This window comes from Marinobacter mangrovi (assembly GCF_016798325.1).
Classification (GTDB): domain Bacteria; phylum Pseudomonadota; class Gammaproteobacteria; order Pseudomonadales; family Oleiphilaceae; genus Marinobacter_A; species Marinobacter_A mangrovi.
This window is the reverse complement of record NZ_JAERVO010000003.1, coordinates 284850-341186: the sequence shown is the minus strand read 5'-3', so window position 1 is coordinate 341186 and position 56337 is coordinate 284850. Positions and strand designations below refer to the sequence as shown.

The 56337-nt window shown below is 62.4% G+C and carries 54 protein-coding genes and 2 riboswitches (2 of these 56 running past the window's edge); of the genes, 18 read left to right on the top strand and 36 right to left on the bottom strand.

Features of this window, described 5'->3' with window-relative positions; translation table 11 throughout:
• Both JL474_RS11225 and JL474_RS11220 read left to right on the top strand, forming a co-directional pair.
• A protein-coding gene (locus JL474_RS11225) for a DUF2784 domain-containing protein (RefSeq protein WP_203142134.1) crosses the window boundary here: on the top strand, positions 1–40 show its final stretch. 332 nt of this gene lie to the left of the window's left edge; only the last 40 of its 372 coding nucleotides appear in the window; its start codon lies off the left edge, out of view; it ends in the stop codon at positions 38–40.
• A 71-nt stretch (positions 41–111) separates the two neighbouring features.
• The gene (locus tag JL474_RS11220) at positions 112–1566 is read left to right on the top strand and encodes a succinylglutamate desuccinylase/aspartoacylase family protein (RefSeq protein WP_203142133.1); all 1455 of its coding nucleotides are present in this window, start codon (positions 112–114) and stop codon (positions 1564–1566) included.
• Between the two features lie 18 nt (positions 1567–1584).
• Here JL474_RS11220 and JL474_RS11215 read toward each other — a convergent pair whose 3' ends face one another.
• The gene (locus JL474_RS11215; protein ID WP_123633825.1) at positions 1585–1917 is read right to left on the bottom strand and encodes a DMT family transporter; all 333 of its coding nucleotides are present in this window, start codon (positions 1915–1917) and stop codon (positions 1585–1587) included.
• A 206-nt stretch (positions 1918–2123) separates the two neighbouring features.
• On the opposite strand from JL474_RS11215, the gene JL474_RS11210 reads away from it, so the two are divergent.
• A complete protein-coding gene (locus JL474_RS11210; RefSeq protein WP_123633826.1) occupies positions 2124–2642 on the top strand; it encodes a hypothetical protein in 519 nt (172 codons plus the stop codon).
• A 17-nt stretch (positions 2643–2659) separates the two neighbouring features.
• On the opposite strand, the gene JL474_RS11205 is transcribed toward JL474_RS11210, so the two are convergent.
• Positions 2660–3061, bottom strand: coding sequence for a group III truncated hemoglobin (locus JL474_RS11205; RefSeq protein WP_123633827.1), 402 nt, complete (start codon positions 3059–3061; stop codon positions 2660–2662).
• 114 nt (positions 3062–3175) lie between these two features.
• Positions 3176–3811 (bottom strand): MarC family protein, encoded by a 636-nt coding sequence (locus JL474_RS11200; RefSeq protein WP_123633828.1) that lies wholly within the window; start codon positions 3809–3811, stop codon positions 3176–3178.
• 164 nt (positions 3812–3975) lie between these two features.
• Here JL474_RS11200 and JL474_RS11195 point away from each other — a divergent pair, with 164 nt between their 5' ends.
• Positions 3976–4845, top strand: coding sequence for an alpha/beta fold hydrolase (locus tag JL474_RS11195; RefSeq protein WP_203142132.1), 870 nt, complete (start codon positions 3976–3978; stop codon positions 4843–4845).
• Here JL474_RS11195 and JL474_RS11190 read toward each other — a convergent pair whose 3' ends face one another.
• From JL474_RS11190 to JL474_RS11175, 4 genes are all read right to left on the bottom strand, one after another.
• Entirely contained in the window at positions 4846–5742 is an 897-nt protein-coding gene (locus tag JL474_RS11190; RefSeq protein WP_203142131.1) for a DMT family transporter, read from the bottom strand.
• A gap of 111 nt (positions 5743–5853) precedes the next feature.
• Complete coding sequence (locus JL474_RS11185) at positions 5854–6153, bottom strand: hypothetical protein (protein WP_203142130.1); 300 nt, start codon at positions 6151–6153, stop codon at positions 5854–5856.
• Between the two features lie 116 nt (positions 6154–6269).
• Positions 6270–6671 carry a hypothetical protein gene (locus JL474_RS21530; RefSeq protein ID WP_236012195.1) on the bottom strand — a complete coding sequence of 134 codons (402 nt, stop codon included), beginning with the start codon at positions 6669–6671 and terminating at the stop codon, positions 6270–6272.
• A gap of 85 nt (positions 6672–6756) precedes the next feature.
• On the bottom strand, positions 6757–7377 hold the full coding sequence (locus tag JL474_RS11175; protein ID WP_203142129.1) for a TetR/AcrR family transcriptional regulator: 621 nt from the start codon (positions 7375–7377) through the stop codon (positions 6757–6759).
• Positions 7378–7584: 207 nt separating this feature from the next.
• Here JL474_RS11175 and JL474_RS11170 point away from each other — a divergent pair, with 207 nt between their 5' ends.
• The 5 genes from JL474_RS11170 to JL474_RS11150 all read left to right on the top strand — a co-directional run bounded on the left by JL474_RS11170 (position 7585) and on the right by JL474_RS11150 (position 14410).
• Positions 7585–9684: a 3-hydroxyacyl-CoA dehydrogenase NAD-binding domain-containing protein gene (locus tag JL474_RS11170; protein ID WP_203142128.1), complete on the top strand. Its 2100-nt coding sequence runs from the start codon at positions 7585–7587 to the stop codon at positions 9682–9684.
• Positions 9685–9752: 68 nt separating this feature from the next.
• Positions 9753–10934, top strand: coding sequence for an acetyl-CoA C-acyltransferase (locus JL474_RS11165; RefSeq protein WP_203142127.1), 1182 nt, complete (start codon positions 9753–9755; stop codon positions 10932–10934).
• Positions 10935–11239: 305 nt separating this feature from the next.
• Positions 11240–12427, top strand: a complete 1188-nt coding sequence (locus JL474_RS11160) for an acyl-CoA dehydrogenase family protein (RefSeq protein WP_203142126.1) — start codon at positions 11240–11242, stop codon at positions 12425–12427.
• A 13-nt stretch (positions 12428–12440) separates the two neighbouring features.
• Positions 12441–13580 (top strand): acyl-CoA dehydrogenase family protein, encoded by a 1140-nt coding sequence (locus tag JL474_RS11155; protein WP_203142125.1) that lies wholly within the window; start codon positions 12441–12443, stop codon positions 13578–13580.
• 56 nt (positions 13581–13636) lie between these two features.
• The gene (locus JL474_RS11150; RefSeq protein WP_203142124.1) at positions 13637–14410 is read left to right on the top strand and encodes an SDR family oxidoreductase; all 774 of its coding nucleotides are present in this window, start codon (positions 13637–13639) and stop codon (positions 14408–14410) included.
• A 140-nt stretch (positions 14411–14550) separates the two neighbouring features.
• Here JL474_RS11150 and JL474_RS11145 read toward each other — a convergent pair whose 3' ends face one another.
• Positions 14551–16134 carry a flavin-containing monooxygenase gene (locus tag JL474_RS11145; protein ID WP_203142123.1) on the bottom strand — a complete coding sequence of 528 codons (1584 nt, stop codon included), beginning with the start codon at positions 16132–16134 and terminating at the stop codon, positions 14551–14553.
• A 171-nt stretch (positions 16135–16305) separates the two neighbouring features.
• On the opposite strand from JL474_RS11145, the gene JL474_RS11140 reads away from it, so the two are divergent.
• Positions 16306–16935 carry a TetR family transcriptional regulator gene (locus JL474_RS11140; protein ID WP_203142122.1) on the top strand — a complete coding sequence of 210 codons (630 nt, stop codon included), beginning with the start codon at positions 16306–16308 and terminating at the stop codon, positions 16933–16935.
• Positions 16936–16956: 21 nt separating this feature from the next.
• Here JL474_RS11140 and bamE read toward each other — a convergent pair whose 3' ends face one another.
• Both bamE and JL474_RS11130 read right to left on the bottom strand, forming a co-directional pair.
• The gene (gene bamE / locus JL474_RS11135; RefSeq protein WP_203142121.1) at positions 16957–17268 is read right to left on the bottom strand and encodes an outer membrane protein assembly factor BamE domain-containing protein; all 312 of its coding nucleotides are present in this window, start codon (positions 17266–17268) and stop codon (positions 16957–16959) included.
• A gap of 113 nt (positions 17269–17381) precedes the next feature.
• Positions 17382–18494, bottom strand: coding sequence for an NADH:flavin oxidoreductase (locus JL474_RS11130; RefSeq protein ID WP_203142120.1), 1113 nt, complete (start codon positions 18492–18494; stop codon positions 17382–17384).
• A gap of 114 nt (positions 18495–18608) precedes the next feature.
• Between JL474_RS11130 and JL474_RS11125 the strand changes: the two genes are divergently transcribed.
• Together JL474_RS11125 and JL474_RS11120 are read left to right on the top strand one after the other, a co-directional pair.
• Positions 18609–19070 (top strand): winged helix-turn-helix transcriptional regulator, encoded by a 462-nt coding sequence (locus tag JL474_RS11125; RefSeq protein ID WP_123633843.1) that lies wholly within the window; start codon positions 18609–18611, stop codon positions 19068–19070.
• Positions 19071–19213: 143 nt separating this feature from the next.
• Entirely contained in the window at positions 19214–19909 is a 696-nt protein-coding gene (locus JL474_RS11120) for an OmpW/AlkL family protein (RefSeq protein WP_123633844.1), read from the top strand.
• A 48-nt stretch (positions 19910–19957) separates the two neighbouring features.
• Here JL474_RS11120 and JL474_RS11115 read toward each other — a convergent pair whose 3' ends face one another.
• Positions 19958–21241 (bottom strand): DEAD/DEAH box helicase, encoded by a 1284-nt coding sequence (locus tag JL474_RS11115; RefSeq protein WP_203142119.1) that lies wholly within the window; start codon positions 21239–21241, stop codon positions 19958–19960.
• Between the two features lie 271 nt (positions 21242–21512).
• Here JL474_RS11115 and JL474_RS11110 point away from each other — a divergent pair, with 271 nt between their 5' ends.
• On the top strand, positions 21513–22376 hold the full coding sequence (locus JL474_RS11110) for a type 2 periplasmic-binding domain-containing protein (RefSeq protein ID WP_203142118.1): 864 nt from the start codon (positions 21513–21515) through the stop codon (positions 22374–22376).
• On the opposite strand, the gene JL474_RS11105 is transcribed toward JL474_RS11110, so the two are convergent.
• Positions 22377–22991, bottom strand: a complete 615-nt coding sequence (locus tag JL474_RS11105; protein ID WP_203142384.1) for a LysE family translocator — start codon at positions 22989–22991, stop codon at positions 22377–22379.
• Between the two features lie 125 nt (positions 22992–23116).
• On the opposite strand from JL474_RS11105, the gene JL474_RS11100 reads away from it, so the two are divergent.
• Entirely contained in the window at positions 23117–23725 is a 609-nt protein-coding gene (locus JL474_RS11100; protein WP_203142117.1) for a GNAT family N-acetyltransferase, read from the top strand.
• Between the two features lie 119 nt (positions 23726–23844).
• Positions 23845–24549: a DUF3047 domain-containing protein gene (locus tag JL474_RS11095; protein ID WP_203142383.1), complete on the top strand. Its 705-nt coding sequence runs from the start codon at positions 23845–23847 to the stop codon at positions 24547–24549.
• Here the strand turns inward: JL474_RS11095 and JL474_RS11090 are convergent.
• The gene (locus tag JL474_RS11090; RefSeq protein WP_203142116.1) at positions 24533–25363 is read right to left on the bottom strand and encodes a substrate-binding periplasmic protein; all 831 of its coding nucleotides are present in this window, start codon (positions 25361–25363) and stop codon (positions 24533–24535) included. The genes JL474_RS11095 and JL474_RS11090 overlap by 17 nt on opposite strands.
• 264 nt (positions 25364–25627) lie before the next feature.
• Here JL474_RS11090 and JL474_RS11085 point away from each other — a divergent pair, with 264 nt between their 5' ends.
• Both JL474_RS11085 and JL474_RS11080 read left to right on the top strand, forming a co-directional pair.
• On the top strand, positions 25628–26539 hold the full coding sequence (locus JL474_RS11085) for an esterase/lipase family protein (protein WP_203142115.1): 912 nt from the start codon (positions 25628–25630) through the stop codon (positions 26537–26539).
• Entirely contained in the window at positions 26536–26835 is a 300-nt protein-coding gene (locus JL474_RS11080) for a hypothetical protein (protein WP_203142114.1), read from the top strand. The genes JL474_RS11085 and JL474_RS11080 overlap by 4 nt, the downstream gene beginning before the upstream one ends.
• On the opposite strand, the gene JL474_RS11075 is transcribed toward JL474_RS11080, so the two are convergent.
• The 20 genes from JL474_RS11075 to JL474_RS10980 form a co-directional block, all read right to left on the bottom strand.
• Entirely contained in the window at positions 26822–27673 is an 852-nt protein-coding gene (locus JL474_RS11075; protein ID WP_203142113.1) for a universal stress protein, read from the bottom strand. The genes JL474_RS11080 and JL474_RS11075 overlap by 14 nt on opposite strands.
• A gap of 73 nt (positions 27674–27746) precedes the next feature.
• The gene (locus JL474_RS11070) at positions 27747–29234 is read right to left on the bottom strand and encodes a SulP family inorganic anion transporter (protein WP_123633852.1); all 1488 of its coding nucleotides are present in this window, start codon (positions 29232–29234) and stop codon (positions 27747–27749) included.
• Positions 29235–29337: 103 nt separating this feature from the next.
• Positions 29338–30843, bottom strand: coding sequence for a sodium/proton antiporter NhaB (gene nhaB, locus JL474_RS11065; protein WP_123633853.1), 1506 nt, complete (start codon positions 30841–30843; stop codon positions 29338–29340).
• A 483-nt stretch (positions 30844–31326) separates the two neighbouring features.
• Positions 31327–32571, bottom strand: a complete 1245-nt coding sequence (locus JL474_RS11060; RefSeq protein WP_203142112.1) for a D-amino acid dehydrogenase — start codon at positions 32569–32571, stop codon at positions 31327–31329.
• Positions 32572–32627: 56 nt separating this feature from the next.
• Positions 32628–32740, bottom strand: a riboswitch (glycine riboswitch).
• A riboswitch (glycine riboswitch) is annotated at positions 32741–32834 on the bottom strand.
• Positions 32835–32927: 93 nt separating this feature from the next.
• Entirely contained in the window at positions 32928–34760 is a 1833-nt protein-coding gene (glmS, locus tag JL474_RS11055; protein ID WP_203142111.1) for a glutamine--fructose-6-phosphate transaminase (isomerizing), read from the bottom strand.
• Between the two features lie 24 nt (positions 34761–34784).
• Positions 34785–36152, bottom strand: a complete 1368-nt coding sequence (glmU, locus tag JL474_RS11050) for a bifunctional UDP-N-acetylglucosamine diphosphorylase/glucosamine-1-phosphate N-acetyltransferase GlmU (protein WP_203142110.1) — start codon at positions 36150–36152, stop codon at positions 34785–34787.
• A 157-nt stretch (positions 36153–36309) separates the two neighbouring features.
• A complete protein-coding gene (locus tag JL474_RS11045; protein ID WP_123633857.1) occupies positions 36310–36729 on the bottom strand; it encodes a F0F1 ATP synthase subunit epsilon in 420 nt (139 codons plus the stop codon).
• A 38-nt stretch (positions 36730–36767) separates the two neighbouring features.
• Entirely contained in the window at positions 36768–38159 is a 1392-nt protein-coding gene (gene atpD, locus JL474_RS11040) for a F0F1 ATP synthase subunit beta (RefSeq protein WP_123633858.1), read from the bottom strand.
• 54 nt (positions 38160–38213) lie between these two features.
• On the bottom strand, positions 38214–39080 hold the full coding sequence (gene atpG, locus JL474_RS11035) for a F0F1 ATP synthase subunit gamma (protein ID WP_123633859.1): 867 nt from the start codon (positions 39078–39080) through the stop codon (positions 38214–38216).
• A gap of 75 nt (positions 39081–39155) precedes the next feature.
• Positions 39156–40700, bottom strand: a complete 1545-nt coding sequence (gene atpA / locus JL474_RS11030; RefSeq protein WP_123633860.1) for a F0F1 ATP synthase subunit alpha — start codon at positions 40698–40700, stop codon at positions 39156–39158.
• A 28-nt stretch (positions 40701–40728) separates the two neighbouring features.
• The gene (locus JL474_RS11025; protein WP_203142109.1) at positions 40729–41265 is read right to left on the bottom strand and encodes a F0F1 ATP synthase subunit delta; all 537 of its coding nucleotides are present in this window, start codon (positions 41263–41265) and stop codon (positions 40729–40731) included.
• Between the two features lie 12 nt (positions 41266–41277).
• Entirely contained in the window at positions 41278–41748 is a 471-nt protein-coding gene (locus JL474_RS11020) for a F0F1 ATP synthase subunit B (protein WP_123633862.1), read from the bottom strand.
• Positions 41749–41795: 47 nt separating this feature from the next.
• Positions 41796–42035: a F0F1 ATP synthase subunit C gene (gene atpE / locus JL474_RS11015; RefSeq protein ID WP_008940031.1), complete on the bottom strand. Its 240-nt coding sequence runs from the start codon at positions 42033–42035 to the stop codon at positions 41796–41798.
• Between the two features lie 46 nt (positions 42036–42081).
• Positions 42082–43008 (bottom strand): F0F1 ATP synthase subunit A, encoded by a 927-nt coding sequence (gene atpB, locus JL474_RS11010; RefSeq protein ID WP_123633863.1) that lies wholly within the window; start codon positions 43006–43008, stop codon positions 42082–42084.
• Positions 43009–43018: 10 nt separating this feature from the next.
• Entirely contained in the window at positions 43019–43444 is a 426-nt protein-coding gene (locus JL474_RS11005) for an ATP synthase subunit I (RefSeq protein WP_123633864.1), read from the bottom strand.
• A 325-nt stretch (positions 43445–43769) separates the two neighbouring features.
• Positions 43770–44648 carry a ParB/RepB/Spo0J family partition protein gene (locus tag JL474_RS11000; protein WP_203142108.1) on the bottom strand — a complete coding sequence of 293 codons (879 nt, stop codon included), beginning with the start codon at positions 44646–44648 and terminating at the stop codon, positions 43770–43772.
• A 50-nt stretch (positions 44649–44698) separates the two neighbouring features.
• On the bottom strand, positions 44699–45493 hold the full coding sequence (locus JL474_RS10995; protein ID WP_123633866.1) for a ParA family protein: 795 nt from the start codon (positions 45491–45493) through the stop codon (positions 44699–44701).
• 2 nt (positions 45494–45495) lie between these two features.
• Complete coding sequence (gene rsmG / locus JL474_RS10990) at positions 45496–46152, bottom strand: 16S rRNA (guanine(527)-N(7))-methyltransferase RsmG (protein WP_203142107.1); 657 nt, start codon at positions 46150–46152, stop codon at positions 45496–45498.
• Positions 46149–48032: a tRNA uridine-5-carboxymethylaminomethyl(34) synthesis enzyme MnmG gene (mnmG, locus tag JL474_RS10985; RefSeq protein ID WP_123633868.1), complete on the bottom strand. Its 1884-nt coding sequence runs from the start codon at positions 48030–48032 to the stop codon at positions 46149–46151. Before mnmG ends, rsmG begins: the two co-directional genes overlap by 4 nt.
• Positions 48033–48372: 340 nt before the next feature.
• Entirely contained in the window at positions 48373–50253 is a 1881-nt protein-coding gene (locus JL474_RS10980) for an MFS transporter (RefSeq protein ID WP_203142106.1), read from the bottom strand.
• 441 nt (positions 50254–50694) lie between these two features.
• Here JL474_RS10980 and JL474_RS10975 point away from each other — a divergent pair, with 441 nt between their 5' ends.
• Positions 50695–51951: an EAL domain-containing protein gene (locus tag JL474_RS10975; RefSeq protein WP_203142105.1), complete on the top strand. Its 1257-nt coding sequence runs from the start codon at positions 50695–50697 to the stop codon at positions 51949–51951.
• 5 nt (positions 51952–51956) lie between these two features.
• On the opposite strand, the gene JL474_RS10970 is transcribed toward JL474_RS10975, so the two are convergent.
• The 3 genes in view from JL474_RS10970 to JL474_RS10960 are tightly spaced (at most 54 nt apart) and all read right to left on the bottom strand, a layout consistent with a single transcriptional unit that may run on beyond the window.
• On the bottom strand, positions 51957–55106 hold the full coding sequence (locus JL474_RS10970) for an efflux RND transporter permease subunit (RefSeq protein ID WP_203142104.1): 3150 nt from the start codon (positions 55104–55106) through the stop codon (positions 51957–51959).
• A gap of 10 nt (positions 55107–55116) precedes the next feature.
• On the bottom strand, positions 55117–56214 hold the full coding sequence (locus JL474_RS10965) for an efflux RND transporter periplasmic adaptor subunit (protein WP_203142103.1): 1098 nt from the start codon (positions 56212–56214) through the stop codon (positions 55117–55119).
• Positions 56215–56268: 54 nt separating this feature from the next.
• Positions 56269–56337 carry the 3' portion of a DUF3833 domain-containing protein gene (locus tag JL474_RS10960; RefSeq protein WP_236012193.1) on the bottom strand. It continues 444 nt past the right edge of the window, so the window shows 69 of its 513 coding nt (coding positions 445–513); the start codon falls outside the window, past its right edge — the gene reads right to left on this strand; its stop codon occupies positions 56269–56271.

Here is a 56337-nt window from a genome sequence, read left to right as displayed (position 1 = left end):
CGGGTGGCTGATCCGGCGCCGGAAGGCAACAGGATCTTAATGTTGTTGATCCGCGGTCGTAGGCAGAATAGGCGCTTCGCCGTGAGTTAAGTCGTTCAAGGAATACCCGACATGTTGCCGTCTTCTTCGCTGTCCGTGCGTCCCCGCCGAATCCTGCCGACCCTGGGCGCCGTGCTCTTCAGCGCCACCCTCTGGGCCCAGGAACCGGCGCCGGAACAGCCTCATCCCGTGGAACTGTCGGAAGACGAGAGTGTGGAGGACATCGAGGCCAGCCAGGCCGCGCCAGCCGCTGAGAACACGGCCACGGAAACCGCCGGAGCGGAAAGCACGTCGGAAGCGGCCGCCACCCCACCGGACGAGGCCGAGGCCACTCCGACCCGGATTGCCCCCAACGTTGACCTGAAACAGGTGGCGCCTACTCCGGAACCGGCCCCCAAATCGCCTCCACCCGAGCAATCGCCGGAAGCAACTGGTAACTCGGCAACAACGGAACCGACAGAACCCGGCGCGGACGCCGCCACACCCGGCCCTGATTCCACAACGGCCGACGAACAGACCGCTACCGACGAGGCGCCGCAGGAAGCACCACCGGCCGAACCGCTGGTGATCCTCGGTACCGAAGTCCGCCCGGGCACCACCACCCGCCTGGGCTGGACGCCGGACACCACCATGGCGGGCCTCAACCAGCCCACGCCGGTACTCGTGATCAACGGCGCGCGGCCGGGGCCCAACCTGTGCCTGACGGGCGCCGTCCACGGGGACGAGCTGAACGGCATCGAGATCATTCGCCGGGTCATGTACGACATCCAGGCGGACGAGCTGAGCGGTCGGCTGATCGGCGTGCCGATCGTCAACCTGCAGGGCTTCCAGCGCGGCTCCCGCTATCTGCCGGACCGGCGCGACCTGAATCGAAACTTTCCCGGTGATCCCAACGGCAGCCTGGCATCCCGCGTGGCCTATTCTCTGTTCAACGACGTGATCCGCCACTGCGACATGCTGGTGGACATCCACACCGGCTCGCTCAAGCGCTCCAACCTGGCCCAGCTGCGGGCGGACATGCACATCAGCTCAGTGGCGACATTCACCGAGGGTTTCGACAAGATGGCCGTGGTCCACAGCCAGGGGACACCGGGCATGCTGCGCACGGCGGCGACCAGCCACGGCATCGTCGCCGTCACCATGGAAGCCGGGGAATCGCTGCGCATCCAGGAAAACCAGATCAAGGCGGGGGTCAACAGCATCAACAGCCTGCTGGAAAAGCAGGGCATGATTTCCCGGCTGTTCGTATGGGGCAAACCGGAGCCGGTGTACTACAACTCCACCTGGCTGCGCGCCAAGCACGGCGGCATCCTGGTGAGCGATGTGGATCTGGGGGACGAAGTGGTGGCCGGTGAGGTGCTGGGCATCGTCACCGACCCGATCACCAACGCCCAGCACCCGATCCGCGCGGAACAGGACGGGCGCGTAATCGGCATGGCGGTGGATCAGGTGGTCATGGCCGGCTTTGCCACCTACCACATGGGCACCGAAGCCCGCGGCCCGGAACAGGGTCCGGATGAGGACTGACCGGCGCGGGCATCCTGTTCAGTGCGGCGTGACCCTGGAGAAGATGTTGAGAATCAGCACCCCGGTCACGATGAACAGGATGCCAATCACGGCCGCCAGATCCAGCGTCTGGTTGAACACCAGCCAGCCGATCAGGGTAATCAGTGCCACGCCGACACCGGCCCAAACGGCATAGGCAATGCCGACGGGAATCGTACGCAGGGTCAGGGCCAGGAAGTAAAACGCCAGCCCATAGCCGACCACCACCAGCAGCGACGGCCAGAATTTCGAGAAGCCTTCCGACGCCTTCAGGGCCGACGTGGCAATCACCTCAAAGCAGATCGCGGCACCGAGAATCAGCCATTGCTGCATGTTCGTTACTCCTCTTCCATTCCTTCGCCGGACGATGACGAACCGGCAAGCGTAACCGATGGCAGCGGCGGCAACCACCGGGGGAACTACGGAGGCGGCACGCACGTCACTCATTGCGCTTGATCCCGCCGCCTTTCCCGGGCAGTCTGGCACCACAACAACCTCACTACAGGGCGGTCTCCGGATTCGCCCGGATGGACGACCCTATGCGATTGACGGCTACCCTGCTGCTTTTCCTGCTTTCTCTCACCGCCCTGAACGCCAGCGCCCTTGAGCGCAGCTGCGCCCCGGAAGACAACGCCTGGCTGCCGAGCCGCTATTACGACGCGGGTGAAATCGTGTTCTACGACGGCAAATGGTGGGCGGCCCAGGAATGGCAGGAAGGCAAGCGCCCGGACGGGGGCGGCTTCGCGTGGAAACCGCTGGACAAGGAACCGGATTGCAAGGCCCCCGCCAAAGCGAAAGGCCATGGCAAGAACACCGGCAGCGCCGTCGGCACAGCCGACGATCAGGACGCCGTTTTGGGCGAACCGGGCGATCGGTCAGAAGCGGACTGCCAGCCGGCGCCGGACTGGACGTTCTCCGACACTTACACGGTCGGCCAGTGGGTGACCTACAAAGGCCAGATTTTCAAAGCGATCCGGCCGACCACCGGCGACATGCCGGGCGTGGCCGATCCGCCCCACTGGGCACCGGTCAAAACCCGCTGCCCGGTGGATCAATAAAACGAGCGGGCACTAAGCTAAGAGTCTGCGGCAGCCGCCGCCATCTCGGCATCCCGGGCATTCAGCCAGCGCGCCAGGTTACGCAGGATCCGGCGCGCCAGTTTGCGGGCCTTTTCCGTATAGGGGCCTTCGAAGTGGGTGTCGAGGGTGTGGTTGAAATGGTCGAACCAGAGTTCGAAGTGTTCACGACTCAGCGGGAACTTGTCGTGGACGCGTTCATGGCGATAGACCATGTTGCGGTGGTAGGTGTCCTTGCCCAGTAGCATCTTGCACCAGTAGCCTTCAATCATCGGCAGATGCTCGGCCAGATGCACGCCAGCCACCTCCATGAACACCGGTTCCATCACCGGATCATCCAGCAGGCTGGCGTAGAACAGCTGTACCATGCGGTGGATCGCAGCAGGATTGTCGAGATCCATAGGCCCTCCGCCCCATTCAGGTTCGGGAATGCCTCAGGCATTCCTCCGGCGAACTTCTGATGATAACGCAGGTTTACCCGAACCCGTCACCCCGTTTTTGCAACGGATCACCGGTCAGCCCACCAGCCCCGCCGACTGGATAAAACCGGCGATCCCGGACATCACGATTTCCGCCGCCATCGCCGACAGGATCAGGCCACTGATCTTGGACATGATGTTCAAGCCGGTCTTGCCCAACGCCTTTTCCAGGTAACCCGACAGGTGCAGCAGCACGCCCAGGGCCAACAGTCCGGTGACCAGCCCCAGCACACCACCGGCCATTTCCGGCACCGTGTTGAGCTCGGCGCCGTAGACCAGGATGGCACCGATGGTGGCCGGCCCGATGATGATGGGAATCGCCAGCGGCACCACCGCCACATCGTCCCGGTTTTCCTCCGGCAGACTGGTGGCGTGGTTGCGGGTGCCGCTGGTCACCAGGCTGATCGCGGTCAGGAACAGCAGCGATCCGGCGCCGATCCGGAAGGAATTGAGCGTGATCCCGATCGCTTCGAACAACAACGGGCCGGCGAAGAACAGCACCAGTCCAAGGACCAGCGCCGAAAACACCGATCGGTTGATCACCCGCTTCTTCTGGCCGGCGTCATCACCCCGGGTCAGGGCCAGGAACATGGTGACGACGAAGAACGGCGCCAGCAGGAACAGGAAGCGGATGGCGCTACTCAGATAGGTCGCGAAAAACGTGTGTAACATGGCAATTCCGGTCAACAAACAGGAGGAAACTCAAAGGGCTGCAGACCATAGCCTAGACCGGTACCGGCGACTATGCGTAGTTGCAACCGGCCGGCAAGGAGTTTCCATACACGGGTGTATTGTGGGAAGCTGACGAACCTGAAAGCCGATCCATCGGAGAGCCTATGCCCCTGAGCCACCCGGAAACCCTCGAAACACCGCGAGGACAATTTGCCTATCGGGAAAGCGGGCCAGCCGATGGCCCCGTGGTGGTGATGATCCATGGCTGGCCGGAAAGCAGCTATTGCTGGGCCGGTGTCGCCGAGCATCTGGACCCGGGCCTGCGGGTGATCGCACCGGACCTGCGCGGGCTGGGCGACAGCGAGCGCACCCCGGGCCAGGAGCCTTACCGCAAAGCCGCCCTGGCGCGGGACGTCATGGCGCTGCTGGACACGCTGGAGATCGACGACTTCTATCTGGTCGGCCACGACTGGGGCGGCATCGTCGCCCAGGAAATCGCGCTGGCGATCCCCGACCGTGTGAACAAACTGGTGATCATGAACATCGCGATCATCAACAACCTGAAAGGCAACCAGGAAGTGATCGAGACGGTGCGCTCCGGCAGTGGCAGCGTGTACTGGTACCAGCACTTCCTGCAGACCCCGGATCTACCGGAGGCCATGATACCCGGCAACGAGGAAACCTGGCTCAAGCACTTCCTGCGCACCTGGAGCCGCGACGGCTTTCCCGAGGACGCCCTGCAGGAATACGTGCGCATGTTCCGCATCCCCGGTACGTCGGGCGCCAGCGCCAACTACTACCGCACCTTCCACGACGACGCCAAGCGCTGGGCCACCACCGCGGGCCACGTCTGGCCGATGCCGGGGCTGTACATCTACGGCAACCGGGACAAGGTCATCATCCCCGAGTACCTGAACCACATCGAGGACTGCTTCGAGAGCATCCGGGTGGAACAGGTGGACGCCGCCCACTTCCTGCAGGAGGAGCAGCCAGCGGAAGTGGCCGGCTACCTGAACGAGTTCCTGGCTGAGTAATCAGGGGCGGGAGGTGCTGGCATCGGCTTTCGGGGCCGCCGGCTTGCGGAACAGCACGTAGTTGCCCAGCAAAGCCAGGACGGCGCCGATAACGGCGGGCGCCGTCCACTGGAAGCCCTCCAGCCAGGTGGACACGCTCAGCGCGACAACCGGAAACAACACGGTGGCATAGCCCGCGCGGTCGGCGCCGAGCGTCCGGATCACCGTCAGGTAGCTGTAGAACGCGATGATCGAGCCGGGAATGGCGAGGAACAGCGTCGCGCCCCAGAAGCTGGGTGCGGCCGGCAACTGCCATTCAACGCCCTTGATCAGGCACCACACCCCCAAAATCACCGCCCCGTAGAACATCGCCCAGGCATTGCCCGCCAATAGCGGCACCTCGGCCGCACGGACCTTGAGGCTGATCAGGTTGCCGAAAGAGAACCAGTAAGTGCCCGCCAGGGCGAACAGGATGGCCGAAGCGCGGGCATTGCCCAACTCCAGATCGGTCCAGAACAGCAGCGCCACCCCGGTCACACCCAACGCCACTGCGGGATAGATCCGCCGGTTCGGCGTCAGGCGCAGCAACAGCCAACCGTTGAAGGCGTTGAACAGGGCCGCCAGGGAAAACACCACCGCCAGCAGGCCGGAGGTCATGGACTCGGCAGCCCGGTAGATCAGCAGGAAATTAACGCTGTAGAGGGTCAGCCCCTGCAACACCAGCCAGCGATGCTGCAGCAGACTCAATTTGGGAAGTTGGCGCGCCAGCTTGAGCACGCCCAGGGTCACCGCCGCCGCCAGCACAAATCGATAGAAGACGGAGATATCCACAGGCGCCGACTCCACCTGCAGGCGAATCGCCGTCCAGGTCAGCCCCCAGATCAGGACCGTCAGGCAGTAATGTGCGGCGATGGGCATGGGCTACGTCCTTGTCGCGAAAACCTCGAAACAGGACCGAAAGGGTAGCGTAACCCCAAAAGAAATGCTGCAGCGCGGCGTCACCTGTCGCTTTGGCGACACCGCTTGTCGTCAGGAGTTGTTGAGGATATCGACAATCTCGCGGGTGTCGCGAATCACGCGGTATACCTTATCTTCAATGCGGACTCTGTCGTAGCGATCATCCACATGGTGAACATCCCCATAGCGATAGTAGTCGTCGGGCAGATGATCGCCGCGGTGCAGCTTCTTCTGCCACCCCGGAGGCAGCGACTCACCGCGATCGGCTTTCTTTTGCAGGCCCGGCGGCAAATCGTCATGGTGCGCGTTGCCGGCGTGGGCAACTCCCAGGATTCCGGTCATCAGAACAGCAGTCATCAATACACGTTTCATGGCGGTTACTCCTTGGCCATCTGGATTGACGGCAACCTATCACGTTCCCGGTTCAGGGGCCGTTACCAAACGGTAAAACCGTGGTTCCGAGAGACGACTCGCGATGGCGATCGTCCTCAGGAATTGTTCAGAATGTCGACAATCTCACGGGTATCTCGAATCACCCGATAGACCTTGTCCTCAATGTGGACCCGATCGTAGTGGCGGTCGACGTGGCGAACTTCCCAGTATCGATCGTAGGCGACAGGCAGATAGCCTCCACGGTGCAGCTTCCGGTGCCAGCCTGGTGGCAACCCTCTGCCCCTGTGGACTTTTTTACGAAGGCCCGGGGGCAAATCCCGGTACACACGGTACTCCCGATACTCGACGACGTCGTGATCGTACCGGTCATGGTGATCATGTCGGTAGTCGTGATCGTCACGGTAGTCGTGGTCGCGATGGCGGTGGTGATCGCCATGGGCATGGGCGACACCGACCGAACCTGTCAGCAGAACGACGGTCATCAGCAAGCGTTTCATGGCGGTTACTCCTTGGCCACCTTGTTTGCTGACACGCTATCACGTTCCCGATTTACGGCGCCGTTACCAAAGCTTAAAGAAGCCGTCATGCATCCCGCTGGCCCATCACGATGCGCGCCATCAGGTCCTCAATACGGCCGATATCGTCTTCTTCTCCGCTGCGGCCGGTCAGGACCACCTGGGAGCCGATGGTCGCAACATACAGCAGCATCGACAGGTCTTTCGTCCGCTCCGGGTCACTGCTGATGCGGCTGAACAGCTCACAATTCTGGTTGATCCGCGCTTCGTCCACCTGGGCCACCAATTCGGCGGCGTACGCGTTACGGCGGGCAAAATCGCGCACCGCCAACTCCACCTGCAACCGGCGCACGTTGCGGGCTGCATCGGTGAGCAGCAGTTCGAGGATCTTGCGCAATTCGGTTTCCACGTCCCCGCCCTGGGGCTTCCAATACTGCAGTTCGTGCAGGCGGCGGTCGCGCCAGCGATTCAGGAAGCTGACCACCAGATCCTCATGGTCCTTGAAATGCCAGTAGAAACTGCCCCGTGTCACGCCGAGCTTCTTGGCCAGCGTCAGCACCCGTAGATGGCTGAATCCGCTGGAGGCCACTTCACCGGCGGCGGCGTCCAGCCAGTGATCGCGCGTCAACTGGGTCTTGTCGCCGGACGACGCCGGTCTGCGCGTACTCCGGGTTTTGGCTTCACTCATACAGCACTCTGTTCCTGTCCTGACATCATGACGTGGGATTCTACATGAACCGGCCAAGCGTTGACCGCACCCACAACATACATTAGTGTACGGAAAAACAATACACCAGTGTATGGAGCCATCACCCGACGACTCCGGCACCTGTCTTCCATCTTTCGCGCGGGTCGGCGCCATGGTTCGCCCCGCCTGCCAACAAGGAGCAACGCGATGAGTAGCGCGCACTACGACGTGAACGGCGAGATCGCCGTTATCCGCCTGGATAACCCGCCGGTGAACGGCCTGGGGCTGACCCTGCGCCAGGGGATTGTGGATGGCATCAAAACGGCCGAAAGCGATGACGCTATCAAGGCCGTGCTCCTGATCGGTTCTGACCGTGCCTTCTCCGGCGGCGCCGACATCAGCGAGTTCGGCACGCCGAAAATGCTGGCCGAGCCCATCCTGACCACCGTCATTAACTACCTCGAGACAGCGAAGAAGCCGGTGATTGCAGCCATCAGCGGCGCCTGCATGGGCGGTGGCCTGGAGCTGGCGCTGGGCTGTCACTACCGCGTCGCCAAGCCGGACGCGCAGATTTCCCTGCCGGAAGTGAAGCTGGGCATTCTGCCCGGTGCCGGCGGTACCCAGCGCCTGCCGCGGGTGATCGGCGTCGAGCACGCCCTGAACATGATCGTCTCCGGCGCCGCCGTGCCGGCCAAACAGTTCCAGGGCAGCCCGCTGTTCGATGACATCGTCGACGGCGACCTGCTCGAAGGCGCGCTGTCTTACGCGAAAAAGGTCGTTGCCGAGAAGCTGCCGCTCAAGCGCGTGCGCGACCTGAAAGCGACCCACGCCAACCCGGAAGGCTTCTTCATGTTCGCCCGCAACACCGTGGGCGCGGTCGCCAAGAACTACCCGGCGCCGCTGAAGTGCGTGGACGCCGTGGAAGCCGCCGTCACCAAGCCGTTTGACCAGGGCATGGCGGTCGAGCGCGAAGCCTTCGCCAATCTTCTGCAGACGCCGGAATCCAAGGCCCTGCGCCATGCTTTCTTTGCCGAGCGCTTGACCAGCAAGATCGCCGACGTGCCCAGCGACACTCCAACCCGCGACATTAAGCAAGTGGGCGTGATCGGCGGCGGCACCATGGGTACGGGCATTACCATCAACTTCCTCAACGCAGGCATCCCGGTCACCCTGGTGGAAATGAAGCAGGAAGGCCTGGACCGCGGCGTGGCGGCCATCCAGAAGGTTTACGAAGGCCGTGTGAAGAAAGGCAAGATGAGCGAAGACAAGGCGAAAGCCTGCATGGATCTGCTCACGCCCAGCCTGTCCTATGACGACCTGAAGGACGTCGATCTGGTGATCGAAGCGGTGTTCGAGGAAATGGGCGTCAAACAGTCCGTCTTCGAGACGCTGGACGCGACCTGCAAGCCGGGCGCGATCCTCGCCTCCAACACCTCCACCCTGGATCTGAACAAGATCGCGAGCTTCACCAAACGCCCGGAAGACGTCATCGGTCTGCACTTCTTCAGCCCGGCCAACATCATGAAGCTGCTGGAAGTGGTTCGTGGCGACAAGACCGCCAAGGACGTGCTGGCCACCGCCATGAAACTGGCCAAGACCATCAAGAAGACCGCTGTGGTCTCCGGCGTCTGCGACGGCTTCATCGGCAACCGCATGATCAACCAGTACCAGCGCGAAGCCATCCTGATGCTGGAAGAAGGCGCCACCGTCCAGCAGATCGACAAGGCCATCGAGAAGTTCGGCTTTGCCATGGGCCCGCTGCGAATGGCAGACCTGGCTGGCGGCGACATCGGCTGGGCCATCCGCAAGCGCCTGTATGCCGAGCACCCGGACATGACGAAGATGGTCGTCGCCGATCGCCTGTGTGAGATGGGCCGCTACGGCCAGAAGACCGGCGCCGGCTTCTACTGCTATGAACCGGGCAACCGCAACGCCCTGCACGACCCGGAAGTGGACAAGGTGGTGGACGAGGTCCGCGCCGAGCTGGGCATCACCCCGCGCAAGATCAGCAACCAGGAAATCGTCGAGCGCTGCGTCTACGCCCTGGTCAACGAGGGCGCCCGCCTGCTGGACGAGGGCATCGCCCAGCGCGCCTCCGACATCGACATGGTGTACCTGACCGGCTACGGCTTCCCGGTGTTCCGCGGCGGCCCCATGCACTACGCCGAGGAAGTGGGCCTGCCCAATGTGGTCCGCGCCATGGAACCCTTCGCCGACACCCACACCCAGCCGGGCTTCTGGGAACCGGCGCCGCTGCTGGCGCGCTGCGCCGCCGAAGGCAAGCGTTTCGATGAGCGCTCCAAATAACTCGCGTATCCGGTCAACGCATTCAAGCGGGGTTGCCCCCGGGCAGGCCCGCCAACAGGAGAATTGTTATGTCCAATGATGTCGTCATCGTATCCACCGCCCGTACGCCGCTGGCCAAGTCCTGGCGCGGCGGGCTGAACATGACCCACGGCGCCACCCTGGCCGGCCACGCCATCCAGCACGCGGTCGAGCGCTCCAAGGTCGATCCCAACGAAATCGAAGACGTGCTGATGGGCTGCGCGCTACCGGAGGGCTCCACCGGTAACGACGTGGCCCGCATGGGCGCGATCCGCGCCGGTCTGCCGGTCACCGTCGGCGGCGCTACTATCAACCGCTTCTGCTCGTCCGGCCTGCAGGCCATTGCCATGGCCGCCCAGCACATCGCTGTGGATAAGGTGCCCGTGATGGTCGCCGGCGGTGTGGAGTCCATCTCCACCGTCCAGGCCAACGTCAACCAGAACTACCTGATGGAACCCTGGCTGGCCAGGCACAAGCCGGAACTCTACTGGTCCATGCTGCAGACGGCGGAAACCGTCGCGGAGCGCTATGGCATCAAGAAGGAAGCCATGGACGAGTACGGTGTGCGCTCCCAGCAACTGGCCGCCCAGGCCCGTGAAGACGGCAAATTCGACGACGAGATCGTGCCCATCACCACCACCATGGGCGTCGCGGACAAGGCCACCGGCCAGTTGAGCACGAAGGAAGTCACCGTCAGCCAGGACGAAGGCATCCGCCCGGACACCAACCTGGAAGGCGTCAGCAAGATCCGCTCGGCGATGCCCGGCGGTGTGGTCACGGCCGGTAACGCCAGCCAGTTCTCTGACGGCGCGTCCGCCTGCGTGCTGATGGACGGCACTCTGGCGGAGCAGCGCAACATCGAGCCACTGGGGATCTTCCGCGGCTTTGCCGTGGCCGGCTGTGAGCCGGACGAGATGGGCATCGGCCCGGTGTTTGCGGTCCCCAAACTGCTTAAACGCCACGGTCTGACCGTTGACGACATCGGCCTGTGGGAGCTGAACGAAGCCTTCGCCGTCCAGGTGCTGTATTGCCAGGAGAAGCTGGGCATCCCCATGGATCGCCTGAACGTCAACGGCGGCGCGATCGCCGTGGGCCACCCCTACGGCACCACCGGTTCCCGCCTGGTCGGCCACGCGCTGATCGAAGGCAAACGGCGCGGCGTAAAGTACGTGGTGGTGACCATGTGCGTCGGCACCGGTATGGGTGCAGCCGGGCTGTTTGAGGTCGCCTGATATCGCCGAGGTTTGGTCTTTTAAGCCCCTCGCCCCTGGCGGGAGAGGGGTTTGGGGAGAGGGGGAGACGAGTTGGACGTCTGCACCTGGATTCACCGGGCGCCAAGACAACCGATCCCCCTCTCCCCGGCCCTCTCCCGCAAGGGGAGAGGGAGCGTAACCGGTCACTCCAGGCCAGGTATCACGGCCTGGAAACCCTGGCATCAATCCGGCCACCACCGAAAGCCAAACCATCAGCTACATTTAAAACGAGCACCCACAACAAGACAGCGTTTCCAGACGTCGACCTGACAACGAGGTTAGCCATGGACCTGAACTATACCCCCGAGCAGGCGACCTTCCGCGAGGAAGTGCGCCGGTTCCTGAAAGACAATCTCCCCAAAGACATTCGTGACCGCGTCAAAAAACGCCTGCGCCCGGACAAGGCGATGACCCAGCGCTGGCAGAAGATTCTGTTCGACAAGGGCTGGGGCGCTTCGTCCTGGCCCAAGGAACACGGCGGGCCGGGCTGGTCGCCCGTCGAACAGCTGATTTTCGAGGAGGAATGCGCCCTCGCCGGTGCACCACGCCAGCTGGACTTCGGCTTGCGCATGGTCGCCCCGGTGATCATGGCCTTCGGCAATGAAGAGCAGAAGCAGAAGTACCTGCCGCGCATCCTCAGCGGCGAGGACTGGTGGTGCCAGGGCTATTCCGAGCCCGGCGCCGGTTCCGACCTCGCCTCGCTGAAGACCAAGGCAGTTCGCGAAGGCGATCATTACATCGTCAACGGTCAGAAGACCTGGACCACCCTGGGCCAGCACGCCAACTGGATCTTTTGCCTCGTGCGCACCAGCAACGAGGGCAAGCCACAGGAAGGCATTTCCTTCCTGCTGATCGATATGAACACCCCCGGTATCGACGTGCGGCCGATCATCATGCTCGACGGCGAGCACGAGATTAACGAGGTCTACTTCGACAACGTGAAGGTGCCTGTGGAAAACCTCGTTGGCGAGGAGAACAAGGGCTGGACCTACGCCAAGTTCCTGCTGGGCCATGAGCGCACCGGCCTGGCCAACGTCGGCCAGTGGAAAGCCATGATGAAACGGCTCCGGGAAATTGCCGAGGAGCAGCCGGACGGCGACCGGGTGCTCATTGAAAACACCCGTTTCCGCGACCGCCTGGCTCAGTTGGAGATCGAGCTTAAGGCCCTGGAGCTGACCGTGTTGCGCGTTCTGACCGATGAGAACGGTCCCGGTCCGCAGGCCTCGATCCTGAAGATTCGCGGCACCGAGATCGGCCAGGCGCTGTTCGAGCTGATGATGGAAGCGGTGGGGCCCGACGCCCTGGCGCACATTCCGGAAGCGCTGGAGCTGGACTACCCCGGATCCCGCGTTGGCTCGCCCGACGCCACACCGGCCGCCGGCGACTACTTCAACATGCGCAAGCTGTCGATTTTTGGCGGGTCCAACGAGATCCAGCGCAACATCATCGCCCAACGGGTTCTGGGACTGTAAGGAGGCGCGCATCATGAATTTCAATCTCACCGAAGAACAGCAAATGCTGCAGGACTCCCTGCGTCGCTTCCTGGCCAACGAATACGGCTTTGAAAAGCGCAAGGAGATCATTGCCGCCGGCCAGAGTCTGGACAAGCCGACCTGGAACGCGTTCGCGGAAATGGGTCTGCTGGGCTACACCCTGCCGGAGGAATACGGCGGCCTGGGCGGTAATGCGATGGACACCCTGCTGGTGATGGAAAGTTTCGGCCGTGCGTTGGTGGTCGAACCCTACCTGTCCACCGTTGTGCTGGGCGGCGGCATCATCCAGGATGCCGGTTCCGACGAGCAGAAAGAGCGGATCCTGCCGAAAATCGCTACCGGCGAGGAATTCCTGGCCTTGGCCCATCAGGAACCCGGCGGGCGTCATAACCTGGATTACGTGAGAACGGAGATCCAGAAACACGGCAACGACTACATCCTGAACGGGCGCAAGACAGCGGTTCTGAATGCCGCCGGCGCCCACTACCTGATCGTCTCCGGGCGCCGGGGCGGGCGGCCGACAGAGCCGGTGTCCCTGTTCCTGGTCAACCACGACACTTCCGGCGTCGAGATCGAGGAATACACCACTCATGACGGTCACCGGGTGGCCGACGTGATCCTCGACAGCGTGATGGTCAGTGACGACGACCGCATCGGTGCCCGTGGCCAGGCCATGCCCATCATCGAGAAGGGCGTGGACCGGGCGATCGCCGCCCTGTGCGCCGAAGCCGTCGGCGCCATGGAAGCGCTCAACGAGACCACCATGGAGTACGTCAAGACCCGCCAGCAGTTTGGTATGCCCATCGGCAAGTTCCAGGTCATTCAGCACCGTCTGGCGGACATGTTCATCGCCGCCGAGCAGTCCAAATCCATGGCCATCCTGGCGGCCAGCATGGCGGACTCCGACGACCGCAAACAACGGCGCGAAGCCGTGTCGATGGCCAAGACCCTGGTCGGCCAGTCGGCCCGCTACGTGGGCCAGCAGGCGGTCCAGTTGCACGGCGGCATGGGCGTCACGGACGAGATGTTCGCCGCGCACCTGTTCAAGCGGCTGACACTGATCAACCTGCAGTTCGGCGATGCCGACTACCACCTCGGCCAAGTCAGCGACGGGCTGCTGAAAAGCGCCTGAAACCCGACGGGTGCTGCCGTCACGGCAGCACCCGCTTCAACAGTAAGGGGAAGTGAGTGAGCGTTAAACAACTCTTCGACCTGAGCGGCAAGGTGGCCCTGATCACCGGCGGTTCCCGGGGTCTGGGCCTGCAGATGGCCGAAGCATTGGGCGAAATGGGAGCCAAAGTGGCTCTCACTGCCCGCAAACAGCATGAACTGGACGAAGCAGAAGCCCATCTTAAACAGCAGGGCGTCGAGGTGATGACCCTGGCGGCGGATATGTCCGACCTGGAAGGCATTCCGGCGGTTGTGGATAACATCGTTGCCGGTCTGGGCGACATCGACATCCTGGTCAACAACGCCGGCGCCACCTGGGGCGCGCCCGCCGAGGATTACCCGGCCGAAGGCTGGATGAAAGTGATGAACCTCAACGTCAACGCGGTCTTCTTCCTGACCCAGACGGTGGCCAAGAAGTGCTTCATCCCGCGCCACACCGGCAAGGTCATCAACATCGCCTCCATCGCTGGCCTGTCCGGCAACCCGGAAGCCATGAAGACCATCGCCTACAACACCAGCAAAGGCGCCGTGGTGAACTTCACCCGGGCGCTGGCCGCAGAATGGGGCCACCACAACATCAACGTGAACGCCCTGTGCCCGGGCTTTTTCCCATCCAAAATGTCCCAGGGCCTGCTGGACACCCAGGGCGACACCATGCTGGACCGCATTCCGCTGAACCGGTTTGGCGGTGAGGAAGACCTGAAAGGGGCCGCGGTGCTGATGGCGTCCGAGGCCGGCCGGCATATTACCGGGCAGTGTCTGGCGGTAGATGGCGGGACGTTGGTGTCCTGAGTTGAGGTCCACCCGCCATACGATGTAGCCGACGCTTCAGCTTCGGAGGGCCCGTCAGGGCCTCGGGCCCATCGGCGAGCCTTCGGCCCGCTCGGAAGCTGAAGCGTCCGCTACATTGTTCCTGTCAGGCCAAAGCCCAATCAGGCCGGCACCGCCTCCCCGGCCACTTCCCGCAGTGACGCCGACGTCTCACACACATACTGCTGCGCATCGAACCGGTTGGTCTGCTGCCGGAAGGCCCAGGTAAAGCTCGGCCACAGGGTGGTGTTCTTGCCGTTCTCGTTGACGTACCAGCTGTTGCAGCCGCTGTCCCAGACCGAGCCGTCGGACTTGGACTGGAGCATGGCGTTGTAATCCGCCTGCACATTCTCTTTCACATCGACCGCTTCCCAGCCCTGCTGGCGCATCTGGGCCAGCGCGTCCATGACGTACTGGATCTGGGACTCGATCATATAGACCATCGAACTGTGGCCCAGGCCGGTGTTGGGGCCGACCAGCATGAAGAAGTTGGGGAATCCGTGCACGGTGGTGCCTTTGTAGGCTTCGGCCCCCTCGCGCCAGGCGTCCAGCAGATCGCGGTTGCCGCGGCCGAAGATCATGCCGTGGGGAATCGGGTCCTGCGCCCTGAAGCCGGTGCCGAAGATGATGGCATCCACTTCACGCTCAACGCCATTTTTATCCACAACCCCGCCGGCGGTGACCTCCTGGATGCCGTCGGTGCGCACGTCCACATGGTCCTGCGCCAGGGCCGGATAATAATTGTTCGACAGCAGGATACGCTTGCAGCCGATGGTGTAGTCCGGCGTCACCTTCCTGCGCAGCGCCTTGTCGGGGATCTGCTTGCGGATGTGACGACGGGCTTCCAGCTCGGCGACTTTCATCAGGCGCGGGTTAAGCGCCAGTGCCAAAACACGGGACTCCAGATGCCAGTAGATGGAATGGCGCAAGGCCGACTGGGCCGCCGGTACTCGACGGAACAGTGCCTTCTCCCAGCCTTTCATGGGCCGGTCCGGCTTGGGCATGACCCACGGCGGCGTACGCTGGTAGAGATCCACACGGGCCGCTTCCTTTGTCACCTCCGGCACGAACTGGATGGCGCTGGCACCGGTGCCGATCACGGCCACCCGCTTGCCTCTCAGGTCGTAGTCGTGGTCCCAGTCCTGGGAATGGAACATCTTGCCCCTGAACCGGTCCAGGCCCTGTATGTTCGGATAGGCCGGCGTGCTCAGCCCGCCCATGCCGGAGACGAGAATGTTGGCCTCCATGGCCTCAAAGGCCGGCAGGTCGGGATCGTTCACGTCCAGGGCATCGCCGGGCTTGAGGTCATGCTTCTGCATGTACGCCCACAGCGCCGGGCTGTCGGCGGTCTCCAGCTTCCACAGGTTGCGCTGCTCGTCGTAGTGGGCGGTCGCCAGGTGTGTGTTGAAGCGGATGTGCTTCATCAGGCCGTACTTCTCAGCGCAATGGCGCAGGTAATCGAGGATTTCCCCCTGCTGGGCGTACATCCGCGACCAGTTCGGGTTCTGCTCGAAGGAAAAGGAATACAGCGCTGACTGGACGTCGCAGGCGCAACCCGGATAGTGGTTGTCGCGCCAGGTGCCCCCGACGTCGCTGCCCTGCTCCAGGATCACGAAATCCTCGTAGCCCGCTTCCTTCAGCTTGATGCCCATACCCAGCCCGGCAAAGCCGGTGCCGATGATTGCTATCGGAGTCTTGTCAGTCATAACCACCACACCTCGTTGTCGCTTGTGCGCGTCTTGTTGTCAGCGATGGCTCCTGAGTAGACACCTGTCTACCCGAGCCAGTAGACAGATGTATACACCCCATGTAGACGACTGTATACTTTTGCTGATCGAAAAAAGGCGTTTGGCCCATAGCGACAAGAAGGCGTCCTGATGAGCGTGATGACCGGAGGAAAACTGAAGCTGGTGCAGGCCGCCCTGCGGCTGATTACCGAGAGCCGCAGCCTGACCTCACTGGGCCTGCGCGAACTGGCGCGGGAGGCGGGGCTGAACCCCAACACCTTCTACCGGCATTTCCGCAATCTGGACGAATTCGGTTTGCAGGTGCTGGGCTATATCGCCGAAGAGATGAAAACCGGCGTACGGGAACTGCGTCGGATGGCGGAGAGTTCCGACCAGGCGTCCCGGGAGACGGTCGCCTTCGTCTATCACTACTTTCTGAACAACGCCGCAGCGACGACGGTGGCGGTGCGGGAACTGCACGGCCCGTCACCGGTGCTACGCCGGGCTTTAGAGAGCCAACTGGACGCCAGCGCCCGGGAGATGGCCGAGGACATCATCGAACGCCGCCTGGTACCGGGCGTGGATGATGCCACGGTCCATGAGATCTCCCACATGACGATCCGCTACATCCTGTTCCGGGCCATGGACTACATCGAAAAACCCGAACAGCGCGATCGCATCCAGATCGAAACCGAACACTTCATCAACCGCCAGTTCCGCGGGGCGCTGGTGGAATCCCTGCCACCCGAGACCATCGCCCGCTGGGCCAGTAAAAACTAGCCCAGGAGAGATAGTGGGTGTTTACTTCTTGGTCGTGTTGTAAACGTAGGAATCGACCGTATCGTCCGCGTTGAAGCGCACCACCAGGTCGGTGGTCTGGGCGTCGCTGAAGGCGGACCAGCGGTACTTGCCATAGGTCCAGGTGGACTTGCCGTCCTCGATCCCGGTACGCCAGGGCTCACCGAACATCTGCCGGACATCGGCACGGGTGGTCTGGTCGATGCGAATCTGATCGACGTTCTGGGTGGGAAAATCGTGGCCGACCGTGGCACAGCCGGCGGTGAGGGCCGTTGCAGCGATAACGGCGCCAAACAGCGGTTTCATTCCTGGCATCACGTCACTCCGTCAATGGATGATGTCTCCATCATACGCAACAACGTGACGCGTGCGATTACGGACCGTTAAGCCAGTCCGCAATCGCCATGCGTTATCCCTGCCGCTCTGGATCAGTACAGCTTGGCCAGGGATTTCTTGGCGAACGGCTCGACCTCGCCGATGCGGCCTTCCTTCACCTTCACCAGCCACTCCGGATCCTGCAGCAGGGCGCGGCCCACGGCGATCAGCTCGAACTCGTGGTTGTTCATGCGCTCGACCAGCTCGTCGATGCCGGACTGCTCCACCGCGTCCTTCTTGCTGGCAAACGTGCCGCTGATGAAGTCCTCGGTCAGGCCAACGCTGCCGACGGACATGGTGGGCTTGCCGGACAGCTTCTGGGTCCAGCCGGCCAGGTTCAGGTCAGAGCCTTCGAATTCCGGTTCCCAGAAACGACGGGTGGAGGCGTGGAAGATATCCACACCCGCGTCCGCCAACGGCTTGAGGAACGCTTCCAGCTCTTCCGGGGTCTTCGCCAGCTTGGCGTCGTAGTCCTGCATTTTCCACTGGGAGAAACGCAGCATGATCGGGTAGTCCGGACCCACCCGATGGCGGACCGCCTCGATGATCTCGATGGCAAAGCGCTGGCGATTGGCCATGCTGCCGCCGTACTCGTCATCCCGCTGGTTGGTGCCTTCCCAGAAGAACTGGTCGATCAGGTAGCCGTGAGCGCCGTGGATCTCGACACCGTCAAAGCCCAGCGCCTTGGCGTCCTGGGCCGCATCGGCAAACGCGTTGACCACGTCGGCGATGTCTTCCTTGGTCATGGCCTTGCCGTTAGGCTTGCCCTGTGCGTAGAAGCCGGACGGGCTGTAGCCCGGTACGGACGGATCCGGCTCCATGCCTTCCTTGCGCACGGCACCCACGTGCCAGAGCTGCGGGAAGATCGCGCCGCCGGCCTCGTGGACCGCATCGACGACCTTTTTCCAGCCCGCCAGCGCGTCGGTACCGTGGAAAGCCGGCACGTTCTCATACCCGTTGGCCGCCGCGTGATTCACGGTGGTGCCCTCGGTGATCAACAGGCCCACGCCACCTTCGGCGCGTCGGCGATAGTAGTCCACCACGTTTTCACCCGGGACATTGCCCGGCGAAAAATTGCGGGTCATCGGTGCCATGGCAACACGGTTGCGCAGTTTCAGATCATTCAGTTCAAAGGGGTCAAACAGGGGACCGAGATTCATGGTCATGGCAGTAGCCTCCTGAGGAATGGGGAGCCGGATGACATTCGGCGAATTTGGTTTCGTTATGCAACCCTATTTAATCCGGTTTCAAAATGCAACTCTTTTCGGTAGACTCGAACCATGGCCAGAAAACGTTTTGATGATTCCAACTGCTCCGTGGCCCGGGCCCTGAATGAAGTCGGGGACTGGTGGTCGCTGCTGATCGTGCTGCAGGCGATGTACGGCACACGCCGCTTCGTCGACTTCCAGCAGGAGCTCGGCATTGCCCGCAATATCCTCTGCGACCGCCTGGCTCGCCTGGTGGACAATGAGGTCCTGCGCAAAGTGGAAGTGGGTGAACACGGCTCACGGCATGAATATCGCCTGACCGAGAAAGGCCGGGACCTGTTTCCGGTGGTGGTCGCCCTGCGCCAGTGGGGCGACAAGTGGAATCCGGCCCCCCATTGCGGTGCCCTGGATCTGCGCGACCGGGCCACGGGACAGTCAATTCGGCCCATGACCGTCCAGAGCGCTGACGGTGAGCCCCTTTCGGTCCGTGATGTGTTTATGCCGGACGCCGAAAGCACCTCCAAAACCGGTTGATTCAGAACTGCATTTTTTGAGCTGAATCAATGGATTGATGATTCCCGCCCGGCGCTCTCCGAATTCTTGCGTCAGATCAATATCCGACGCCGGCGACGCCCTACTCTCAGGCTATTCCCTCTTTTCATATCAAGGAGATAGCCATGAGAAAGACCGTCCGTTACGGCCTGATTGCAGCCGCCCTGTTACCCGCTTCCCTCGCCCAGGCCCACGAGGCCGGCGACCTGATCCTGCGTGCCGGAGCGGCTATGGTCGATCCACACGATTCCAGCGGCGACGTCCGGGTTGGCAGCACCAAACTGGATAACTGGAAAGTGAGCGTCGATTCCGACACGCAACTCGGTCTGACCGCCAGCTATATGCTGAGCCAGCATTGGGGGATCGGCGTGTTGGCCGCCACGCCTTTCAAACACGATATCAATGGCGCCGGTGCCCTGGGCGGTGCCGGCAAGCTGGCCGAGACCAAACATCTGCCGCCCACCGTCACGCTCCAGTATTTCCCGCTGGATCCGGGGATGACGATTCAGCCGTATGGCGGGATTGGCGTGAATTACACCCACTTCTTTGACGAGAAGACCACCGACACGCTAACCAACGCCCTGGGCGCGGCTTCAACCGATATCAAGCTGGATGACAGTGTGGGGCTGGCGGCCGAGTTGGGAGCGGACGTGATGCTGACCGATCGACTGCTGCTGAATGCCGCCGTCTGGTACGCGGACATCGACACGACGGCCACCATCAAGGCCTACGATGGCGCCGGCAACAAAGTGGCCACCGGGAAGGTCGATGTGGATATCGATCCGTTCGTTTACATGATCGGCGTCGGTTACCGGTTCTGAGCCGGCCGGAAAGGAAACGGGCCGATACGGAATCGGCCCGTTTTGATGCTAGGCGTTAGCGGACGGACGACGGGCGCCACCGCCGGAACGACCCCGACCACTGCGACGACGCGAGCTGTTGTTCCGCGGCGGTCCGCCTGCGTTACGCTTGCCGCCGTTACCGCCGCGCCCCTGATCATTGCGGGGCTTGGTGGCCAGGGCAACACTGGGTTCGAACCCGTCGATCACTTCCCGCGTCAGGTCCTGCTTGATCAGCTTTTCAATGCCGCCCAGCAGTTTGCCTTCGTCGGCACTGACCAGTGATACCGCGTGGCCGCTCTCTCCGGCCCGGCCGGTACGACCGATCCGGTGGACGTAATCTTCCGGCACATTCGGCAGTTCGAAGTTCACCACCTGGGGCAGTTGCTTGATGTCCAGGCCCCGGGCGGCGATGTCCGTCGCTACCAGGACGCGAATCTCGCCTTCTTTGAAATGGCTCAGGGCCCGTGTGCGGGCGTTCTGGGACTTATTGCCATGGATCGCCGCCGCAGTGATCCCGTCACGCTCCAGTTTCTGGGACAGCCGGTTGGCGCCGTGCTTGGTGCGGGTAAACACCAGCACCTGCTGCCAATCGTTGTCATGCACCAGACGGGCGAGCAGCGCCGTCTTGCGATTCTGGTCCACCGGGTGAACCGTCTGGCGCACGGTTTCGGCGGTGGTGTTGCGCGGTGCCACGTCGATCTGGACCGGCTCATTCAGCAGGCCTTCCGCCAGCTTGCGGATCTCCGCTGAGAACGTTGCTGAAAACAGCAGGTTCTGACGCTGTTTCGGCAGCAGGGCCAGGATCTTGCGGATGTCGCGGATAAAGCCCATGTCGAGCATGCGGTCCGCTTCGTCCAGCACCAGTATGTCCAGCGCGTCAAAACGCACGGCGCCCTGCTGGTACAGGTCCAGCAACCGGCCGGGTGTGGCGACCAGCACATCCACGCCTTCGCGCAGCTTCCGGATCTGCGGGTTAATCTTGACGCCGCCGAAGATGACGGCGGAGCTCACCGACTGGTAGCGGCCATAACGACCCACGCTCTCGCCCACCTGGGCGGCCAGTTCGCGGGTCGGTGCCAGCACCAGCGCGCGCACGCCCTTACCACGACGCGGCAGTTCGCCAAGACGCTGCAACAGCGGCAGCGTGAAGCCGGCGGTCTTGCCGGTACCGGTTTGCGCGGCGGCCATAACGTCGCCACCGGATAAGACGGCGGGAATAGCCTGGGCCTGGATGGGGGACGGCTCTTCGTAACCCTGTTCGCGGGTCGCACGCAACAATGCCTCGGACAGGCCGAGTGATTCAAAACTCATAGATATGATCTCGTGCGATGCGCTGACCGGCCATGGGCACGTGGCGCATCGGATGGACTAAAACGACTGCAGGCATCGCCGGGTTGGCGTGCCGCCCTCTGAAAGGTCGTATAAGTGGGGCCGCGCCGATGGCGGCGAAGTCCTTCGAGGTAGGAATGTGAGGAGCCTAACAGAGTTCGCCCATAAAAACGACGTCGGGCACCTGTGGATAACCGTGACAGGACCATATCCCCTATACTAGGAAACTATTGAACCTGTCCCGGAGACGATGATGCTGTGGTATCGCCTCGGCCTGATTGGCGTGTGTGCGTGGCTAACCCTGCCTGCGGCCGCCGCGACCTTTCGTGTGGGGTTGCTGCACGGCGATGCCGAGGTGTTCGACTACGAGCTGTCGGTGATCCGCCTGGCCCTCGACCACGCCCCCGGCACGCAGACGCTGGAAGTGGTCCCGCTGCCGAAAGTGCCCCAGAACCGTGTGTTCGCCATGCTTCATGAGGCGCACCCGAAGATCAACGTCTTCTTCAGTGGCTACAGCCCGGAACGGGAAGAGAACCTGTTGCAGGTCAACATTCCCATGACCCGGGGCCTGCTGGGCTACCGCCTGTTTGCCGTGCGCAAGGATCGGATGGCTGAACTGAGTCCAATCGACACCCTGTATGAGCTGCAACAGGTCACCGTTGGCTCCGGCACCGGTTGGCCGGAGAACCGGATCCTGGAACACAACGGCGTCAAACTGGTGACCAGCCAGTATGAAAACCTCTGGCGTATGCTCGAGTACCAGCGTTTCGACCTGTTCCACCGTGGCATTCAGGAAATCTTCACCGAGCTGGCCAAACCCGGCCGGGAAAACCTGGCGATGCTGCCCGGCGTGGCCCTGGCCATGCGCTACGACTACTTTCTCTATGTGTCGAAGTCGCGACCAGACCTCCACGACATCCTGAAACAGGGTCTGCTGAAGGCCTATGACGACGGATCGTTCATGAACAACTTCCGCCACCACCCCGCCATCCGGGCCGCACTGGACCAGGGTGAGCTGGACAAGCGTCAGATCATCTGGCTGGAGACACCGGAAACCAGCCGCACGCTGGATCAGATCCCGGATCGCTACTGGCACCTGCCGTCGCAGCAGGAGTGATCAGCGCTGGGCGCTGGCCAGAACGGCTCCAAAGAACAGAAAGGTAGAGCCGGCGGTCCGGTTCATCACGCGCCCGCCCCGCTCCGACGTCAACCAGCCTCGAATCCGCTTCGCGCCCAGGGCGTAACCCAGGTGTACCAGAGCCACGATCACCGCATACGTCAGCGTCAGCAGGACAAACTGGATCTGGAAATCGCCGGCCGGATCGATGAACTGGGGGAAAATCGACAGGAAGAACAGCACCACCTTGGGATTGCTGAGCTGCAGCACCAACGCTTCAACAAAGCGCCGCCCGAAGCGATCGTCCGCCGCCCCGGTGTCCGTCTGCAGGTTCAGGCCCGGCTTGCGCCACAGGCGAATACCCAGGTACACCAGGTAGGCCGCGCCCACATACTTGACCAGGGTAAAGGCCGTCGCCGAGGTGGCCAGCAGAACCCCCAGACTCGTTGCCGACAGCGCCGACACTACGAGAGCCCCGGCGGAAATCCCCAGGATACCGCCCAACGTGCCGCGCCGCCCCAGGCGCAAGGCGTTCGAGAGGGTCATGACGACACCGGGCCCGGGACTCAGGGCGGTGGCCGTCGCCATCAGCAGGAACAGCAGGTACAGGTGCACCGGAATCTCCATGGGCCAGTCAGCGACAAGGCGGGTGCTTGTGCAACGCGCCTCGATCGGGTGACACTCATTGTCCACCTTCCTGGCAATGGATGCCAGGACGCCCAACACCACACGGAGAACGCATGACGACAACATGGCTTGAAGACGTCACCCTCACGAACCAGACCGCCAGCCTGGTACCGATGGCCTCGGAACACCGGGACGCGCTGGTCGAAGCCGCCAGCGACGGTCGCCTCTGGGAGCTCTGGTTTACCGGCGCGCCGTCCGCCGACACGGTGGACACATACATCGAGCAGGCGCTCAAGGACAAGGCCGCCGGCCGCGCCCTGCCGTTCGTGGTGATCGAGAATGCCAGTGGCGACGTGATCGGTGCCACCCGCTACTGCAACGCCGAGCCGGACAATCGGCGCGTCGAGATCGGCTACACCTGGTACGCCCAGCGCGCCCAGCGCACGGCGGTGAACACCGAGTGCAAGCAGCTGCTGCTGACCCACGCCTTCGAAACGTTGAACGCCATCGCGGTGGAATTCCGCACCCACTGGCACAACGAGGCCTCCCGCCGCGCCATCGCCCGGCTCGGGGCCAAGCAGGACGGCGTGCTGCGCAACCACCGCATTGAGCCCGATGGCGCCTACCGGGATACCGTGGTGTTCTCGATCCTGGAAAGTGAGTGGCCCACGGTAAGGAAATCCCTCGCCTTCAAACTGGCCCGCCTGCGCGAGCGCGGCTGACGTCGAGACGGGCGGGGTATTGTGGCGCCGGTGAGCAGCACCCGACCATGGATACCATGGACGTTGGCCCGGTAAACCCACACAATGGCGAAAAAACGCGCCGGAGAAGCGCCATGACGATGCTGAGAGGGATCCTGCTGGTGGCCACTCTGGCCCTGGTCGCGGGGCCCACGCCTGCAGACACGCTGCAACCGTTTTCCACCATGTCCTCCCTGGATGACGGCTGGGCACCGCTGGAATTTCCCAACATCAATAAACACTCGCAATATCAGTTGGTCACCGAAGACGGTGTGCAGGTGATCAAGGCCCAGACCCGGGGCGGCGCCTCCGGGCGGATTGCCCGAATCCGCATCGAGCCGGGCGACAAGCTGACCCTGCAATGGCGCTGGAAGGTCAGCAACATCTACCAGACCGGCAACGCGCGCAAGAAGGACGGCGACGACTACCCGGCGCGGATCTACGTGGCCTTTGCCTTTGAACCGGACAAGGCCGGTTTCTTCGAACGGGCCAAACGCAAAGCCGCCGAACTGATCTACGGCGAGGAACTCCCCGGCAACGCCCTGAACTACATCTGGGCCAACAAGCTGCCGGTGAATACCGTCATCGCCAACCCCTATACCGACCGGACCCAGATGATCGTGGTCCAGAGCGGGTCGGACCAGACCGGGCAATGGGTCATGGAGTCGCAGGACATCGTCGCCGACTACAAACGCGCGTTCGGCGAGGCGCCGCCGCCGATCATCGGCATTGGCATCATGACCGACGCCGACAATACCGGGGAATCCGCCACCGCCTGGTACGGCGACATCACTCTGGAGCGCTGACGCCCCCTTCCGCCGGCATGGGAAACCCCGGCAGTGCTGAAACCGGCCGTTGATCCCCCGCCAGTGGCAGCGAACCTGTCGCCTTGAGGCGCTGGAAAGCCGCATCGAACGCCTGCCGCATGCGCTCCGACTTGGCGTCTTCTACCGAGAACAGCCAGGCCGCTTCGCGCTCCCGGATAAAACAGTGCTCCAGCCCCTCGGGGCCGTCGGTGGCACCGATCGACGCCACCGGATCCCGGTAATCGAGCAGGTATTCCCCGCGGCGACGGTGCAGCATGTCGACACCGGCCTGATGAGTGGAGGTGTAGGTCAGGTCATTGTCGCCCTGATCGGCCAGGTACTGGGCGAGGCCGCCATAGGTGTAGCCGGAGATCAGGATCAGGCGCTGGTGCCTCAGGTCGCTGAACTGCCGGATGGGCGGCGTGTCCTTGAGATGCCAGGCACTCAGCTCGACGTGGATCGGGCGGGTGGCACTGGGCCGCACCTTACCCTCCAGGGAAGGGATGTGAGTCAGTCCGGGCCAGAGGTCGATGTGGCCCTGCCGCAGGTAGAGATACACCCGGCTGATTGGCAGATAGACGAAAACCGGCCGGTAGCCCGCTTCAATGGCCACTTTGCGGGTCAGGTCGATGACGCTGCCGGCGGGCTGGCCCTGCGAGTCCCGATATTCATAGGGCGGGAAGGCCACATAACCGATTCTCGCGACCGGCGCATCGGCCCGCGCCATGACCGACAACAGGCCGGCCAAAACCGCCGCCAGCACCTGGAACAGGGCGTGGTAACGGACGAACGACCTGATCCAATCGATTTTCACATCGGACTCCGAAAAACCATACGGCTCAACACTCTGCCGGGGAGCGACACAACGCCTCGACCCGGATTTGATCACAGAACACCTGTCTCAACATAACCTGCCCCCCGTCAAGCGACCACTACAGGTGCGCGATTATTTGACGGAGGTGGCGTTTCTCGCACCCGCGTTGATTGGGCTGCCGCTGATTTCGGCCCGACGGGCCAATGGTCCGGACGCCGGCACCGCCCTAAACTGATTATTAAATCATCAACGCGAGTCACTGCCATGCCCTCCTCCCCGCTTGCCCACTGGCAGCATCAGGCGTCAGCCATCCTCAGCGGGCTGCTGGGTGACTGGCTGGCCAGTCGCGGTAATCCGCTGGCGATCGACATGCAGCTCTATCGTCACGGCCGGCCCCTGGTTCTGGATGAGCTGATTCAGGACGGTCAGGCGCCCCGGCGCAGCCTGGTGATCCTGGTCCATGGCCTGACAGAGCTGGAGTCCATCTGGGATTTTCCAGGGCAACCCGGCACCAACTACGCCACCGCACTCTGCGAAGGCTTGGGCGCCGAACCCCTCAGCCTGCGCTACAACACCGGGCGCGCCATTCCCGACAACGGTCGGGCGCTGGCCCAGCAACTGGACGCCCTGGTCGCGGCCTGGCCGGTGCCTGTGGAAAACCTGCTGCTGATCGGCCACAGCATGGGCGGACTGCTGATCCGCAGTGCCTGCCATTACGGGGAAGCTGCCGGCTATGACTGGATACGGGCCGTCGACAGCTGCGTCTACCTGGGCTCACCCCACGATGGCGCCTGGCTGGCGCGTCTGGCGCAGGGCGGTGCCGGCGTGCTGCAGGCCCTGCCCCGGGACTACCTGAAGGCGATCGGCGACGTGATCGATTTGCGCAGTGTCGGCATCCGCAACCTGAATCGCGGCCAGATCACCGACCAGCCGGAGGAACAGCCGCCGCTGCTGGCGACGGCCCGACACTATGCGATCTGCGGCTTGCTGGGCCGGCATCGGGCCAACCCGGCCAACTGGCTGTTCGGCGACGCACTGGTGCATGAGGACAGCGCCCGCGGGCATCACCAGCCGGGCTGGCAGTTGACGGATCAGGCCACGCTGGCGGGGATCGATCATATCCGGCTGGCTCATCACCCGGCGGTGCTGGCCCAACTGGAGGACTGGTTACGATGAAGACGACACAGCGACCGGTGGGTCCCGGAATCTGGTGGCGAGGCGTGGCCGATCTGGCCAGCGCCAGTGCCGAAGTCACTGCCCGCCGTCTGGAAGGAGTGCATCGATCCATCGCCGACGAAACGTTCGATGTGCTGGCCCGGATTCCGGTAACCCGGCCGTTCAGTGAGCCGGTGCGCCGAATCCATCACGGAATTGCAGCGCTGAGCTACCGCGGCGTGGCGCTGGGCGCTCGGGGACTCAACCAGTGGGTTCGGTCCCCGGCGCCCGAGGAGAGAGCGCCTAGCGAAGAATAAGCACCGGCGTCTGGGTGGTGGTCAGCATGCTGGTGGTGGTACTGCCCACGAGGAACTGGCGGATCCGGGAATGGCCATACGCCCCCATCACCAGCAGGTCGATGTCCTGTTCCGCCTGGTAGGCGTGCAGGGTCGGTTCCACGTCGCCGGCGCGGATGGCCACTTCCACGTTGCAGCCCGCTTTCAACAGCTTGTCTTTCGCCTCGTCCAATTGGGCCCGGCGGTCACTGGTGTCCGGTCCCACCATCACCAGATGCAGCGGAAAATCCCTGAAAATCGGGCTGTTTGACAGCAGTTCGATGCCTTTTCGCGCCGTTTCGCTGGCATCGAACGCCAGCATGGCGCTGCGCGGCGTGCTGAACTCATCCGGCACCAGCAACAGCGGGCGATGCAGGGTGCGGATCACCGTTTCCAGCTGACTGCCGATGTGGATGTCCCGATCGGTGCTGCTCTCGCCATGCAGGCCCATCACCAGCAGACGGGTCTCCTGTTCGATGTCCAGCAGGCTCTCGGCCAGATCGCCGTGACGCTGCCGCTGGCGAATGTCTGACACGCCATCTTCGCGGACCCGCGTCTCCGCCGCATCCAGCATGTGCCGGCCCTGCTCCAGCGCCAGCTTGCTGCGCTTCTGGTCCAGCTCGGCCAGCTCTTCCAGCAGGTGCTCGCGGCTGCCGAGGCCGATGCTGCCTGCCAGGTCCGGCTCGGTGGGGTAACGGGCATGATCCAGCACGTGGAACAGGGTCAGCGGCGCATCCAGGCGCTGACTGGCCCAGGCGGCGTAATCACACACCGCCGTGGTGGACCGTGAGCCATCGATGCAGGCTACAACTTGGGACATGAAACCGTCTCCCCTCGCGTTATTATTGATGTTTCCGTACGAACAGTTTGCCCTGATTGCATGACAGCCGTCATCAGTGCCCCATCAATTGATCGGCGGCTTCGGGCTTGTCGTGGATCGCAAACCGATCGACGATGGTGGCGCTCGCCTCGTTCAGGCCGATCACCTCCACGTCCGCGCCTTCCCGGCGGAACTTGATCACGGCCTTGTCCAACGCGCCGACCGCCGTGATGTCCCAGAAATGGGCACGGCTCAGGTCGATGACCACGTTATCCACAGCCTCCTTGAAGTCGAACGCCGCCAGGAATTTTTCGGTGGAGCTGAAGAACACCTGGCCGACCACCTTATAAGTGCGGGTCTGGCCACTCTCATCCAGTGACGGGGTGACCACCATGAACCGGCCGATCTTGTTGGCAAAGAACAGCGAGGCCAGCAACACGCCGGCGAACACGCCCAACGCCAGGTTGTGGGTGGCCACCACCACACACACGGTGACCAGCATCACCAGGTTGGTGGACAGCGGATGCCGGCGCAGGTTGCGCACCGAATCCCAGCTGAACGTCCCGATAGAGACCATGATCATGACCGCCACCAGCGCCGCCATCGGGATCTGCACCAGCCAGTCCTGCAGCACCAGCACCATGAACAGCAGGAAGGTGCCGGCCACCAGCGTCGAGAGCCGGGTGCGGCCGCCGGATTTCACGTTGATCACGGTCTGGCCGATCATGGCGCAACCGGCCATGCCGCCGAGCAGTCCGGAGAAGATGTTGGCCACGCCCTGCCCTTTGCACTCCCGGTTACGGTCGCTGGAGGTGTCTGTCAGGTCGTCCACGATGGTCGCGGTCATCAGCGACTCCAGCAGCCCCACCACCGCCATGGGCAGCGAGTACGGCAGGATGATCCACAGGGTCTCCAGGTTCAGTGGCACGTCTGGCCACAGGAACACCGGCAGGGTGTCGGGCAGGTCGCCCATATCGCCTACCGTGCGCACGTCCAGGCCCAACACCATCGACACGATGGTCAGCAGGATGATGCACACCAGGGGCGAGGGAATCACCTTGCCTACCTTGGGCACCAGCGGGAACAGGTAGATGATGCCCAGACCGGCCGCGGTCATGGCGTAGACGTGCCAGGTCACGTTGGTCAGCTCCGGCAGCTGGGCCATGAAAATCAGGATCGCCAGCGCGTTGACGAAGCCGGTCACCACCGAGCGGGAGACGAACCGCATCAGCGAGCCCAGCCGCAGGAAGCCGAACAGGATCTGGAAGACGCCGGTTAGCAGCGTCGCGGCCAGCAGGTACTGCAAGCCATAATCCTTCACCAGTGTCACCATCAACAGGGCCATGGCCCCGGTGGCGGCTGAAATCATGCCGGGCCGACCACCGGCGAAGGCGATCACCACCGCGATACAGAACGAGGCATAGAGCCCGACCCGGGGATCGACACCGGCGATGATGGAGAAGGCAATCGCCTCGGGAATCAGCGCCAGCGCCACCACGATACCGGCGAGGACATCCGCCCGGGTGTTGGAAAACCAGTGCTTCTTGATGGAAGAGAGCATTGAGAAAGACCTTTGAATTCAGCGTTGTTGCAGGCCGACAAAAAAACACGGCTCTCGTTCGAGAGCCGTGTCAGTCAACCAATATTTGGGAGCCTCGGCCGCGTCAGACCAGGTACACGACGCACAGCAGGCCCACGCCGCCCAGCACCAGGGTATACGGCAACGCCATCAGCACCATGCGCCCGTAGGACAGTCGCACCAGTGGGGCGATCGCGGACGTCAACAGAAACAGGAAAGCCGCCTGGCCGTTGGGCGTTGCCACACTGGGAAGATTGGTCCCGCTGTTGATGGCGATCGCCAGCTGCTCAAAATGGGGCTGGGAGATATCGCCGGCTTCCAGGGCCTGCTTGATTTCGCTGATGTATACCGTCGCCACGAACACGTTGTCACTGATCATGGACAGCAGGCCGTTGGCGACGAAGAACATGCCCGGCTGCTGGGACACCGGCAAAGCGAGCACGTAGTTTATCACAGGTGTAAACAGGTGCTGCTCGTGGATGACCGCGACCACCGCGAAAAAAACCACCAGCAAGGCGGTGAACGGCAGCGCCTCCTCAAACGCCCGGCCGATCTGGTGCTCCTCGGTGATCCCGGTAAACGCGGTAATCAGGATGATCACCAGCAGGCCGATCAGCCCCACTTCGGCCACATGGAAAGCCAGGCCGAGCACCAGGATCACCGCTGCGACCGCCTGTACCCAGAGCCGGGCCCGATCCGCCGGGGTACGGCGCGCCTGCTCGTTAGCCGCAAACTCCTCCAGCACCTGACGGACCGGTTTGGGCAGTCGGGCGCCGTACCCGAACCAGCGGGTTTTCTCCAGCAACGCGCAGGTCAGCAGTCCCGCCACCAGCACCGGCATGCTGACCGGTGCCATGCGCTGGAAGAACTCGACGAAGTTCCAGCCCACTTCCTTGGCAATCAGCAGGTTCTGCGGTTCGCCCACCATGGTGGCCACGCCGCCTAACGCGGTGCCGATCGCGCCGTGCATGAGCAAGCTGCGCAGGAAAGCGCGGAAGACTTCCAGATCTTCCCGATGCAACTCGATAACCCCGTCATCGGAGCCGGTGTTGTGGTCGTCGTGGTGATAGCCCTTGCCGGAAGCCACCTTGTGGTAAACGGAGAAGAAACCCACCGCCACACTGATGATCACGGCGGTGACCGTCAACGCATCGAGAAACGCCGACAGGAACGCCGCCGCCAGCGAAAACAGCAGGCCCAGAAGCACCTTGGACCGTACCCCGATGAGAATGTGGGTGAAGGTCACCAGCAGCAGTTCCTTCATGAAGTAGATGCCCGCCACCATGAACATCAACAGCATGATCACCGGCAGGTTGTGCAGAATTTCCAGATAGACGTCGTCGGCGGTGGTCATGCCGATCGCCAGCGCCTCGATGGCCAGCAGGCCGCCGGGCTGCAGCGGGTAACACTTGAGCGCCATGGCCAGGGTGAAAATGAACTCGGCCACCAGCAGCCAACCGGCCAGGCCCGGTCCCAACCACCAGAAAATCGGCGGATTGATCACCAGGAACAGGAGGATGACCTGCTTGTACCAGGTCGGGGCGTTGCCCAGGAAATTGGCGCGCAGGCCGGCAAAGAGAGTGGAAGGCATAAGGTTGTCATTACGTCGGTGGATTCTTGTGACAGGGGAAGGTGGCCGCATTGGCCTGCGACGGGTCGCGCTTCCCTGCCGTGAATCAACCGGCCTCGTCGCCGGTTATCCCGATAGTAGCAAAGTCTGGGCGCCCTTCGCTGTTTCCGACGACCCAATCCTCCGAAAAGACGGGATTTTTGCGGCTTCAGCCACCCACGCGGCGGGCGGACACCTTGACATCAATCAAATAGAAATGATTTTCATTTGTTTTTAATCGTTTTCTGGACCATGCTCTGGAGGGCAGATCAGTGACCGGAGAACGATTATGAGCGAGTGCGCAACCCGGATGGCCGGCTCGGCCTCGTCGCTTTGCCAGGCATGGCGACGGCTGAAGGCACAGACGCGAGAAGACAGGATAACGACCACGGGTGCCATGACCCGGGCCGTCACCCACCGACAGGCTGCCCATTCGGGACGGCCTCCGGCGATGTAAAACAGCCGCTAGTGGGTAACGCCCACCGCATGTGCGGTGCCGGCCGCCTCGACGCTGTCGGCCAGCATTTCCGCCGTGATCGCGGACAGGGTCCAGCCCAGGTGGCCGTGCCCGGTGTTGTAGAACACCGTGGGCAGATTCCCCTGGCCCACTTTGGGCATCATGTTGGGCAACATGGGCCGCAAACCGGCCCAGGGCACAACTCGGCGCGTGCTGATGCCAGGGAAGCATTCTTCCACCCAGCGGGTCAGCGGGCGCACGCGATCGGCGCGGATGTCCCGATTGTAACCGTTGAATTCGGCGGTGCCCGCCACCCGGAAGCGATCGTCGCCCAGGCGGCTGGTGACGATCTTGGTTTCGTCGTCCAGCAGACTGACATCGGGCGCCGAGGCCTGGGAATCGGCATCGTCCAGGTGAACGGTGATGGAGTAGCCTTTCACCGGGTAGATGTTGACCCGGTCCCCCAGTTTGGCGGCCAGAGCCCGACTGCCGACGCCTGCGCAGACCACCACACCGTCGTAGCTTTGCTGGTCTTCCTGCTCGCCGTCGCTGGAGCGGACCCAGGCGGCGTTGGCGTCTGCCCCCAGATCCTCCACCGCATAGCCGTAGCGGGTGGTCACGCCCAGTCGTTCGATGGCTTGGGCCAGACCAAACGTGAACTTGTGGATATCGCCGGTGGCATCGCTTTCGGTGAAGAAGCCGCCATAGTAGTCGCCGGCCAGGGTCGGTTCGATCGAACGCATCTCGTCCGGGGTGACGGCACGACGTTCCAGGCCGCCGGCGGCCAGCAGTTTGGACACTTCCGCCGCGTGGTCGTAGCCGGACTTATTGCGGTAGATGTGCAGGATGCCGCGCTTTTTCAGGTCGAAGTCGATGCCTTCGCTGCGCGCCCAGTCGAACAGGTACTCGCGGGCGGCGATCGCCATGCGGGTGGTTTCCGTGGTGTTGTGGGCGTATTGCGGAATGGCGGCGATGAACTCGGCAAACCAGCTCATCTTGTGCCAGGACGGCTTGGGGTTGACCAGCAGAGGCGCGTCGCTGCGCATCATCCACTTCAGGCCCTTGATAATGGTTTGCCAGTTGTTCCAGACCTCGGCGTTGGAGGCCGACAACTGTCCACCGTTGGCAAAGGAAGTTTCCATTGCCGCGTAGCGGTTTTTCTCGTACAGGGTCACGTCGAGGCCACGCTTGGCCAGGGAATACGCCGTGGTCACGCCCGTGATACCACCACCAATAACGGCTACTCTTTTCATGAGGCTCTCCAGTTTTCCGGCGTCAGAGGTCGCCTTTCAACCTGAATGTGGTTGAAAGTACCCCTTCCGTCACGGAACCTGAGAGATTCACGAGCCGCAATCGTGCAAGCGGCCGCTTGCTCCTTCGGTGTGCCGGGTGACGCTGTCACCGGCAGCTCTTCGGAAAGTGTTTGTGGGGGCGGTCCTTTTGCCTGAGAGTTTCCGGGGCTGTTGCTCCTTCGGCGCCGATCCCGCTGGGGATCGATCTCTCCCGCCCACACATTATCAATGCGGTCTACATATGACCGCACGTTCATAATAGCAAAAACCGCCCGGCCCACAAACTGCAGGCCGGGCCAGTGGCCCGGAGCCGGTCTCTATTCCACCGTCACACTCTTGGCCAGGTTGCGCGGCTGGTCCACGTCGGTGCCCTTGAGCACGGCCACGTGGTAGGACAGCAGCTGCAAAGGCACCGTGTAGACGATCGGGGCCGTGATCGGGTGCACTTCCGGAATCGACATGACGTGCACGTGGTCTTCCTCATGCAGTCCCGATTGGTCGTCGGCAAAGACGAACAGCTCGCCACCGCGGGCCCGGACTTCTTCCAGGTTGGACTTGAGCTTTTCCATCAGGGCGTTGTTGGGCGCCACCGTGACCACCGGCATTTCGCTGTCCACCAAGGCCAGCGGGCCATGCTTCAACTCGCCGGCCGGGTAGGCCTCGGCGTGGATGTAGGAAATTTCCTTGAGCTTGAGAGCCCCTTCCAGGGCCACCGGGAACATGGCGCCCCGGCCGAGGAACAGGCTGTGGCTCTTTTCCATGAAGGCCCGGCTCATATCGGCGATCCGGCCATCCAGGGACAGCACCTGATCCACCTGCCGCGGCACCTCGCGCAGTGCCCGGACAATGTCGGCTTCCTTCTCGCTGTCCAGGCCGTTATGCCGGGCCAGCGCCAGGGTGAAGATCAGCAGCGCGGTAAGTTGGGTGGTGAAGGCCTTGGTGGAGGCGACCCCGATTTCCGGACCGGCCTGGGTCATTATGACCAGGTCGGATTCCCGCACCAGGGAACTGCCGGGGACGTTGCAGACTGCCAGCGCAGCACGGAAGCCCGCCTCCTTGGCCTGGCGCAGGGCCGCCAGGGTGTCGGCGGTTTCGCCGGACTGGGAAATGGTCAGGAACAGGGTGTCGGGCTGGACCACATGGTGGCGGTAGCGATACTCGGATGCCACTTCCACGGAGCAGGGAATCCCCGCCAGTTCCTCGATCCAGTAGCGGGCCACCATACCGGCGTGGTAACTGGTGCCGCAGGCGATGATCTGGACGTGACGGATACCGGCCAGCAGGTTGCCGGCCTCGGTGCCCAGCGCCTGTTCCAGCACGCGGGAATCGGTTAACCGGCCTTCCATGGTGGCCTGGATCACCCGCGGCTGCTCGTGGATTTCCTTGAGCATGAAGTGGCGATACTCGCCCTTGTCGGCGGAATCGATCGAATGCTCGAAACGCGACACCGGCCGCTCGGCCACCTGCTCATCCGCGTCCCAGATGCGCACGGCATCCCGGCGGATCTCGGCGATGTCACCCTCTTCCAGGAACATAAACCGGTCGGTCACCGGCAGCAGGGCCAACTGGTCCGACGCGATAAAGTTCTCACCGATGCCAACACCGACGACCAGCGGGCTGCCGCGGCGGGTGACCACGATACGGTCGGGATCGTCAGCGTGCATGACCGCGAGGGCGAAGGCGCCATGCAGTTCGGCCACGGCCGTCTTGACGGCGGACAACAGGTCATTCGACTGGCGGAAATAGGATTCGATCAGGTGGGCGACGACTTCGGTGTCGGTCTGGGAGCTGAAAGAGAAGCCCTCGTCCTTCAGTCGGTCGCGCAGAATCTGGTAGTTCTCGATGATGCCGTTGTGGACAATCGCCAGGCGTTCACCGGACATGTGCGGATGGGCGTTCAGCTGGGACGGGATACCGTGAGTGGCCCAACGGGTATGAGCGATGCCGACCACACCCTGGGGCTCGGACTTTTCCAGCGCTTCGGCCAGGGCCTGGACCTTGCCGACTTCCCGTTCCCGCTGCAGGGCCCCGTCCTCGCCGAGGATGGCCATCCCGGCCGAGTCGTAGCCGCGGTATTCCAGTCGCCGCAGTCCTTCCAGCAAGATGGCCGGCACATCCCGTTGTGACACCGCACCTACAATTCCGCACATAATCTTGTCCTGTCGTTCCTGGAGTTACTTCTTCTCGGGCCGGGGCCAGTTCTGGATATTGCGCTGCCGACCGCGGGCCACGGCCAGCTCGTCCGCCTCAACGTCCCGGGTAATGGTGGAGCCAGCGCCGATGGTGGCATTATCCGCGACCGAGACCGGCGCCACCAGCGCCGTGTTGGAGCCCACGAATACGCCGTCGCCCAACTGGGTCAGGTGTTTGTTCACCCCATCATAATTGCAGGTGATGGTCCCTGCACCCACATTCACGTGCCGGCCCAGCACGGCATCGCCGACATAACTCAGGTGGTTGATCTTGGAGCCCTGGCCGACCCTGGCCTTCTTGGTCTCCACGAAATTGCCCACCTTGGTGTTTTCGGCCAGTTCGGTGCCCGGGCGCAGACGGGCGAACGGCCCGATCTGGGCATGCGCGCCCACATCGGCACCATCGATCACCGTGTTGGCATCGATGCGCGCGCCGCTGCGAATCACCGCGTCACGGATAAAGCAGTTGGGCCCGATGTGGACATCGTCTTCCAGCACCACGCGCCCCTCAAACACCGCATTGACGTCGATCACCACATCCTGGCCCGTCTGCAGGGTGCCGCGGACGTCCAGACGCGCCGGATCCAGCAGGGTGGCACCGGCGGTCATCAGCCGTCGCGCCTGCTCGGCCTGGTACCAGCGCTCCAATTCGGCCAGCTGAATCCGGTTGTTGACGCCCTGCACTTCAAACGCCGTCGCCGGATGCGCCACTTTCACCGCCACGTCGTGGGCCACGGCCATGGCAATGACGTCCGTCAGATAATACTCCCCCTGGGCGTTGCTGTTGGACAGACGCGGCAGCCAGTCTTTCAGGTGCCGGGCCGACAGCCCCATGATGCCCGTGTTCACTTCCTGGATGCGCAGCTGCTCGCTGCTGGCGTCCTTCTGCTCGACGATCGCCTGAACGTTGCCGCCGCTGTCCCGCAGGATCCGACCGTAACCGTCCGGATTGTCCAGCGCCACCGTCAGCAGGCTGATCGCCGAATCGCTGACCTGCTCCGCCAGGTGGCCCAGGGTGGCGGCATCCAGCAGGGGCACGTCGCCATACAGCACCAGCACCCGGGCGTCATCCGGCACGTTGGGCAGGGCCTGGGCCACGGCGTGACCGGTACCCAGTTGCTCTTCCTGCAGCACCCACTGGATGTCGTCAGCCGGCGTCGCCGCCCTGACCTGCTCGGCCCCATGCCCGATCACGGTATGGATGCCACTGGCGCCCAGTGCCCGGGCGGTCTCGATGACGTGGTGCAACATCGGTTTGCCGGCCACGGCATGCAGCACCTTGGGCAGCCGCGATTTCATGCGCGAGCCCTGGCCGGCGGCGAGAATGACGACGTGAAGGGGATGGGTCATAGGACGATCGGTTCCTTGGGTGTCGTGGCGGCGATCCGTCGGCCACGGCCTGATGGGTCTGAATTAAAAAAGCCGCATCCCTCGATAACGGGCCGGATCGGTCGTTATGTCGGGAGGCGGCTTTCAGAGTTGCCTGTACGGTAGCGCCGGTGGCGGCTTAGCGTTTCTTCCGCAGCTGCTGGATGGTTCTCAGCTTGGCGGCCGCTTCGGCCAGCTCGGTGGCAGCACGACTGTACTCGAACTCACTGGTCTGGTTCGCCAGTGCTTTCTCGGCTTCACGCTGGGCTTCCTGGGCGGCCGCTTCATCCACGTCTTTGGCGCGGATGGCGGTGTCGGCCAGCAGCGTGATGACCGAAGACTGAACCTCCAGGTAGCCCCCGGACACGTAGAGGATTTCCTCCTCGCCACCCTGCTTGATCAGGCGAACCGGACCCGGCTTGAGTGCCGTCAGCAGTGGCGCGTGTCCCGGTGCGATACCGAGATCCCCTTCCGAACCGGCGGCAATCAGCAGCTCAACCAGTCCGGAGAAGATCTTCTGTTCAGCACTGACGACATCACAATGTACGGTCATAGCCATTTCTTAGCCTCTTTGATCAGTCAGGAAAAGGGGGCCTCTTACTTCTCTTTGGCCTTCATTTCCTTCGCTTTCTCAACGGCTTCTTCAATGGAACCGACCATGTAGAACGCCTGCTCGGGCATGTCGTCATAGTCACCGTTCAGGATTCCCTTGAAGCTGCTGATGGTTTCTTTCAGCGGCACGTATTTACCCGGTGCGCCGGTGAAGACTTCAGCAACGTGGAACGGCTGGGACAGGAAACGCTCGATCTTACGGGCGCGGGCAACGGTCAGCTTGTCTTCTTCTGACAGTTCGTCCATACCCAGGATCGCGATGATGTCCTTGAGCTCCTTGAAGCGCTGCAGTACCGTCTGCACACCACGGGCCACGTCATAGTGCTCGTGACCGATCACCAGCGGATCCAGCTGACGAGAGGTGGAATCCAGCGGGTCGATCGCCGGGTAGATACCCTTGGAAGCGATGTCACGGCTCAGTACCACGGTCGCATCCAGGTGCGAGAAGGTGGTTGCCGGAGACGGGTCGGTCAAGTCATCCGCCGGTACGTAGACCGCCTGGACAGACGTGATGGAGCCGTCTTTGGTGGAGGTGATCCGCTCCTGCAGCTGGCCCATCTCTTCGGCCAGGGTCGGCTGGTAACCCACCGCGGACGGCATACGGCCCAGCAGTGCAGACACCTCGGTGCCGGCCAGGGTGTAACGGTAGATGTTGTCAACGAACAGCAAGACGTCACGGCCTTCGTCACGGAACTTCTCGGCCATGGTCAGGCCGGTCAGTGCCACGCGCAGACGGTTCCCGGGGGGCTCGTTCATCTGGCCGTAGACCATTGCCACCTTGTCGAGAACGTTGGAGTCCTTCATTTCGTAGTAGAAGTCGTTACCCTCACGGGTACGCTCACCAACACCGGCGAAAACAGACAGACCGGAGTGCTCTTTGGCGATGTTGTTGATCAGCTCCATCATGTTGACGGTCTTACCAACACCGGCACCGCCAAACAGGCCAACCTTACCACCCTTGGCAAACGGGCAGATCAGGTCGATGACCTTGATGCCGGTTTCCAGCAGGTCCGCAGACGCGGCCTGATCCGCGTAGCCCGGCGCCTTGCGGTGAATCGGCATGCGCTCTTCTTCGCCGATTTCGCCGGCTTCGTCGATCGGGCGACCCAGCACGTCCATGATCCGACCCAGAGTCTGGGTACCGACCGGGACGGAGATCGGGGCGTTGGTGTTTTCTGCCTTCAGGCCCCGCTTGAGACCTTCGGTGCTGCCCATGGCAATGGTCCGTACAACGCCGTCACCCAGCTGCTGCTGGACTTCCAGAGTTGTTTCACCACCTTCAAGCAGCAGCGCGTCATACACTTTGGGGACGGAATCGCGCGGAAACTCCACGTCGATAACCGCACCAATGATCTGAACGATGTGTCCGCTACTCATGCTCAGTTCCTCGTTATCTTTAAAGTCAATAAAACCAGTTGGATCGTGGGGTCATCAGACCGAGGCTGCGCCGCTCACGATTTCCGAAATCTCCTGGGTGATCGCGGCCTGACGAGCCTTGTTATAGGCCAGCTGCAGATCGTCGATGATGTTGCCCGCGTTATCGGTCGCGCTCTTCATGGCAATCATCCGTGCAGCCTGCTCGCAGGCCAGGTTTTCCATCACACCCTGATAAACCTGAGATTCGATGTAACGTGTCAGAAGACCATCGAGAATCGGCCGTGCATCCGGCTCGTAGATGTAATCCCACTGGCTCTTTTTGACGTCTTCTTCATCAGTGTCCCTGGGCAAGGGCAGGAGCTGTTCCACCGTAGGACTCTGGGTCATGGTGTTCACAAACTCGTTGCTGACCAGGTACAGGCGATCGATCTTTTCGTCCTGGAACGCATCCAGCATGACCTTGACGGAGCCGATCAGCTTGTCGGCGCTGGGCGTATCGCCCAACTGGGTCAGTGCGGAGACGACGTTGCCGCCGTAGTTCCGGAAGAAGGACGCGCCTTTCTGGCCAATGGCGCAAAGATCAGTCTCAACGCCCTTTTCCTTCCATTGCCGCATTTCGCGGACCAGTGTCTTGAACACGTTGATGTTCAGGCCACCACACAGACCACGGTCCGAGGACACCACGATGTACGCCACGCGCTTGACGTCGCGCTCGATCATGAACGGGTGCGTATACTCGGCATTGGCCTTGGCAATGTGCCTGATAACCTGCCGCATCTTTTCCGCGTACGGGCGAGTCGCCTGCATACGCTCCTGAGCCTTACGCATCTTGCTCGCCGCCACCATTTCCATGGCGCTGGTGATCTTCTGCGTGCTCTTGATGCTGGAGATCTGGTTACGTATTTCTTTTCCGACGGCCATAACTCACTGCCTTTTCAAGTTAGACACTCGAGCCCGAAACCAACAGAGCCCGCCGGGTGGGCGGGCCGTCTGTTGTTACCAGGTCTGAGTGGTCTTGAATTTCTCGAGTGCAGCTTTCAGGCCTGAGGCGATCTCGTCGTTGTAATCGCCTTTTTCGTTGATCTTGGCCAGGAGCTCACCCTGTTCGGTGCGCATCCAGTCCATCAGGGCCGCTTCAAAAGCCACGACCTTGTCGACATCAACGTCATCCAGGAAACCTTCGTTCGCTGCGTACAGAACCGTACCCATCTCAGCCACGGACATCGGGCTGTACTGGTTCTGCTTCATCAGTTCGGTGACACGCTGACCATGCTCGAGCTGCTTGCGGGTCGCGTCGTCCAGGTCAGACGCAAACTGGGCAAACGCCGCCAGTTCGCGGTACTGAGCCAGGGCCAGACGAATACCGCCACCCAGCTTCTTCATGATCTTGGTCTGGGCCGAACCACCGACCCGGGAAACCGAGATACCCGCGTTCATCGCCGGACGGATGCCGGAGTTGAACAGGTTGGTTTCCAGGAAGATCTGACCGTCGGTAATCGAGATCACGTTGGTCGGTACGAATGCAGACACGTCACCGGCCTGGGTTTCGATAATCGGCAGCGCGGTCAGGGAACCGGTCTGGCCTTTCACTTCACCGTTGGTCTTCTGCTCCACGTAATCGGCATTGACGCGGGAAGCCCGCTCCAGCAGACGTGAGTGCAGGTAGAAAACGTCACCCGGGTAGGCTTCACGGCCCGGCGGGCGACGCAGCAGCAGGGAGATCTGGCGATACGCCACAGCCTGCTTGGACAGATCGTCAAACACGATCAGCGCGTCTTCACCGCGGTCACGGAAGTACTCACCCATGGAAGTACCGGCGTACGGCGCCAGGAACTGCATGGCGGCCGGATCGGCGGCACCGGCAGCGACCACGATGGTGTGGTCCATGGCACCGTGCTCTTCCAGCTTGCGCACGACGGCGGCAATGGAAGACTGCTTCTGGCCAACGGCAACGTAGATACACTTGATGCCGCTGTCTTTCTGGTTGATGATCGCGTCGATCGCCACCGCGGTCTTACCGATCTGGCGGTCACCGATGATCAGCTCACGCTGGCCGCGACCGATCGGCACCATGGTGTCGATGGCTTTCAGACCGGTCTGGACCGGCTGGTCGACGGATTGACGGGCGATAACACCCGGCGCGACCTTCTCGATCGGAGCGGTCAACTCGGCGTTCAGATCGCCGTTGCCGTCGATCGGATTACCCAGGGCGTCGACAACCCGGCCCAGCAGCTGTTCGCCAACCGGAACTTCCAGGATACGACCGGTGCAACGCACCTTCTGGCCTTCGGCCAGCCCTTCGTAATCACCCAGGACAACCGCACCGACAGAATCACGCTCCAGGTTGAGCGCCATACCGAAAATGCCGTTGTCGAATTCAATCATCTCACCGTACATAACGTCGGCGAGACCGTGGATCAGCACGATACCGTCGGAAACCGACAGGATGGTGCCTTCATTACGTGCTTCGGAAGAGATATCGAGCTTTTCGATTCTCTTCTTGATGATGTCACTGATCTCGGATGGATTCAGTTGCTGCATGCCTTTATCCTCAAACCGTTATCTGCAATCAGGAACCTATCGCGTCCGCCAGCTTCTCGAGCCTGCCTCGTACAGAGGCATCGATGACGACGTCGCCCGCGCGAATCAAAACTCCACCAATCAGCGACTTATCCGTAGTGGTAGACAGGTTCACTTTGCGGCCTAGCTTACGGGAGAGTGCTTCCACCAGTTTGGCTTCTTCATCGCTCGATACCTCGAACGGAGACGCCATTTCAACGCTGACGGAACTCTCCAGTTGCGCCCGCAGTCCTTCAAACAAGGCATTGATTTCCGGCAAGAGGGGCAATCGCTTGTTTTCAGCCAGCAGCGCGATGAAGTTGCGCCCCTGCTCTGACAATTTACCCTCGCAGAAATCGGCAAATGCCGATGCTTTTTGCTCGTCCGGAAGGGTCGGATGCGCCACCATGGCTTTCGCCTGTGGGTCATTCGCCACCGCACTCGCGAAAGCCAGCATGTCCGACCACTCTTCGAGCGTGCCGGTATCCTGCGCAATCGCAAACGCGGCGTTCGCGTACGGCCGGGCTAGCGTTATCAACTCTGCCATGTCAAACCCCGTTTACAGTTGCGCAGACAGCTTGTCCAGCATCTCGCTGTGAGCTTTGGCGTCGACAGAGGTTTCCAGGATCTTCTCTGCACCGGTGATGACCAACGAAGCCAGTTCCGCGCGCAGTGCTTCTTTCGCACGGTTCTGTTCCCGTTCGATCTCGGCACTGGCCTGGGCCAGAATCCGCTCGCCTTCGACGCGTGCGTTTTCCTTGGCCTCGTCGACCAGACGGGCCGACCGCTTGTTCGCTTGATCGATGATCTCGGCTGCCTTTTGCTTGGCTTCACGCAGTTCCTGGGCCGCTTTTTCCTGCGCCAGCTCCAGATCACGATTGGCGCGGTCAGCCGCGCTCAGGCCATCGGCAATTTTCTTCTGCCGTTCTTCCATGGCCTTCGTGATCGGAGTCCACACGTACCGCATGGTGAGCCATACAAATACGGCAAACGCGATCATTTGACCGATAAATGTAAGGTTAAAACTCACACCGCTTCTCCACTAAATGGAATGAATTAGGTGGTCAACTTCGGTGCTTAGCCTGCAACAACGAACAGGATGTAGAGCCCCAGACCAACGCCGATCATCGGAACCGCGTCAACAAGACCCATAACAACGAAGAACTGGGTACGGAGCATCGGGATCAGTTCCGGCTGACGTGCGCCGCCTTCCAGGAACTTGGAACCCAGGATACCTACACCGATGGCGGCGCCAACAGCTGCCAGACCCATCAGAATACCGCTTGCCAGTATGATCAGAGCTTGTGCTTCACTCACTTTTTTATCTCCCGTTAATGGTTGAGCTTGGGTTAGGTTTAAACTTTTAGTGACTCTCGCTGGTCTCGAAAGACTGCGACATGTAGACGATGGTCAGAACCATGAAGATGAACGCCTGCAGCGAGATGATCAGGATATGGAACATAGCCCATACAATCTGAAGGCCGCCACCGAAGATGCCCAGAACCGGACCGGCACTGTACATCAGGGCAATCAGGATAAAGATCATTTCGCCGGCGTACATGTTGCCGAACAACCGCAGGCCCAGTGAGACCGGCTTGGCAATCATGTTGACGAATTCGAGGACGAAGTTGATCGGGATGAAAATCGCCTGAACGATCGGGTTCTTGTTGCTGAACGGATGCAGGGTCAGCTCACCAATAAAGCCGCCCAGGCCTTTCTCACGAATGCTGAAGAACAGGATCAGCAGGAAGACGTCGAACGCCATACCCAGGGTCACGTTCGGGTCGGTGGACGGCACCACCTTGAAGAAGACGTGGTGCGGATCCGCACCCAGGACGTGCTCACCGAACAGCTGCGCCACAAACGGCAGCAGGTCGACGGCGATCAAGTCCATGAAGTTCATCAGGAAAACCCACACGAGAATGGTCAGCGCCATCGGGGCGACCAGCGGGTTCTTGTAGGGGAACATGCTCTTGACGTTGTCCTGGACGAAGTCCACGACCATTTCCACGAAGTTCTGGAATCCGCTCGGGGTGTCGGAGGTCATCGTCTTGGCGACCTTGCGGAACATCAGGAAGAAGATCAGTCCCAGAACCAGCGACCAGCCCATCATATCGACGTGGATCGCCATAAAGCCCATCTGCTGGGCCTCTGCACCGTTGTGCGCCATTGTCCAGATAGCCTGATCCTGACCGGGACGCGTGCCCGCCGGCAGCTGGCCGAATGTCAGGTTCGTCAGGTGGTGATCGATATAACTGGACGCAGTGAGGTTTTCGCTTTCGCCTGCCATGTTCAGTCTCTCAAGCCCTATTTTTCAAAGATTTAGAGCCCCACAGCGCCGGGGCCAATGTATTCGTTGTCAGTACCAGGATAAAGGCCAGAAACAACACCCCGGCATTCAGGGGCTGGACCCACTTGAAAACGGCGGCAAACAAAAGCGCCGTGAGCGCCAACTTGACGACTTCACCCCAGTAAAATGCGCGCACAATGTGGCCCATCGCCCTTGCCGGCCGATAGGCAAAAACCTGTTTTGTAAAAAAGGCGTTGGGAATCGTATAGATCAAACCGCCCAACAGCCCGGAGTACCCGGCTACTTGTCCCGCGATCAGGTACCCAACTCCGGCTATGGCGACAGTGAAGGACAGCTGTATCCATGTCAATCGGTGGACCGGTGGTCGAGTCGCGTCCATCCGGCGACCCGGAATGTTGTTAGAACAGTTTTTCATGTTCCGCGCCACCTGCCGCTGCCGGGTGCTGATAAACCTCTATTGTCAAGGCAGCGGGATTATATGTGTTAACTCAACCGGGTTCAACACAACCCGCCCTGTTATCGGGCAGGGAAAATGCCCTTCTTTGGCACTAATTCCTTGGTTCTGGCGCCTTTCCGAACCATTGTGATCCATCATTAAAATTCATTTTTTAGTGCAATATTTTCGATGTAACCGTCGCCGATGCTGACCGAAAAGCACGCACAGCGAGACCCACGCCGATGACTGCGTGCGGTCAGGCGATCAAAAAAAAGAGGAGGAAAATGCCCGTCGGAATCAGGCGTTACTTGATATGACCCAGAATGCCATCCAGCTCATCCAGGCTGCTGTACTCGATGACGAGTTTGCCTTTGCCTTTCTGGCCGTGATTGATGGCCACCCGAGCGCCCAAACGCTCGGCGAGATCGTCCTGCAGACGACGGATGTTGGGATCCACCTGCGACTTTTTGTCGCGGCTCGGTGATTCGGCCTCCTGCTGGAGGCGGCGGACCAGCGCTTCGGTCTGACGGACGGAGAGGGATTTGGCCACCACGTGGCGGGCCGCCTGCAATTGCAGTTCCGGCGGCAGGGTCAGCATGGCCCGGCCGTGTCCCATTTCTAGATCCCCGTGTTCCAGCATCACGCGCACGTCTTCGGTCAGGCCGATCAGGCGCAGCAGGTTGGTGATGGTGGTGCGGGACTTGCCGACGGCTTCGGCCACCTGGGCCTGGGTCAGGCCGAATTCGTCCTGCAGACGCTGCAGGGCAAAGGCTTCCTCGATGGGGTTGAGGTTCTCGCGCTGGATGTTCTCGATCAGCGCCATGGCGATGGCGGCTTCGTCCGGCACGTCGCGGATGATGGCCGGTATCTGGTCCAGCTCGGCCAGCTGCGTCGCCCGCCAGCGGCGCTCACCCGCGATCAGCTCGAAGCGGCCTTCCGACAACGGGCGCACCACAACCGGCTGCATGACGCCCTGCTGGCGAATGGAGTCTGCCAGTTCCTGCAGGGCCGCCTGGTCCATGTCTCGGCGCGGCTGATAGCGGCTGCGCTGGATGAGGTCCACGGGAATTTCCCGCAGTTCACCGTCGTGCTCGCTCAGCTCTTCCCGGTCGAGATTGACCTTGGAGCCTGCCAGCAGCGCTCCCAGTCCGCGCTCACCCAATCCTCGCTTTTTCGCCGCCATCGTATCCGTCATTCTTTATGAGTGTTATCGAAACTGTGTGCCGGGAAGTGTCAGACCGCCACCGGCTGGCTCTGACGCTGCTGTCCGTTACGCCGGACCATTTCACCGGCCAGGGCCAGGTAGGCAATCGCCCCCTTGGAGGCCCGGTCGTACTTGAGCGCCGGTACCCCGTAACTGGGAGCTTCGGCCAGGCGTACGTTCCGCGGGATGACCGCCTTGTAGACCTTGTCGCCGAAATATTCGTTGAGCTGGGCCGAGACATCCAGCGTCAGGCTGTTGCGTGGATCGTACATGGTCCGCAGGATGCCTTCGAGAACGAGGTCCGGATTCACGGTTTCCTGGATCTGCTCCACGGTGTTCATCAGCGCGGCCAGCCCTTCCAGCGCGTAGTACTCGCACTGCATGGGAATCAGCACGCTGTCCGCAGCCGACAGGGCGTTGACGGTCAGCAGGTTCAGCGACGGCGGGCAATCCACCAGAATGTAGTCGTAGCGATCGCGGACGCTGTTGAGCTGCAGGCGCAGCCGGTGCTCGCGGCCGATCTCGTTCATCAGCTCGACTTCCGCCGCGGTCAGGTCGCCGTTGGCTGGCAGGATGTCGAAACCGGAGGCTTCGGCGAGGATGATCACGTCCGCCGCCGACTGACGCTTGGTAAGCACGTCGTAGCCGGACAGGGCCAGCGCGTTCTTGTCCACGCCGCTGCCCATGGTGGCGTTGCCCTGGGGATCCATGTCCACCAGCAGGACGCGGCGCTTGGTGGCGCTGAGGGAGGCGGCCAGATTGACGCAGGTGGTGGTCTTGCCCACACCGCCCTTCTGGTTGGTCACCGCGATAATGCGCGCCATGGTTAGCCTCCTGTCGTCCGAACGCGATCAATGATAAGCAAGTGACGTGCCCCATCACAACCTGGAATCGACAGCGCAACATCCTCGCGCAGTCGCCAGTCGGAGGGCAACGCCGCCAGCTCATCTTCCGGGAACTGGCCCTTCATGGCCAGGAACTGCCCCTCATCCGCCAGCAGATGACCGCACCAGGTCACCAGGTTCGCCAGGGCCGTAAACGCCCGCGAGGTGATCTGCTGGAAAAGCTGGTCCGGTTGGTAATCTTCGGCCCGCGCATGCACGACCTCGACGTTGTCCAGCCCGAGTTCCAGCACGCATTGTGTCAGGAATCGCGTCTTCTTGCTGTTGCTGTCCAGTAGGGTAATGTGGCGATCCGGACAGGCGATGGCCATCGGAATGCCCGGCAGGCCCCCACCGGCGCCCACGTCCAGGATAGAAGAGGCCTGTACGTAAGGCAGGATCGCCAGGCTGTCGAGCAGTTGTCGGGACACCATCTGATCCGGCTCGCGGACGGCCGTCAGATTGTAGGCCCGGTTCCATTTCTGCAACAGACCCAGAAACGCCAGCAGGCGTTCCCGGGTGGCATCGGACAGGTCCAGCGCCATGGCCGCCAGGCCGCTATCCAGCTGGGACGGCCAGTTGGCCGGAATACCCTGACTCATGCGGATTGCTTGCGCAGCAGGTCACGCTTCTTGAGGTGCACCAGCAACTGGGAAATCGCCGCCGGGGTCACGCCCTGGATCCGCGACGCCTGGGCTACCGTTTCCGGCCGCACGTCCTTGAGCTTCTGCTTGATCTCGTTGGACAGGCCGCCCACCGCATCGTAGTCCAGATCCACCGGCAGCGGCAGGTTCTCGTTACGACGCAGGCGATCGATCTCCGCTTCCTGGCGCGAGATGTAGCCTTCGTACTTCACTTCGATCTCGACCTGACCGGCCACGATTTCCTCGGCCTGCTCGCCGCTAATCTCGGCAATGTGCGAATAGACGATTTCCGGCCGACGCAGCAGATCGGCCAGGGTATGCTCTTTCTGCAGCGGCTTGTTCAGGTACCGGTTGGCCCGCTCGGCTTCCGGCGTATTCGGATGCACGTGGGTCTTGTCCAGACGCTGACGCTCAACCCCGATCGCATCGCGCTTGGCGTTGAACTGTTGCCAGCGCGCCTCGTCCACCAGGCCCAGCTTGTGGCCGGTTTCGGTCAGGCGCAGGTCGGCGTTGTCCTCGCGCAGGATCAGGCGGTATTCCGCCCGGCTGGTGAACATCCGGTACGGCTCGGAGGTGCCCATGGTGATCAGGTCATCCACCAGAACGCCGAGGTAAGCCTCGTCCCGGCGCGGGTACCAGGCGTCTTTCTCCTGCGCGCGCAGCGCGGCGTTGATGCCCGCCAGCAGTCCCTGGGCGCCCGCTTCTTCGTAGCCGGTGGTGCCGTTGATCTGACCGGCAAAGTAGAGCCCGCCGATGAACTTGGTTTCCAGCGTGTGGCGCAGGTCCTGCGGGTTCAGGTAATCGTACTCGATGGCGTAACCCGGCCGCGTGATGTGGGCGTTCTCGAAGCCCGGAATCGAACGCACCGCCTTGAGCTGGATGTCGAACGGTAGACTGGTGGAGATGCCGTTGGGGTACAACTCGTTGACGGTCAGGCCTTCCGGCTCGACGAAGATCTGGTGCGAGTCCTTGTCCGCGAACCGGTTCACCTTGTCCTCGATGGACGGGCAGTAGCGCGGCCCCACACCTTCGATATCACCCGCAAACATCGGCGAGCGGTCAAAGCCACTGCGGATGATGTCGTGGGTTTCCTCGGTGGTGCGCGTGACGTAGCAGCACACCTGTTGCGGGTGCTGGTCGCGGGAGCCCATGAAGGACATGACCGGCGTCGGGTCGTCGCCCCACTGCTCCTGCATGACGGAGAAGTCCACAGAGCGGCTGTCGATGCGCGGCGGTGTGCCGGTCTTCAGGCGACCCACGTTGAACGGCAGCTCGCGCAGACGCTGGGCCAGGGCAATCGCGGGCGGATCCCCGGCGCGACCACCGGCGTGGTTCTTCAGGCCCATGTGGATAACGCCGCCCAGGAAAGTACCCGTGGTCAGCACCACGTTGGCTGCGTTAAAGCGGATCCCGGTCTGGGTCACGACGCCGCGCACCTGATCGCCCTCGACGATCAGGTCATCGGCGGCCTGCTGGAAGATGGTCAGGTTGGGCTGGTTCTCAAGCACTTCGCGAATGGCCGCCTTGTACAGGACGCGGTCAGCCTGCGCCCGGGTCGCCCTGACGGCCGGGCCTTTACGGGAGTTGAGCACCCGGAACTGGATGCCGGCGCGGTCGGTGGCCTGCGCCATGGCGCCGCCCAGGGCATCGATTTCCTTGACCAGATGGCTCTTGCCAATCCCGCCGATGGCGGGGTTGCAGGACATCTGGCCCAGGGTTTCAATATTGTGGGTCAGCAGCAGCGTACGGGATCCCATCCGCGCCGCCGCCAGGGCAGCCTCGGTACCGGCATGGCCGCCGCCGATTACGATGACATCGAAACGATCCGGGAATTCCACAGTACACCTCAAGCGACATAGAAAAATGGGGCAGAAGTATACCGGTTACAGGGAAAAATTTGCAGGGGCGATGAATAATTTTTAACCACCCCTGGCAGTGCCCTGGTTGTTGGCACCGAGCTTGTTCCACTTTTTGAGAAAAATTCTTATCCGTCAGCCGCTTGGATGGCACTCCTCAGAAAAGTTTTCAAAACACTTATCCACATTGCGGTCAAGTCCTAAAATGCATCTTAAACCACTTAACCGTTTGATTTAAAAGAACCTGTCAAAAGGTATCCTAAAGCTACCCCCGGGTTATTCATAAACTTATCCACAGGTCCTAGGGATTTTCCGCAACCGGTCACGCCTGGTGGCCCCGCAGGTCACGGACAGTCGCTTCCAATCCTTCGGCGCTCACCTGCTCCGGCGACCAGATGGGACCGGCCACCAGTCCGATCCGGGACCAGAAGCGTTTGGGCGGGTGCGTTCCGGCCGCGCCGCCCTTGTGGCTGAATACGCTGCCCCAGAGGCCCTGCAGCGCCATGGGCACCACCGGGACGGGCGAGCGTTCCACCAGCGTCTCGATGCCCTGGCGGAACTGGTCGATCTCGCCATCGGTGGTCAGCTTGCCTTCCGGGAAGATGCACACCAGATGACCCGCCGCCAGCTCCTCGGCCACCTTGTCCATGGCCGCGTGATACACCTCTGGCTTCTTGCTGCGCGGGGCGATCGGAATTGTCTGAGCCAAGCGGAAAAACCCGCCGATCAGCGGCAGGTTGAAAATCCGGTCATCCATCACGAAACGCACCGGACGCTTGACCGCCCCGGCAATCACCAGCGCGTCCATGTAGGACACGTGATTACAGACGAGGATGGCCGGTCCTTCTTCCGGAATATGCTCCAGCCCCTCATGGCGAACCCGGTAAATCGTGTGGGACAGACACCAGATGATGAAACGCAGGGCGAACTCCGGCACCTGGCTGTAGACGTACCCCGCCACCACCAGATTGGCGATCGACAGGACCAGCAGGAATTCGGGAATCGACAGGCCCAGCGGGCCCAGCATCAACGCCCCGACCAGCGCACTGACCACCATGAACAGCGCGTTGATGACGTTCAGGGCGGCGATTACCCGGGCCCGCTTGCCCGGCTCCGATTCCTGTTGCACGAACGCGTACAGCGGCACAATGAAGAAGCCGCCAAACAGGCCCACACCGAGCAGGTCGACCAGCACCCGCAGGCCTTCGTGATGGGTCAGGAGGACCCACCAGTCCGACTGGACCGGCGCCGCCGGCACGCTGAAATAGAGATCCACGCCGAACAGGCTCAGGCCCAGCGAACCGATCGGCACGATGCCCAGCTCCACCCGATGGCCGGACAGCTTTTCGCAGAGCATGGAGCCCAGGGCGATCCCGACGATGAACACCGCCAGCAACAGGGTGACCACGGACTCGTCCCCCAACAGGACCACTTTGGCGAAATTGGGGAACTGGGTCAGGTAGGCGGCCCCCAGGAACCAGAACCAGGAATTGGCCAGCACGCTCTGGAACACCGCGTGGTTTTCCCGGGCGATGCGGATCAGCGCCCAGGTCTGGCGTAGCGGCTGCCACTTGAGAGGCATCTCCGGCACCACCGACGGGGCCGACGGCACTTTCCGGGCCGCCAGATAGCCAAGCACCGCCATCACCAGGACACCCAGCGCCACCCAATCCTCGGCAGCGCCCAGACCCATGACGACCCCGGCCGCCAGCATGCCCAGCAGTATGGCCACGAACGTGCCCATCTCCACCAGCGCGTTGCCGCCAACCAGTTCGTCGTCCGCCAGCACCTGCGGCAGGATGGCGTACTTCACCGGTCCGAAGAAGGTGGACTGCGCGCCCATCAGGAACAGCAGCCCCAGCATCAACGCATACCAGCCCAGCCAGAGGCCGACGGCCGCGACCAGCATGATGGCGATCTCCGCCAGCTTGACCCAGCGGATCACCAACGCCTTATCGTACTTGTCCGCAATTTCGCCGGCGATGCCGGAGAACAGGACGAAGGGCAGGATAAACAGCAGGGCGGCGAGATTGACCGCCACATCGGTCGGCAACCCCAGCAGCCCCCGCGCCAACCCATAGGTGATCATGAACAGCAGGGCATTCTTGAAGAAGTTGTCGTTGAGCGCCCCCAGGAACTGCACCAGGAAAAACGGCAAATAACGCCGCTGTCCCAGTAACCGGAACTGGCTCTGGTCTGCCATCGTCGAATTCATCCTTATTCGGTTATCGTTCTCTTTCGCCGGCCGGGAAAGTCCGTTTTGTCGATCAACGGAAAAGTCTGCGCCAAGCCCCGACCCTGCGCAAGATACGGCGATACGGCTTTCATCAAAACGCCCTGATTCGGGGCAATTGCACCATCTCTGCTCACAATATCTGTCCAGTCGCACAGGATCCGGGAGATCGATCCTTATTTGACGCGCCAATAATGAAGTATGCGTCAGTTTATTAACGAAATGGCACAGGATTCGCATTCATTCCATGGCAGATCAATCACCGGTGGCTTGCGTAAAGGGGTTATGGCACCCCACCAGGGACGGTTGCGAGCGACCCGTTATCAACGCGATGGAGTGCCACTGCCGGTCCGTGTCCGGCCGGGCGGTCGTGCCCCAGCACGACACCATTCAGCCCAGACAAGAGGCCCCATGCCGAACATCGCATCTTTCAACAGAGCCCAACGTGGACGCCGCCCCCATCGGCTTGCGGACATTGAGTTCAGCTCAGCGTTCCAGCCCATCTTCAGTCCGACCCATCAACGGTTGGTGGGCTACGAGGCGCTGATGCGGGGTCGCTACGACGAACAGCCGGTGTCGCCCCCTGAGGTGTTCAAGCTGGCCGAAAAGGCCGATGCCGTGGCCTCCCTCGACCGTCAGCTGCAGTCCCTTCACCTGCGGCAGTTCGCCCGCCATGCGCCATCCACCTGGCTGTTCCTGAACATCACGCCCACCACCTGCGTGCAACCGGCGCAAGCCATGGCCCATCTCGACCGCGTCTGCCAGAGCCAGGGGCTGCACCCGGAGCAGGTGGTGCTGGAGGTGGTGGAGACGGCCACCGACGATCAGGCCCGCTTGCTGGACTTTATCCACCTGGCCCGGGAACGGGGGTTCCAGATCGCCATCGACGACTTCGGCATCGGCGATTCCAACTTCGAGCGGGTGTGGCAGCTGGAGCCGCTGATCATCAAGATCGACCGCAGCCTGCTGGTGAACGCGGAGAGCCACCTCCGGGCGCGCCAGCTTCTCAATGGTCTGGTCAGCATGATTCGGGAAAGCGGCAGCCTGGTGCTGATCGAGGGCATCGAAACGCCCGCCCAGGCGCGGATTGCCCTGGCCACCGAGGCGGATCTGTTGCAGGGGTTCCTGTTCGGCCGCCCGGAGGTGCTGGGCAAGCCAAGAAACGCGCCGGAACTGGACTTTAGCCGCCACCTGGCCAGCTATCGCCAGCACAGCCAGCGCAACAGCGACCAGCACGGCGATTATCTGCGTCAATTGCGGGCGTCACTGCTGGATGCCTGCCACGGATTGTCCCACGGCGGAGACCTGGCGGAAGCATGCGGACGACTGCTGGCCCAGGACGGCGTGCAACGCTGTTTCCTGCTGGACCAGGCGGGCATCCAGCAGGGTGGGTTGGCGAGCAAGAATCACGTGCGCCGAGACGTCTATTTCAACCCGCTCTACCAGTCCAGCGGTGCCTGCTGGTCCCATCGAGACTATTTCCGCCAGGCCCTGGAACACCCCCACCGCATCAACGTCTGTCGCCCCTACGTGGCCCTGCCCGACGCCATACGCACCGTGACCCTATCGGCCTGCATCTCACGCGGCGGCGGCACCCAGGTGTTCTGCGTCGACATCCATCCGGACGCCCTGTTTGACGGTCAGCTGGCCTTCCCCGACAGCCTCTGACGCGCTCAGGCCTTATCCCGGCGCGGGGCTTCGGCGCCACCGGCCACCGCACCGGAGCGGCCCAGTCGGTTGAGTTCGTCCTGCAGCTCCCGATCCACCGTATTGGCGGATTTGGCGAAGCGGGCAATCAGGCTGTAGAGCACCGGGATGATGAACAGCATCAGCGTGGTGGCGAAGATCAGGCCACCCAGCACCACCACACCGATGGCCGCCCGACTCTCGGCCCCGGCTCCGGTGGCAATCACCAGGGGAACGGCCCCGAAAATCGTGGAAATGGTCGTCATCAGCACCGGGCGGAAGCGCAGGATCGCGCCTTCCACGATGGCGTCGTGGACACTGTAGCCTTCATCCCGCAACTGGTTGGCAAATTCCACGATCAGGATGCCATTTTTCGCCATCAGCCCTAATAGCATGATGATCCCGATCTGACTGTAGATGTTCAGGCTGATCCCCGAGAGGGCCAGTGCAATCAGCGCGCCGGTCACGGCCAGGGGCACCGACAGCATGATGATCAGCGGATGGATCCAGCTTTCGAACTGGGCCGCCAGCACCAGGAAGACGATGACGAACGCCAGGATGAAGGTGACGTAGATGGCGTTGGACGAGTCCACAAACTCCCGGCTCAACCCCTTGTAGCTGATGCGGGCTTCCGGCGGCAGGTTATTCACAGCCAGCTGGTTCATATAGCCCAGCGCCGAGCCCAGGTCATACCCCGGCGCCAGGGAGCCGCTGATCACCACCGCCGGCAATCGGTCGATGCGCCGCAGGTCGGGGTTGGCCCCGATCTCCTGCAGGTTCACCAGCGCACCGAGCGGGATCAGGTCACCGCCGGCCCGGGGCCGCAGGAAGATGTTGCTCAGGTCGGTGGGCGTGGCCCGGTCGGCATCGGCGGCCTGCAGGATCACGTCGTATTCGCGACCGCGATCCAGGTAGGTGGTCACCTGCCGCGAGGCCAGCATGGTCTGCAGGGTGGAGCCCACGTCCTGCACGGTCACGTCCAGGTCCGCCGCCCGCTCCCGGTCCAGCGTCACCCGCAGCTCCGGCCGGGTCAGTTCGAAATCCGTTTCCAGGTTCTGCAGGTTGGGATTCTCCTTGGCCCGTTCCAGGATTTCCTCGCTCCAGCGCTGCACCGTGTCGTAATCCGGCCCGCCGATGACAAACTCGATCGGCTGATTGAAGCCCCGCTGACCCAGACCGGGCGGATTCACGGCCACGGACCGCACACCGGGTACCTCTTTCAGCTTGGGTCCGATTTCAGCCGTCAGCGCCTGCTGTTTGATGTCTCGCTGATCCCAGGGGGTCAGGCCCATGATCAGAAAGGCGTTGTCCGCTTCATCGCGAAAGCCGGTGATGGACAGCAGCCGGTCCGCCGCGCCCTCGTCGATGTAGGGCAGCAGGCGCTGCTCGATCTGCTTCACCTGCTGATCGGTGTATTCCACCGTCGACCCCCGCGGCGCCTTGGTGGGCATGATGATAACGCCCCGGTCCTCGGTCGGTGCCAGCTCCTGCGGCAGGCTGGGGAAGATCACCGCCGACAGCAGGATACCCGCCAAGCCCAACCCCAGCAGCAGGCCGGGTTGGCGCAGCGAAAAGCGCAGCAGCCGTTCGTAGCCCCGGTTCAATCCGCCGAATACCTTCTCCGACGCCGCCCAAAGGCGGTGGCCCTCGGCACTGACCGGGCTGTGCTTGAGCCACTTGGAACAGAGCATGGGGGTCAGGGTCAGCGCCACGATGCTGGAGACGATCACCGCGCTGGCAAGGGTAAAGCCGAATTCGCTGAACAGGCGCCCGATGTTGCCGCCCATGAAAGAGATGGGCACAAACACCGCCACCAACGTCAGCGTCGTGGCGATGACGGCGAAAGCGACCTGCCGGGCACCGAAGTAAGCGGCCACTAACGGCGGTTCCCCGAGATCAATGCGGCGCTGGATGTTCTCCAGCATGACGATGGCATCGTCCACCACCAGGCCGATCGCCAGGATGATCGCCAGCAGCGTCAGGACGTTAATGGAAAAGCCCATGATCCCCAGCCCGATAAAGGCACCGATCACGGCGACCGGGATGGTCACCGCCGGAATCAGGGTCGCGCGCCAGGAGCGCAGGAACAGGAAGATCACCAGGATCACCAGCGCAATGGCAATGCCCAGGGTGAACATCACCTCCTTGATGGAGGCGCGGATGAAGATGGATTCGTCGTAACTCTGGCGAATACTGACTTCCGGCGGCAGGGTCTCGCGGATTTTCTCCATCTCGGCCCGCACCCGATCCGATACGGCCACGGTATTGGCCTTGGACTGGCGGATGATGCCCATGCCGATTGCGGTGCGACCGTTGGCCCGCAGTCGGCTGGTGTCCGATTCCACGCCCATCACCACATTGGCCACCTCACCCAGGCGCAGCAGGTCGTTGCCGTCCCGGCGGATCACCATATTGCGGAATTCGCTCACGGTGGATAAACGCCCCTCGGCCCGCACGGTGAAATCCCGGGTGTTGGATTCGATCGAGCCCGCCGGCAGTTCCACGTTATTGGCCCGCAGGGCCGCTTCCACCTCCGCCACGGTAATGTTGCGCGAAGCCAGTTTCTCCCGGTCGAGCCAGACGCGGATGGCGTAGCGGCGCTCCCCGCCGATGCGCACGTCCGCCACACCGTCGAGGACGGACAACCGGTCCACCAGCACCCGTTCGGCAAAGTCGGTAAGCTGGGCGGAATCCCATTCGTCACTCTGCAGGGTCACCCACATCATCGGCCGGGCGTCGGAATCCGCCTTGCGGATAACCGGCGCGTCGGCCTCTTCCGGCAGTTCGTCTACCACCCGGGCCACCGCATCACGCACGTCGTTGGCGGCGACATCGATGTCCCGCGAGGTGGTGAACTCAATGGAGGTGCGGGATTCCCCCTGCTCGGTACTGGACTCGATCGAACGGATCCCCTCAACGCCGCTGATGGCGCCCTCGATCACCTGGGTGATCTGGGTATCGACCACTTCCGCGGCAGCCCCGGTGTAGTCGGTGGAAATGGAGACTTCGGGCGGGTCGATGTCCGGGTACTCGCGCACCGGCAGACCCCGCAATGCCGCCAGGCCGAAGACCAGGATCAGCAAGCTGATGACCGTCGCAAAAACCGGCCGTTTGATGGAGACGTCGGACAGGATCATGGATGGCTACTCATCCTTCCCGTCGGTCGGGCCAGTCGCCGCCGATCAGGTTGGCGCCGCCTTCCAGCACGTCCAGGGCATCGCCGCTGCTGAGCCGGTCCTGTCCGGTGATCACCACGGCGTCGTCCTCGGCCAGGCCGCTGATGACCTCGACCCGGCCCGGCGATCGGGTGCCCAGTTTGAGGATCTGGCGTCGCGCCGTGCCGTCCACCGCTGTAAACACATACTGGGTGTCGCCGCGGGTCATGATCGCCTGCTCGGGAATCACCAGCGCGCGCCGGGTGTCCAGCGTCAACGACACCGCCATGAACAGGCCCGGCCGCAGCAGGCCGTCGGGGTTGCTGATCAGCGCCTTGACCGGCAGCGCGCGACTCAGCGGATTGAGGCGGGAATCCAGCTCCGCCAGGCGACCGTCGAAGGACTTGCCCTGATAGGCCGCGGTGCTGGACTGCAGGGGCTGGCCCAGACTGATCTGGCCCAGGTAACGCTCGGGGATGGAAAACGCGAGTTCCATCGGATCCACCGCATCTAGGGTCGCGATGCTGTCACCCGCTTCCAGGTAGGCGCCCACGCTGATGTTGCGCAGACCAACCACGCCGGCAAACGGCGCTTCGATGCGGTGATTCTCCAGCCGCACTTCCGCCGCCGCCTTCTGGGCTTCGGCCACGCTCAGGGCGGTGCGCAGCTCATCCACCTGGGACTGGGAGATGCTGTTGTTGGACTGCAACCGCGACGCCCGGTTGAACTTGGTGCGGGCGTCCTGCAGCTGGGCCTGGGCCACCTGCAAATCGGCCCGGGCCTGACGATCGTCCAGCTGCACCAGCAACTGCCCCTTGCGGACCGGTTTGCCCGGGTCGAAGTTCAGCTCTACGATGCGGCCACTGACCTCGGCGGTGATCATGATGTCCTCGCGGGCCTGGAGCGTGCCCACCGCCTCCACCACGTCCTGCACTTCCGCCATGCGCGGATGGACCACGTTGACCTTAGTGGCCGGCCGGGGCTGGTCCATCGCGGTTGCCGCCTTCTGTTGCTGCATCCACATGAAACCGCCGGTCGCCCCACCGGCCAGAATCAGCACCAGCAGGGCCATCGCCACCTGCTTCCCCATGGTTCTCTCCATGCCCTGATCGGGGTCGGTGCCCCGCGTTGTCGAAATCGTCGGCTACTGGCTACTTGCCGGCTCGCGGCGAATCACCAGGACCAGTTCCCCCACTTTGACGCCCCACTTACT

What these genes read in the sequence shown, in the direction of transcription:
- JL474_RS11190 (WP_203142131.1), bottom strand. Translation starts at nt 5,742, where the DNA reads ATGCCCATCGCCGCACATTACTGCCTGACGGTCCTGATCTGGGGGCTG.
- JL474_RS11060 (WP_203142112.1), bottom strand. Translation starts at nt 32,571, where the DNA reads ATGAAAAGAGTAGCCGTTATTGGTGGTGGTATCACGGGCGTGACCACG.
- JL474_RS11140 (WP_203142122.1), top strand. Translation starts at nt 16,306, where the DNA reads ATGAGCGTGATGACCGGAGGAAAACTGAAGCTGGTGCAGGCCGCCCTG.
- JL474_RS11080 (WP_203142114.1), top strand. Translation starts at nt 26,536, where the DNA reads ATGAAGACGACACAGCGACCGGTGGGTCCCGGAATCTGGTGGCGAGGC.
- JL474_RS11165 (WP_203142127.1), top strand. Translation starts at nt 9,753, where the DNA reads ATGTCCAATGATGTCGTCATCGTATCCACCGCCCGTACGCCGCTGGCC.
- JL474_RS11185 (WP_203142130.1), bottom strand. Translation starts at nt 6,153, where the DNA reads ATGAAACGTGTATTGATGACTGCTGTTCTGATGACCGGAATCCTGGGA.
- JL474_RS10995 (WP_123633866.1), bottom strand. Translation starts at nt 45,493, where the DNA reads ATGGCGCGCATTATCGCGGTGACCAACCAGAAGGGCGGTGTGGGCAAG.
- bamE (WP_203142121.1), bottom strand. Translation starts at nt 17,268, where the DNA reads ATGCCAGGAATGAAACCGCTGTTTGGCGCCGTTATCGCTGCAACGGCC.
- atpD (WP_123633858.1), bottom strand. Translation starts at nt 38,159, where the DNA reads ATGAGTAGCGGACACATCGTTCAGATCATTGGTGCGGTTATCGACGTG.
- JL474_RS11145 (WP_203142123.1), bottom strand. Translation starts at nt 16,134, where the DNA reads ATGACTGACAAGACTCCGATAGCAATCATCGGCACCGGCTTTGCCGGG.
- JL474_RS11110 (WP_203142118.1), top strand. Translation starts at nt 21,513, where the DNA reads ATGCTGTGGTATCGCCTCGGCCTGATTGGCGTGTGTGCGTGGCTAACC.
- JL474_RS11025 (WP_203142109.1), bottom strand. Translation starts at nt 41,265, where the DNA reads ATGGCAGAGTTGATAACGCTAGCCCGGCCGTACGCGAACGCCGCGTTT.
- atpA (WP_123633860.1), bottom strand. Translation starts at nt 40,700, where the DNA reads ATGCAGCAACTGAATCCATCCGAGATCAGTGACATCATCAAGAAGAGA.
- JL474_RS11220 (WP_203142133.1), top strand. Translation starts at nt 112, where the DNA reads ATGTTGCCGTCTTCTTCGCTGTCCGTGCGTCCCCGCCGAATCCTGCCG.
- JL474_RS11195 (WP_203142132.1), top strand. Translation starts at nt 3,976, where the DNA reads ATGCCCCTGAGCCACCCGGAAACCCTCGAAACACCGCGAGGACAATTT.
- JL474_RS21530 (WP_236012195.1), bottom strand. Translation starts at nt 6,671, where the DNA reads ATGAAACGCTTGCTGATGACCGTCGTTCTGCTGACAGGTTCGGTCGGT.
- JL474_RS11215 (WP_123633825.1), bottom strand. Translation starts at nt 1,917, where the DNA reads ATGCAGCAATGGCTGATTCTCGGTGCCGCGATCTGCTTTGAGGTGATT.
- JL474_RS11170 (WP_203142128.1), top strand. Translation starts at nt 7,585, where the DNA reads ATGAGTAGCGCGCACTACGACGTGAACGGCGAGATCGCCGTTATCCGC.
- JL474_RS11205 (WP_123633827.1), bottom strand. Translation starts at nt 3,061, where the DNA reads ATGGATCTCGACAATCCTGCTGCGATCCACCGCATGGTACAGCTGTTC.
- JL474_RS11155 (WP_203142125.1), top strand. Translation starts at nt 12,441, where the DNA reads ATGAATTTCAATCTCACCGAAGAACAGCAAATGCTGCAGGACTCCCTG.
- JL474_RS11175 (WP_203142129.1), bottom strand. Translation starts at nt 7,377, where the DNA reads ATGAGTGAAGCCAAAACCCGGAGTACGCGCAGACCGGCGTCGTCCGGC.
- JL474_RS10970 (WP_203142104.1), bottom strand. Translation starts at nt 55,106, where the DNA reads ATGATCCTGTCCGACGTCTCCATCAAACGGCCGGTTTTTGCGACGGTC.
- JL474_RS11160 (WP_203142126.1), top strand. Translation starts at nt 11,240, where the DNA reads ATGGACCTGAACTATACCCCCGAGCAGGCGACCTTCCGCGAGGAAGTG.
- JL474_RS10975 (WP_203142105.1), top strand. Translation starts at nt 50,695, where the DNA reads ATGCCGAACATCGCATCTTTCAACAGAGCCCAACGTGGACGCCGCCCC.
- JL474_RS11130 (WP_203142120.1), bottom strand. Translation starts at nt 18,494, where the DNA reads ATGACCATGAATCTCGGTCCCCTGTTTGACCCCTTTGAACTGAATGAT.
- glmU (WP_203142110.1), bottom strand. Translation starts at nt 36,152, where the DNA reads ATGACCCATCCCCTTCACGTCGTCATTCTCGCCGCCGGCCAGGGCTCG.
- rsmG (WP_203142107.1), bottom strand. Translation starts at nt 46,152, where the DNA reads ATGAGTCAGGGTATTCCGGCCAACTGGCCGTCCCAGCTGGATAGCGGC.
- JL474_RS11100 (WP_203142117.1), top strand. Translation starts at nt 23,117, where the DNA reads ATGACGACAACATGGCTTGAAGACGTCACCCTCACGAACCAGACCGCC.
- JL474_RS10965 (WP_203142103.1), bottom strand. Translation starts at nt 56,214, where the DNA reads ATGGGGAAGCAGGTGGCGATGGCCCTGCTGGTGCTGATTCTGGCCGGT.
- nhaB (WP_123633853.1), bottom strand. Translation starts at nt 30,843, where the DNA reads ATGCCTTCCACTCTCTTTGCCGGCCTGCGCGCCAATTTCCTGGGCAAC.
- atpG (WP_123633859.1), bottom strand. Translation starts at nt 39,080, where the DNA reads ATGGCCGTCGGAAAAGAAATACGTAACCAGATCTCCAGCATCAAGAGC.
- glmS (WP_203142111.1), bottom strand. Translation starts at nt 34,760, where the DNA reads ATGTGCGGAATTGTAGGTGCGGTGTCACAACGGGATGTGCCGGCCATC.
- JL474_RS11125 (WP_123633843.1), top strand. Translation starts at nt 18,609, where the DNA reads ATGGCCAGAAAACGTTTTGATGATTCCAACTGCTCCGTGGCCCGGGCC.
- JL474_RS11000 (WP_203142108.1), bottom strand. Translation starts at nt 44,648, where the DNA reads ATGGCGGCGAAAAAGCGAGGATTGGGTGAGCGCGGACTGGGAGCGCTG.
- JL474_RS11005 (WP_123633864.1), bottom strand. Translation starts at nt 43,444, where the DNA reads ATGAAAAACTGTTCTAACAACATTCCGGGTCGCCGGATGGACGCGACT.
- JL474_RS11095 (WP_203142383.1), top strand. Translation starts at nt 23,845, where the DNA reads ATGCTGAGAGGGATCCTGCTGGTGGCCACTCTGGCCCTGGTCGCGGGG.
- JL474_RS11085 (WP_203142115.1), top strand. Translation starts at nt 25,628, where the DNA reads ATGCCCTCCTCCCCGCTTGCCCACTGGCAGCATCAGGCGTCAGCCATC.
- JL474_RS11200 (WP_123633828.1), bottom strand. Translation starts at nt 3,811, where the DNA reads ATGTTACACACGTTTTTCGCGACCTATCTGAGTAGCGCCATCCGCTTC.
- JL474_RS11210 (WP_123633826.1), top strand. Translation starts at nt 2,124, where the DNA reads ATGCGATTGACGGCTACCCTGCTGCTTTTCCTGCTTTCTCTCACCGCC.
- atpB (WP_123633863.1), bottom strand. Translation starts at nt 43,008, where the DNA reads ATGGCAGGCGAAAGCGAAAACCTCACTGCGTCCAGTTATATCGATCAC.
- JL474_RS11045 (WP_123633857.1), bottom strand. Translation starts at nt 36,729, where the DNA reads ATGGCTATGACCGTACATTGTGATGTCGTCAGTGCTGAACAGAAGATC.
- JL474_RS10980 (WP_203142106.1), bottom strand. Translation starts at nt 50,253, where the DNA reads ATGGCAGACCAGAGCCAGTTCCGGTTACTGGGACAGCGGCGTTATTTG.
- JL474_RS11120 (WP_123633844.1), top strand. Translation starts at nt 19,214, where the DNA reads ATGAGAAAGACCGTCCGTTACGGCCTGATTGCAGCCGCCCTGTTACCC.
- JL474_RS11075 (WP_203142113.1), bottom strand. Translation starts at nt 27,673, where the DNA reads ATGTCCCAAGTTGTAGCCTGCATCGATGGCTCACGGTCCACCACGGCG.
- JL474_RS11070 (WP_123633852.1), bottom strand. Translation starts at nt 29,234, where the DNA reads ATGCTCTCTTCCATCAAGAAGCACTGGTTTTCCAACACCCGGGCGGAT.
- JL474_RS11115 (WP_203142119.1), bottom strand. Translation starts at nt 21,241, where the DNA reads ATGAGTTTTGAATCACTCGGCCTGTCCGAGGCATTGTTGCGTGCGACC.